The following is a 51,691-nucleotide window of genomic DNA, read 5'->3' as shown; positions in this document are numbered from 1 at the left end:
TTCTTCGCACATACAGTTGCAATTGCAGCTGTTAAAGTTGTTTTACCATGGTCAACGTGACCGATTGTGCCCACGTTAACGTGTGGCTTATTACGTTCAAACTTAGCCTTAGCCATGAGATCTTCCTTTTTAAACTACTCATGCAGGATCACTGCATGAGCACTTGGTTTTTAACTATGAATTAGTTTGGGCTTATAGTAATCGAAAGATTACTCGTCGTCACCTTTTTTACCGCCAGACTGGAATTTAGAAATGATGCCTTCAGCCACGTTACGTGGAGTTTCAGCATATTTAGCAAATTCCATAGAGTATGTTGCACGGCCTTGAGACATAGAACGCATTTGAGTCGCGTAACCAAACATCTCTGCAAGTGGAACTTCAGCTTTAATTGCTTTAGTACCGCCAGGCAAGTCATCCATACCTTGAACCATACCACGACGACGGTTTAAGTCACCCATGATATCGCCCATGTAGTCTTCTGGAGTTTCTACTTCAACTTTCATGATCGGCTCAAGCAAGATAGGATCTGCTTTCATGAAACCGTCACGGAATGCGTAAGAACCTGCCATTTTGAACGATAATTCGTCCGAATCGACATCGTGGTAAGAACCGTCAAATAATGTAGCTTTAATGCCAACAACTGGGTAACCAGCAAGGACACCATTCTTCATACGCTCTTGGATACCTTTATCCACAGCACCGAAGAATTCTTTAGGAACTACACCACCAACAACTTCTTCAGCGAACTCGTAGTCTTTACCAGCATCAGGATCCATTGGCTCTAAACGTACGTATACGTGACCGAATTTACCTTTACCACCAGTTTGACGTACGAATTTACCTTCTTGTTCAACTGACTTTTTAATCGTTTCACGGTAAGAAACCATTGGTTTACCAATGTTTGCTTCAACACCGAATTCACGTTTCATACGGTCAACAATGATGTCAAGGTGAAGCTCACCCATACCAGCAATAATTGTTTGACCTGACTCTTCGTCAGTACGAACGCGGAATGATGGATCTTCCTTAGCCAAACGACCTAAAGCAATTGACATTTTTTCTTGGTCAGCTTTAGTTTTTGGTTCAACAGCCAATGCAATTACTGGCTCTGGGAATTCCATACGCTCAAGTGTGATGACATTTTTCTCATCACAAAGTGTATCACCCGTAGTTACGTCTTTAAGACCTACACACGCAGCGATATCACCTGCACGAATTTCTTCAACGTCTTGACGATCGTTCGCGTGCATTTGCACGATACGGCCGATACGTTCACGTTTAGATTTAACTGGGTTATAAACAGAATCACCTTGTTTAAGAACACCAGAGTAAACACGTACGAAAGTTAAGTTACCTACGAATTTGTCGTTCATGATTTTGAACGCAAGCGCAGAGAACGGAGCTTCGTCAGATGCTTCACGAATCGCTTTAGTTTCAGCTTTGTCGTCAAGTACACCTTCAATAGCTTTAACTTCTGTAGGTGATGGTAAGAATTCAATTACTGCGTCCAACATACGTTGAACACCTTTGTTTTTGAACGCTGTACCACAAAGCATTGGTTGAATTTGACAAGCCAAAGTTTGAACACGTAGACCATTAACGATGTCTTCTTTAGAAAGATCACCTTCTTCTAGGTACTTGTCCATTAGCTCTTCAGAAGCTTCAGCAGCAGCTTCAACCATGTTTGTACGCCATTCTTCAGCAGAAGCTAGAAGTTCAGCTGGAATTTCACCGTACTCAAACTTCATACCTTGTGAAGCTTCATCCCAAATGATCGCTTTCATTTCGATCAAGTCGATTACGCCTTGGAAGTTTTCTTCAGCGCCAACAGGAATCACTACAGGTACTGGAGACGCGCCTAAACGAGTCTTCATTTGTTCAACAACACGGAAGAAGTTTGCACCTGTACGGTCCATCTTGTTCACGAATGCTAAACGAGGTACTTGGTATTTGTTTGCTTGACGCCATACAGTTTCAGACTGAGGTTGTACACCACCTACAGCACAGTAAACCATACATGCACCATCAAGAACACGCATAGAACGCTCAACTTCAATTGTGAAGTCAACGTGTCCCGGTGTATCAATTACGTTGATACGGTGTTCAGGGAATTGCTTAGACATACCTGACCAGAATGTAGTCGTAGCAGCAGAAGTAATGGTAATACCACGTTCTTGCTCTTGCTCCATCCAGTCCATTGTTGCTGCACCATCGTGTACTTCACCAATTTTGTGAGATACACCTGTGTAGAACAAAATACGTTCTGTAGTTGTGGTTTTACCAGCATCAATGTGCGCAGAAATACCAATGTTACGATAACGAGAAATTGGGGTTTGACGAGCCATGATTTCTTGCATTCCTAAATTTTGTTGTTTAAAACAGGACGCTTTAAGCTGGCAGACAGCTTAAAGCGATTCGATGACAGTTTGGCGTAAACCAAGCTGTCACCCTCCTGAATAGGGGCTGTTTTAGTCGCTTAGAAGCGGTAGTGAGAGAATGCTTTGTTGGCTTCAGCCATACGATGCACGTCATCACGTTTTTTAACCGCTGCGCCTTTACCTTCAGCTGCATCAAGCAACTCACCAGCAAGACGTAAAGCCATAGTTTTTTCAGAACGCTTAGCAGCAGCATCTACTAACCAACGCATAGCTAGAGCAGTACGACGGGATGGGCGTACTTCCATAGGTACTTGATAAGTAGCACCACCAACACGGCGTGCTTTTACTTCAACCATAGGACGAACTTTTTCAAGAGTAGTCTCGAAAAATTCAACTGGGTCTACTTTGTTTTTTTCTTGAACGCGGTCTAAAGCACCGTAAACGATACTTTCAGCAATAGATTTTTTACCATCTTGCATTACGTGGTTCATGAATTTAGCGATTGTTTGGCTGCTGAACTTAGGATCCGGAAGGATTTCACGAGCAGCAACTACGCGACGTCTTGGCATTTTAAACTACCTATATATATGACACTTCAGGTTAATCCAGCCGTAGCACAAAGTGTCATGTGCTTTCGCTGGCCTTACTACACGTCGCTTGAATTTCACAAAATTAATGCAGAAATCAGACAAGCGAGACGATAAAGGATTGCAGTTCTAGCGAACTAAGAAGTTAATCTCGAAAGATTATTTCTTAGGACGTTTAGTACCGTATTTAGAACGAGACTGGTTACGATCTTTAACACCAGCACAGTCTAAAGAACCACGAACGGTATGGTAACGTACACCTGGTAAATCTTTAACACGACCACCACGGATAAGAACAACACTGTGCTCTTGTAGGTTATGGCCTTCACCACCGATGTAGCTAGAAACTTCGAAACCAGAAGTTAAACGCACACGGCAAACTTTACGCATTGCTGAGTTCGGTTTTTTAGGTGTAGTTGTGTAAACACGTGTACAAACACCACGACGTTGTGGACAAGCCTTCAACGCAGGAACTTTAGATTTTTCAACTAAAGTCGTACGACCCTTACGGATCAACTGATTTGTTGTTGCCATTTGGCAATTCTCCCGTTAATAAAAAACCCAAAAAAAGACGACTTTTTGAGGGCATGCAATTGTAAGCTAAGACGCAAAAATGGTCAACATTTCAAACTACATGTAATGCTGACTACATCAGGACTTTTACAAATTTTTGTCTATTTTAAGTAGTTTATTTTTTACTTGGAGTATTTCGTCTTTTTGTAACCTTTTTTTCAGTCGGCTCTACAGTAGGCTTCGCAGCAACTTTTGAAGCCGTATTGGGTTCATTTTGTACAAAAGACGCATTATTGTTTTGTGTGGTTTCTTCAACCTCATCCATAGGATATAAATCTGCAAGATCTTCTTCCACTTGCAGGGCTGGCTGTTGCGGTGCAACAGCATCATGGGGTTCAACCATTTGATCTGCAAGCTGCTCTAGGCCTTGTTGAACGAGATCATCGGTTGGTGTTTGTGTGCCTTTGTCTGACTTCTTCTGAACTTTCACTTTAGCAATATTTTGATGACCATCCAATGCGATTTCAGTACCCATATTTAAGCTCTCTGTTTCCGCATCTGTTGCACTGCGTTGAGCAAGCAGTCGCGGTGATGCTTTAACTAAAAGCTCAAGTGAACGCTCATAAGCGGTCAAGGCACTTAGGCTATTGTCTTTTTGCTGAATGATATACTGGCGGGCTTGTGAAAAAATCAACTGCGCCTTTTGATGTGCATCATCCACTAAGCGCCAACTATAAGCGGCACTCACACTAGCACTGGCAATGGGTGAGAGCTTTGCTAGTTTATTGAGTAAAGATAGATTAGCAAGCGACTGCCCCCATTTCAGTTGACCATCGGCATTGGTTAACCATTTCTTCAAAGCTTCTGCATCATTGCTTGATCCCAACAACTGTTGTAACTGAGAAACATCATGGGTTTGCAAGGTACTCGAAATCGCTTTAATCGCCATCAATAACGTTTGCTTTTCGGCAATTAAACCCAAATCAATTTGCTTAAAAATAAACTGTACGATGTCCTGATCAGACTCTTTATTTAAGTCAAAACCGTAAGAGCGCCCTACTTGATAGATCATTCGCAATGACATGACCAAAGAAGCAGGCACATCCACGGTTGAACCCACTAGACCTGTTGCCCCTGTCAATGCCCCCTGAACAATGGCAATGATCTTATTTTGTTCCGATAATGCCTGACTAATCCGCTTAGAACGGTCAACATCTTGGGTTAACATTTCAAGATCACGCACACCCGCTTCATCTAAAACAGCATCGACAGAACACATATTCGAACTAAATTGATTGAGCTGACCAAATAGATAATCAGCCGCTTTATCGGAAAGTTGTGGAGAAACAAAACTCGCCATACGGTTTGCTTTTGCATAATGTCGGCCTAATAACTGACGTGATACCGTCGGTAGGTGCTCACGTAAAACATGTTGCGGGCGCTCATAAGTTTTACTTTTTGATTTTGTTTTTGGAGTCTTGGCATCTCCTGTTGGGCTATTTGTCAGTGTTGACACCGCGTCTGGAGCCACTTGGTTTAAGAGATTTAAACCTGTATGACTGAGCTTTTTAGCCACTCCAAAGGCATTTGAAAAGAAACCACTGCGCTGTTTATTGTTTGAATCCGCCATTCCTTACCTCGTGCTTTATAATCTTTCATTTCTAGCTAAATACTAGGTGTAGTACGCATTTATCTCAATAACAATATGTGTCTTTTAGTAAAGTTGAAATGTGCTTTGCTTGATTTTAAGACAAGCTAAATTGGCATAGGATTTGCCATAAGAATTAAAAATTCTTTCTGCTATTATGATCTGCATTGAAAACATAAGAGTTGCAATTGGCTTAGAAATAAATTGTTGATTCATCTCTAAGCGCAACTCGGTAAAACCACCATATAAGGGATCTGTAAATGAAACGTGTAGTAATCACTGGCATGGGGATCAACTCATGTATCGGTAATACTTTGGAAGAAGTTACTCATGCATTACAAAACGGGATTTCTGGGACACGTTTTAACCCAACCTATGCTGAACTCAATTTTAAAAGTCATATCAGTGCTGCTGCTGAACAAGACTTTGATGGTATCGACCGTAAGCTAAAACGCTTTATGGGTGTTTGTGCAATGTATGCATATAACGCTGCGGTTGCTGCGGTTGAAAATGCAGGCTTAACAGCCGAGCAAATTGGTGGCAATCCACGCTATGGTATCGCGGGCGGTTCAGGTGGTGGTTCAACTGCATCTGTAGTTGAAATGAAAGAATTGTTAGACACCAAAGGCGCACGTAAAGTTGGCCCGTTCTTCGTACCACGTAATATGTCGAACACAATTACAGCAAACGTTGGTGTTGCTTTTAAAATGCAAGGTGTTGCACACACCATTACCAGCGCATGTGCAACCTCTGCTGATGCAATTGGTTATGCCTACAACCTGATTCAACTCGGCAAACAAGACTTAATGCTTGCAGGTGGTGGTGAGGAAGATCACTGGTCTCAAAGCTTGTTGTTTGATGCCATGGGTGCACTGTGCTCAAAGTACAATGACACACCAGAAACAGCGTCTCGTCCTTATTCTGCTGACCGTGACGGCTTCGTGATTGCTGGCGGTGGCGGTTTTGTGGTGCTTGAGTCTTTAGAGCATGCGCAAGCACGTGGCGCCAACATTTTGGCTGAAGTCGTAGGTTATGCTGCAAACTCTGACGGTGCAGACATGGTTGCACCATCGGGTGAAGGTGCGACACGTTGTGTACTGATGGCACTTGAAGAAGCAAAACAGCACGGCGTCGACAAAATTGACTATGTGAATACGCATGGGACATCAACGCCTGCTGGTGATGTGACTGAGTTAAAAGCAATGGAACGTGCATTTGGCGAAGGTCAAGTTCCTCCACTGAGCTCAACTAAGTCAATGACAGGCCATAGCTTAGGTGCGGCAGGCGTACAAGAAGCGATCTACTCTGTCCTAATGATGCAAAATGACTTTATTGCACCCAACATCAACGTGACTGAACTGGATGAAGGCGCAAAACCATTTGATATCGTGCTTGAAAAACGTGACGCAAAATTGAATACTGTGATGAGTAACAGTTTCGGTTTTGGCGGCGTAAATGCATGTCTCATTTTCAAAAAATGGGAAGGCTAAGCTGCCCATTTTAGGGTGACTTGATGGATGCTCCTTCTGATGCTTTCTTGTGGGTAAAAGCATTACATATTATTGCCGTGGTGTGTTGGTTTGCTGCATTATTCTACTTACCACGGCTCTATGTTTACCATGCCATGAGTGATGATGCAGTCAGTCATCAACGTTTCGAGGTTATGGAACGTAAGTTATACCGTGGCATTATGTGGCCGTCGATGATTGCAACACTGATCACGGCACATTTCTTGGTGGATTGGGGGGATGCAACACGCCACTACCATGAAGCCCTGTGGTTCTACCTCAAAGTCGGTTTGGTTGGACTGTTGGTGATTTACCACTTTGTTTGCGGTTATTACCGTAAGAAATTGATTGGTCATGCACACTACAAGTCACACAAATTTTGGCGCTTCTTTAATGAAATGCCGACCCTCATTTTATTTGCTGTGGTGATTTTAGTCGTGGTTAAACCGACATTTTAAAATCCCACAGTTAAAAAGCCCCGATTGATTTGGGGCTTTTTAATGTCTGTAAAAATCAACAGTACAACTCAAGATCCACGCTATGACCGTATCCCAAATTGACGAATCTTTAAATTGAGCGGGGTCGAATAATATTTCTCAATCGCCCAACTCAAAATAAACACCGCGATAAAATAAACAGGCAACAACATCAGCTTTTCAGCCGCTAAAGTTTCTTTGGGGAAATAGACCACTTTCATTAAGCCAAGAATAATCAAATGAAACAGATACATTTCATAGCTACGCTGCCCAATCCAGACCAAACTCCGTGCCGCGTATGAGACAGGTTTAACTTCGGGATCTTGGGCAAAACACAATATGAGTAACGCCGTAAGTAGCGCAAATACGCTGATGCCCCAAGTACTCACCTCTTTGATGGGTGCATAAAAATATAAAGCGGTCATTAGAAACGCTGTTACTGCAACAATCATTTTTTGATTGTAAATTGCACCTTTAAAATGTTGCACATACATTGCGGTGAGGCAACCAATCGCAATTCCATCAAAGCTAGAGAAATAGTGATATAGATAAGCCCCACTTTCCTCTCCAAAATGCAGGGCACGAAAATACGGTGCATAAGCGATTATCGCGAACAGAAAAACGATAAAGCCTTTGCCACGACCAAGCCCTAAACACAGGACAGGAAAGGCTAAATAGAAGACTTCTTCAACCGATAAAGACCACAATACGCCCAAAGCATAGTTCACCCAACCATATTCAATAATCAGTAGATTCATCCAGAAACTCAAAGCTGAAAGAACAGTCACAGCATAGAATACCTCTACGCCATTGGGCGACTGATTGATAAAGGGTTGTAATCCTAAGCTTCCGAGCACACTGACCATCGCGACCAATAACACCAGACACGGCATAATTCGGGCAATACGACGGATATAGAAATCTTTCAGTTTAATCTGCGCCAAAGAACCACTGCGCTGTAAAGTATGCTGGGTAATCAAAAAACCCGAAATGACAAAAAATATGGTCACACCATAGTTGCCATTTCGGGCAATTAAGGTACTTAAGCTCTCGCCCCCAATGGGAATGCCGAGAAAGGTATCGTGTAATTTATACGGAATATTGAAATGGTGAATCAGCACCAACAGGATGGACACGCCACGCAGGATGTCAATTTTATAATTACGCATAAATCATTGTTAAAATTTTAAAGTGCTTCATTAAAAGTGAAACCATCAGATTTAAATAGCTTTTATATATAAAATCATACAATGATCCAACACTGAATTAGAACCCATTGATTCAGCTCAAGCAAAAAGAAAGCCCTGCTTATGCAGGACTTTCTTTCAAACATCACGAGTACAGAATGAATTTAGCTCTTTACTACGGAGTCTTACCGTTTTAAGTTTCCATTGCTAGAGTTCGTTTTGTTCCTTGCGAAGTTGTACTTCTCATTCGCCAAAAGAACAAAAAACATTTGTCATCCGCAAAACCTATTCACTTTCTGTATTTAAAAAATTTTCTTTGCAAAAACAGTCCGCTTTAAATGCTAGACAGGTTGCGGATGACATTGTCACGTATCGAATAAAACTTAAAAAAGAAAATACCAGTCAGTTAAGAAACTGACTGGTATTACTGATTATGCAGGGCTTTCTTTCAAACATCACGAGTACAGAATGAATTTACTTAGTTATCCAGTTGCTGTTCTAACAGACGTTTTTTCATACGTGGCTTGTACAGCAGTTGATAGGTCACGGCTAAAATAATCACCCATAGCGGACTGATCATCAATGCGCGAAGGGTATCCGCCTCTAAACTCAAAATAACCAACGTGAAGAATAAGAAGATTAAGACCACATAAGACATCCAAACACCGCCCGGCATTTTAAAGGTCGACTTTGCATGTAGCTCAGGACGCAATTTACGGTAGCGGATATAGCACACCATAATAATGCTCCAAATACTGATAAACAGAATCACGCACAATGAGCTGGCTAATGTAAAGGCTTCAACGGTGTTTGGTACAAAATACTGTAGCGCCGCACCTGCCATGATAAAGGCACATGAGAAGAATAGGCCTTTTGCTGGTACAGCACGTTTTGACAGATGCGCTAGGCTCTGTGGTGCTTGCCCTTCTCTTGCCAAACCAAACAGCATCCGTGATGTAGAGAACACACCACTATTCATGGAAGACATCACTGAAGACAGTACCACCAAGTTCATAATGATGGCTGAAGTTGGGATACCCGCATGTAAAAATAGTGAAACGAATGGGCTTTGATCCGCAGGAATTTGATTCCATGGTGTCACCGACATCACGACAAATAGCGACAACACATAGAATAAAATAATACGGGTTGGAATCGCATTCACTGCTTTCGGTAAGTTCTTTTCAGGATCTTTGGTTTCAGCAGCCATGGTTCCAATCAGCTCTACACCGACAAAGGCAAAGAGTGCTATTTGGAAGCCTGCTAAAAAGCCACTACCGCCTTGAGGGAACATCCCGCCATGCGACCAAACATGACTAAAGCTTGCAACTGAACCGCCCGGTGCTTGGAAATGACTAAACACCATAAAGCCACCAATCACGATCAGCCCTAAAATGGCTAAAATTTTGATTAAAGCAAACCAAAATTCAATTTCGCCAAAAAGTTTCACGGTCAGCAAATTTAGCCCAAGGACAAACAGCACACAGCCGACACTGATTAAAGCCTGTCCCATAGGCGTAAAGGTCATATCTGGCGGGAGCCAAAAACCGAGATAGTTAATAATGGCTGCCAAGTCCGCAATACCGACCAAGACCCAACCGAGCCAATAGGACCAACCGATATAGTAACCCGCACCCGGCCCAATCAAATCATGAGCCATGTCGATAAACGACTTATAGTGCAAATTTGACAATAAAATTTCGCCCAATGCACGCATTAGGAAAAAGAACATGGTCCCGATAATCATATAAATGATTAGGATAGAAGGACCAGCAAGAGAGATGGTTTTGCCCGAACCCATGAATAGGCCCGTACCAATCGCGCCACCAATGGCAATCAATTGCAGGTGGCGGTTGGATAATTTCCGTTGTAATTCATGCGATGATGCATTTGCACCGTCAGCTTGTGGTGTGGTCGTCATAATTTAACATCCTGTTAATGTCCTTTTTTGCGTATAAACCATGTTCATACAGTGCTCGTTTTCCTAACGGGCGGCATTTATACGCTGATCAGCCATTCAGCCTGAGCCAAAGGGCTGATACACACGGGGAGAGTTTAAAAAATTAGTTTTGTGCAGCCGTTACTGCAATTTCGATCAACCAGTTTGGATTCACCAAATCAGCTTGAATCGTTGCACGTGAAGGCGCCACACAACCGTTCATCCAATCAATCCAAATCGCATTGACTGTTGAAAAATCAGAGAGATTTTTGATGTAAAGCTGAGCAGATAACAAACGTGATTTATCTGTATTTGCCAAAGCTAAAAGCTCATCAATCGTTGCTAAAATTTCACGGGTCTGACCTGCGACATCATTGTCGGTATTTTTTGGCACTTGCCCTGACAAATACACCACTTGATTAAACACAGTGACTGCACTCATGACTTCGTTGGTGTTGAATTTTTGAATGTCTGAATGTGACATAGGTCTTTCCTTGTATGAAACTGTATAAAAATAAAATTTAATCTTGGATAAAATTGACACGTGCAGTGACAGCACACATCAGCTCATAGCCAATCGTGCCTGAACCTGCTGCGACTTCATCAATACTAAGCACAGCGCCCTGTTTCGATGTACCCCACAGCACCACTTCGCTGCCAACTTGGGCATTTGGGAGGTGAGATAAATCGACTGCTAACATGTCCATGCTGACCCGTCCGACCAAGCTACTGCGTTGTCCATCGACTAAAATAGGCGTGCCTGTTGTGGTAATCCGTTGATAACCATCGGCATAACCACAAGCCACAACACCCACACGCATGTCGTTTTCAGCAATGAACTTTGAGCCATAACCGACACTATCGCCTGCTTTTAACTGCTGAATGGCAATCAACTCGCTACGCAAACTCATGGCGGGTTGCAAATCCCAGTCTTCAATGGAGTGGCTTGGATAATCTGGAGAACTACCATAGAGCATGATGCCGCTACGGATCACATCCGACTGCAACTGCTGATGGCGTAAGATGGCTGCACTGTTACTGACTGAACGTGCACCCGGTAGATCATGGGTAATGGCATCAAATAACTGACATTGATGTGCAATGCCGTCACGTCCGAAACGTTCACCATCGGCATCCGAAAAATGCATCATATGGGTCAAACGTCGAACTTGAGGCAAGTTTAAGAGCTGCTGCCATACTTGACGGTACTGTTCAGGACGGAAACCTAAACGGTTCATGCCGCTGTTCATTTTTAAATAAACATCGAACTGCGCCTCTAAAGGAAAACGCGCTAACCATTCAAGTTGATATTCACTATGAATACTGAAGCTTAAACCTAGCTCATGGCAGTCAAATAGATCTTGCTCTGAGAAAATACCTTCGAGTAACAGAATTGGGCCTGTCCAGCCCAAAGCACGAATGCGTTTTGCCTCTGCCAAATCGAGCAACGCAAAACCATCGGCAGATTTGAACGCTTGATAGACGCGTTCAATACCATGACCATAAGCATTGGCTTTGACCACCGCATAGACTTGGCTATTCGGCATTTTTGTACGAGCAACATTTAAATTATGCTGCAGTGATTGGCTATGAATCACTGCAGTAATTGGACGTGGCATTTTATTCTTCCTTGAATCAATACGGCCTAAAACGGATTAGGCTGCTGAAGGATAACGTTGAATAGAGAGACCTTCAGTACTGATGTCTGGTTGATGATTCATCACCAAGTCACTAATGAGCTTGCCTGAACCACATGCCATGGTCCAACCCAAGGTGCCATGCCCTGTATTTAAGAATAGGTTTTTAAAACGAGTCGCACCAATGATTGGCGTTGAGTCTGGTGTCATTGGACGTAAACCGGTCCAGAAACTGGCTTCAGCTAAGTTTCCACCTGGGAATAAGTCTTGAGTCACCATCTCCAAAGTTGCACGGCGGTCTTGGTTTAAACCGTGGTTGAAACCACTCAGTTCCGCCATCCCCCCCACACGGATACGTTGGTCAAAACGCGTGATGGCAATTTTATAAGTTTCATCAAGAACCGTAGACTGTGGCGCAAATGCAGGATCTACAATTGGAATGGTTAGTGAGTAGCCTTTGACAGGGTATACAGGCAAATTCAAATTCAATGGTTTCAAGAAATCACGTGAATAACTACCAAAAGCAAGCACATAACGGTCTGCTGTAAGCACCTGACCATCCACCACCACGCCTTTGATTTCATCCCCTTCAACCACTAGTTTTTCAACATTTTGGTTAAATTTAAATTCTACACCCATGTCTTTTGCAAGGTTTGCCAAAGCATTGGTAAATAGGTAACAGTCACCTGTTTCATCATTCGGTAGATGTAAACCACCGACTAATTTATCTTTAGCATATTCTAAAGCTGGCTCAACTTTGGCTAAGTCATCTTTTAATAACAGTTCGTAGTCGACGCCACATTCTTTTAATACTTGGATGTCACGTTGTACGGCATCCAATTGAGCTTCATTACGGAAAACCTGCAAAGTTCCTTTCGCACGGTTTTCATAGTGAATGCCAGTTTCTTTACGCAGTTCACGTAAGCAGTCACGGCTGTATTCAGCAACACGTGTCATACGCTCTTTGTTAATGGCATAACTTTGTGGGTTGCAGTTTTTTAACATCTGCGCCATCCAGTTTAACTGCCACATGCTACCATCAATGTTAATGGCTAAGGGTGCATGATGTTGGAACATCCACTTTACAGCTTTAAACGGAATACCGGGTGCAGCCCACGGTGTAGAATAACCTGGAGAGATTTGCCCTGCGTTACCAAAGCTAGTTTCTTCAGCAGGACCAGCCTGACGGTCTAAAACCGTAACGCTTGCGCCTTGTTGTGCAAGGTAATATGCACTTGCAACACCGATGACACCACTACCTAAGACAATTACACGCATGACTGATCCCTTACACACACTAGTTTATTTCACTAGTATATTTTTAGGTTAATAGTTTTTTTCACTGTTTTTAATATTATAATCTAGGTAAATCACCACTTTTGTCGCGCTAAAATTCTAAACATAGGAAATTTATAATGCGTAAATTAGATCGGATTGATCAGCAGATTTTAGACATTTTGCAGCGCGATGGACGAATTGCAATTAGTGAATTGGCCTCTCGCGTTAACCTCTCAACCACGCCATGTTCGGAACGCGTCAAACGCTTAGAGCGTGATGGTATTATCATGGGTTACTACGCACGCCTCAATCCGCAACTGGTCGATCGAAACTTATTGGTGTTTTTAGAAATTAAGCTATCAGCCAAGTCTGGCGATGTGTTTGATCAAGTGGCGCGTGACTTGGTCGAGATTCCAGAGGTTTTAGAATGCCATCTGATTTCAGGTGAATTCGATTATTTAGTCAAAGCCCGTTTAAAAGAAATGAGTGCCTACCGACGCCTATTGGGTGATTTACTAAAAAAACTGCCCTCTTCAGCGTCATCGCACAGTTATATTGTGATGGAAGAAGTCAAAGAAAGTTTTTATTTGGACATTCGCTAAATTGCACAATAGCTTAAATCGGCATACAAGTATCTTGAGCTAAATACGCAGGAAGCTTTTGTTGTGGAAATGGCTGTTTCAAACAGAGCTGATACCCTTTTTGATAATAATCATATCCTTCCCTATTTTTATTCAGCTCTTCTACCGATTCCTGCTTTTGTACTGCATTAAAAACTCGAATTTTATTGTCTAAAATTCGAGAACGAAGTGCATAAGGTCGCCAGTCAACAACAGCTACTTGCGCTAAAATATTTCCCACCGAATTTTTCAAAACGTATTTAGAGCGCTTCTCAGGCTGAAAATGCTCATACTGTTGCAAGAAATCCAAATACGATAGTTCAGACAATGCAATATAAGGTTCGATGTCTTTAACTTGCTGATTTAAACTGCGGTTAGGTAGATAAACCAGACGGTATTGCCAATCAGACATACCTTCTGGTACTGCTAGATTTTGAAAGGAGTGTGCATTTTGGCTCACTTCATAACGCATACTTTGCCTTAAACTCAAAGCATGCTGAGTTAAAGGTGCGACATGCACGCTCGCATGCTGAGCCTTTAGATTGAGCATATCCAGACTCTGCCACATAAAGTTCTGCATGATATATTTCTCAATCATAGAGAGTTTCTGTCCCTGCATATTTTGTAAAGCAGAGATGTACTGTAAAAGTGCAGTCTTTGACTCATCTTTAGATTTTAAACTCAATTGAACCGCATGCAATAAATGCAGATCGCGCAGAGTCTGATAGTCTGGCAGTGCACCGTCAGCTGGAAGCAATAAAGAGACATAATCCGTACTGTTTAACCAGTGCAAATAACGCTGTATTGCAAATTGCTCTGTTGCAAGCATTGCAACAAACTGAGATTGATGTTGGCGAATAAAGGATTCACTTTGTTCTGGCGTTTGTTGTAAAACCTGATTGAGTTCATCTAATACTTGTTTTTGTTTTGCCGACAACGGGTGTTTTTGCAACTGCTGTATTTGCATAGGCGCTGCTTTATTTGCAGAAGATAATGACTTGCCCTGCTGTTGCCACTGCTCATAATAACGTAAATGACCCAAGCTTTCAGGCTCAACATCTACTTTCGCATCCATTCCCCAGGCATAGAAAAATGGATGCTGTTTCAGATCGCTTTGAAAGGCATAGTCAGCATCTATCAAGGCTTTGGTTTGAGCAGATAACTCATCATCCTGCTGTAACCAATAAACCAATCCACCACTACCGAATGCCAATATAACCAAACCCAGCAGAACTTTTTTTATCATTATTCGCATAATCAAGTATTTTATTATTTAGCAATCATACTGATTTTACTTAATAAATTGAAGGATCTCAGCAAAAATTTTAATTCGTGCTTTAGGCGCGGCTTCCGTCAACTCTTGATCAGAACCATAACCATATTCCACCGCAATAGTCTCAATGCCGTTGCGACGTGCACCCAAAATGTCATGCTCTCGGTCGCCAACCATCAGACATTCTGCTGCTTTTAACTGCTCTTTTTCTAGAATATAAGCAATCAAATCTCCCTTATTGGTGCGCTCACCGTTTAGTTCACTGCCATAGGGGTGCACAAAGTATTGTAGTAAATTGAAATGCTCTAAGATTTGACGGGCATAGACTTCTGGTTTTGCTGTTGCCAAATACAAGTGATAACCCTGCTCGGTCAGTTTTTTTAAGGTCGGTTCAACATCGGCAAATAAATGGTTTTCATATAAACCTTTCACCGCAAAACGCTCACGATAGCCCAGTAGAGCTTGCTCTGCCAAAACATCGTCCACTGCAACATTTAAGATTTTTGCCAAAGACGCTTTGAGTGGTGGCCCAATAATCCAGTCAATATTTAGATCATCGGCAATCGGATGCCCAACTTTGTTTAAGCCATAACGTGCGCTGGTGGTAATACCAACTTTCGGATCTGTTAATGTTCCATCTAAATCTAGCAAAATATGTTTAATCACAGCTGATCCTTCTTGGGCTTTAAATAAAATACTATCGAGAGTTCTGCTAAAGTTGCCTATACTATCGCAAATTTTCGCAACAAGGATATTTCTGTGCGCCCAACCGTACTGTGCTTTTCTGGTTTAGACCCTTCAGGTGGTGCTGGTTTACAGGCCGATATCGAAGCGATTGGCCAAAGTGGTGCGCATGCAGCCATTGCGTGTACAGCACTCACTGTTCAAAACTCGCAACAAGTGTTTGGTTTTGAAGCGACGTCAAAAGAATTGCTGTTAGCTCAGGCGCACGCTGTTGTCGGTGATTTACCGATTAAAACCGTAAAGTCTGGCATGTTAGGCACCACAGATAATATTGCAGCACTAGCTGAATTTCTACGTGAACATCCTGAGTACCAGTATGTGCTCGACCCTGTTTTAGTAGCGAACAGTGGAGGTTCACTGGGCGATCAAGCAACCTTGGTCAAAGCTTTTGTTGAACTGATCCCATTAGCAGACATTATTACTCCAAATACAGTTGAATTACGGGCGTTAACGGGTCTCGATGACTTAGATGCCGCAACGCAAAAGTTGTTTGAAATGGGCGCCAAAGCGGTACTGGTCAAAGGTGGTCATGAAGACACACCAGACTATATTCGCAATGCTCTGTTTGTGAATGGCGAGCTCATTTCTGAAACTCGCTGCCCGCGTTTAGCAGGCGAATATCACGGTTCAGGTTGTTCGCTGGCGAGTTTTATTGCCGGTCGTTTGGCACAAGGTGACAGTGTTAAAGTCGCAGTACATCATGCCGAAACATGGCTCTTTGGCGTATTAAAACAGGCAGAAACACCTGTTGAAGGCGGTCAGAAAATTCCAAAGCGTTTCTAAGTAGAAAACCCTGTATATGCAGGGTTTTGTTTAACGGTCTTGATGGCGTTGTTTTAAATGTGCCACATGCTCACGATTGGTTTTCCATGACTTTTCTAGCACTTCTTTTTCGATCCGAAGCTGAATCCGTTTTAGTTTCATCGCTGGAATCACTTCTGTATTAAAGGTCTTTATATAGTCGACCCATGCTTTACCTCTAAATACCGTACTGGGCATCGCAGTTTTGAACTCACATTCAGGCATGAACACCACCGCAGAATGGATATACTCTACATCGACAATATCTTGCAACACACTGTGCAGTACTTTGACGTGTTTATAGTTTTGATGTAGCGGATTTTGAAATTTAAAGCTCTTTTTATAAATTTTCTGAGTCCACATCTTTTGACGTTCACCACCAAAAATCCAACCCTTGTAGTTTTTGGTTTCAATTACAAAAACACCAAAGGGACTTAATACAATATGGTCAATTTGCGTCGTTCCACCCTGCTCATCAGGCAAAGTCACATCGTTGATTAGACTATAACGCTCATCCAAATATAATTTCACATGCGCTTGAACCGCGAATTCCCCAAACTTTCCTTTCAGATAGGGCTTAAACACTTTTAAAAGGCCAATCCCAAACAAGATCAGTAGCATCCACCATAGCTCTGAAAATACATTCCCCACAATTTGACTCATCATATTATTCATCGTTATTTGAGTTAGAGACACGATTCTTCAAAAGAAGATAGATTAAAACATAAGATTCTGATTTTTAAATTATTAAAATAAAAAAACAAGCTTAAAAACTCCGAAAAACAAGCTTAATTCGCAATTTTCTCAAGCCTTAATAAAATATCTTTATTGTCCAGACCGCCTGCGAAACCAACCAATTTTCCATTCGCCCCCACCACCCGATGACACGGTGCAATAATTGAAATCGGATTTTTGCCATTGGCTGCACCCACTGCACGAACAGCTTTGACATTGCCAATCTGTAGCGCAATATCTTTATAGCTTCGGGTTTCACCAAACGGAATTTGCAGTAAAGCCTGCCAAACTTGCTTCTGAAAATCTGTCCCAGCAAAATCCAAAGGCAAATCAAAACTTTGACGCTTTGCCGAAAAATATTCGCTCAACTGTCGTTCCGTTTCCAACAAAATCGGATGCTGATTCTGTTCAACCAACTCAGCTAAGCGTACCCGTTTTGGGTTTTCATTTTCCCACAATACGGCAACCAAGGCTTGATCATGTGCCACCAGTCTCAGTACCCCGACAGGAGATGGCATATATTTAAAAAATAAGCGCATGCTTCACCACAAAAATTGTCTATGTATGCAACATTATGACGATGAAAGTTTCATCAGTACAAGTCCAGAAATGATTAAAACCGCTGCGAGCATCCGCATGGCATTGGCAGGTTCGCCCAAAATCAAAATTCCAACCAAAAATGAACCAATCGCGCCAATCCCAGTCCAAACGGTATAGGCTGTGCCCAAAGGTAAGGTCTTCATGGCATAAGACAGCAGCGCAAAACTGGCCACCATAAATACGAGGGTTAAAATACTCGGTGTCAATTTGGTAAAACCATCCGATACTTTCATCGCATAGGCCCAAACCACTTCGAGCAAACCTGCAACAATTAAAATCACCCATGCCATACGCCACACACCTTTTACCGAAACCAGAAACAACAAAGCTTCAAACGAAGGATCGCTTGAAGCTCGACAGATTTAAATGAATTTAGCTTGATGAGAGTTTCATCAAAATTAGGCCTGATACAATCAGCACCGCAGCAAACATCCGCATAGCCGTTGCGGGTTCACCTAAAATAAAAATCCCCACCAAGAAAGACCCTATCGCACCAATTCCAGTCCAAATGGTATACGCGGTCCCTAGCGGCAATGTTCTCATTGCATAAGCCAGTAAACCAAAACTTAAAATCATGAACACAATGGTGATGATGCTGGGTGTGAGTTTGCTAAACCCTTCGGACAGCTTCATTGAATATGCCCAAACGATTTCAAACAGACCCGCAAAGATAAGAAAAACCCAAGCCATACTACCAACTCCACTTCACTAGAGTCAGGTCGTCCTGACGAATTTTCTCAATATGAGGGAGGTCGTTCCTCCTGAATATGCCTTAAATTATAGCAAAATACGCACCAAAATGAGCTATTTTTACACTTAAAAATCATTAAAGTGTAAAAGGAGTGATCTAAACCAGCAGATCACCCCTCTTTCAGCACAAATCTAGTGCAATCTCAGGTATTCACTTTAAACCTAAACGTTCGACTCAAAACTTAAAGCGAATACCCATTCCATACTGCCAACCTTTCTCTTCGTCACTTTCAACTTGCCAGGCCGTCGCGTCATTGCCTTTGCTATATTCATAGGCAATGTCCACATAAGGCATGACTTTTTTACTGATCTCATAACGCGTCTCAAGACCGACGGCTGCACTACTGAGACCTGATTTTTTAGCATATTTAGAGTCATCACTAAAAATAATGTTCAGATCTAAATAAGGTTTAAAGATCAGCTTTTGAGTCAATAACAAATCCCGCTCAGTTTCCAAACTAAATGCGGCATAGTTGTCTGCACCAGCATACACATAGGCATCGGTTTCAAAGAAATACGGCGCTAAACCATGTAAGCCAAGCACCCCATCCACTTTTTCTTCCGTATCCCAGTCATGCTGTTCACGCTCCACTTTTTCAACTCGGTAACGTGCACCCGCCTGTACATCCCAAAAGTCTGAAATCATACGGCTATACAACAGTTTGGCATCATACTCAGCCTTATGCGATTCCTGCTTATCTGCATGTACTTTGATAAACAGCTTATTTTCATCTGTCCCGATACGGGTTTCAAACTCAGACTTTAAACCACTATCACCGTCTTCATTCAGCAACCATTTGTTATCAACGGTAGTGACCGCATAAATTTGTGCACCGTGCTCTTTGCGGTGATCATGCGTATGTGCGGTTAAATCATGATTTATCTGCTTCCCATGTTGTGCACTAGACTGCGGAGCAACTTGAGTTGGAATGGTCATCGCCTGATGCTGTGCATGTTGTGACATCACAGACTCAGTGGTCATGGACATATTTGCATTTGCTTCAGCAGGCATATCATGCCCTTCATGCGCCATAACCGCAGCACTCATCAACATTAAAGAACTGCTCAATATGCTTTTAGAAAAAAGATTAATGGTGCGCATGATGATCTCCTTTCTGAGCCTTCGACTGCTTACTTGGTTGAGTTTGAGCTTGCTTCTCCGATGAAGGCTGACCCACCGCATTTTTCTGTTTCAGCATCTGAGCATGCTCATCGGCACTATGCTGATGATGCTCATGCGCCATTTCTTTGGACTGTGCTTGGCTTGTTGATTTGGCTTCTTGTTTTTCATGCTGTGCATGAGATTCAGCAGCCATAGCAACCGAACTAAACAAGGCAACAATAGCTAAAGCAAATCCTGAAAAAAGATTAGTGATGCGCATGTTCATCTCCTTTTGGCTCAGCTTGAGCTGCTGTTTTTTGTCCTTGAATTGGGGTGGTGGACACTTGAGCATCACTGACATTGGCCACTATCAATTTATTCATCATGCCTGAGCTCATGTGGTAAAGCAGATGACAGTGAATAGCCCATTCGCCTAACTCATCTGCGGTCAGTAAAGCGGTCACTGTTTTGCCTGGCGGTACAATCAACGTGTGCTTATTCGGCATATCAACGGCAGCTTGCCCATTTTCAAGTTGCATAAACATCCCGTGCAAATGCATCGGATGCGCCATCATACTGTCATTGATAAATTTGATCCTAATACGCTCGCCGTACTTCACTTTCAACGGTTCAGCGTCGCTAAATTTTTTCCCGTTGATGGTCCACAAATAGCGCTCCATGGTTCCGCCCAAACGAATCACCAACTCGCTCGTCGCCTCACGGGTATCTTTTTGAGGTTCTAAAGATTTGAGATCACTATATTGCAGCGCTTTATCACCTTTAGGGGTAGAAGCATTGGCCCACCCATAGACAGGTGTAACTACTTTCTGTACCGAACTTGTTTTCGTGTTGTGTTGAGCGTGATCCATATTCGCCATTGCGTCATGGTTCATTTTGGAGTGATCCATTTCAGGCATCGCTTCATGATTCATTTCAGACATCGCTTCAGGATTCATCTTTGAATGATCCATCTCCAGCATAGCTTCAGGGTTCATTTTGGAATGATCCATTTCAGGCATCGCTTCAGGGTTCATTTTGGAATGATCCATTTCAGACATTGCCGTATGGTTCATCTTTGAATGATCCATACCTGAATGTTCTGAGCCGTGCCCCATATCTTCCATAGTCAACAATGAACGTGGACGGGGTGCAGGCATATCTATGCCCTTGGTCATTGGGGTCAACTCATTGTGCAAAGTTCCAATGGCATAGCCTGAACGGTCAATCGACTCTGCTTCAATTTGGTAATGCCCTGCTTTCGGCTCCACAATCACATCATAAGTTTCGGCCGTTCCAATCCGAAACTCATCCACAGGAACGGGTTTAACAGGCTGACCATCTGCACTGACTACCGTCATTTTTAGATTAGGAATACGTACATCAAAAAATGACATGGCTGAGGCATTGATAAAACGTAAACGAACTTTTTCATTTGGCTTAAACATACCTGTCCAGTTCTGTTCAGGGGTTTTGCCATTGATGAGGAAGGTGTAGCCCGTGACATCGGACAAATCCGTTTTCAACATGCGCATTTGATTCCACATCGAACGGTCTTTCCATGCAGCTTTTAAACCATCACGTTGCGCTTGCTTCCAAGTATCACCTAAGGTTTCGCGTTGATTTTGATAATACTCGGCAGAAATTTTCAGATTCTTCTGAATTTGTTCACTGCTCTGTTCATGGAAATCTGATAGCATCACCACATAGTCACGCTCGGCTTTTTCATGCTGCGCTAAAGGCTTTTTGTCTTTAGGATAAATGACCAATGCGCCATACAGCCCATCTTGTTCTTGTCCCTTCGAGTGTGCGTGGTACCAATAAGTTCCACTCTGGCGAACTTTGAACTTATAGACAAATTCGCTTTTCGGCTGAATGCCGTTAAACCCATTAAAACCCGGAACACCATCCATCAACCCAGGCAAAAGCAAACCATGCCAATGGATTGATGAGTCTTGATTTTTTAGGTTATTTTTGACGCGAATGACTGCATCATCACCCTCCTCAAACTCAAGCAAAGGCGCTGGAAACTGCCCATTGACACTAATCCGCTTGAGCGACTTTCCCGTTAAGTTAACGGGGCTTTCATCAATCACCAATTGGTACTCTTTGACTGCGGCAAAGCTCCAAGATGATGACATCAGACACACCCCAAGGATGAGGCTTTGTTTAAATTGAATAGACATGACTAAATCCTAATAATTTTAAAAATAAAGTTTTAAAAATCAGGATTAGGCTTTAGGAGGACGTAGAATTTCTTGCCAATAGCCCACTAAATGTTGAGCGTGATAGCGAAAATGCGGGGTTGATTGTGCTAAAGCAGCTTCAAGCTGAACCAATACGAGGGGTTCAACATCTAAAAGCGTCAGCGTGGTTTGGCAGTGATACTGTGCACACTCCTGACACTGAACTTGCTTGCTTTGCATAATATCCGACACATGACAGTTGCTCTTCGCTGCCATATCGGCTTGAGCCATATGCATTTGATGTCCAGAGGCTGGACTCGATGATTTCGCTTGATGGCAGTCTGGCATGGTTTGCATGCCTGTTGCATGCGCTGAACTTTGCTCACTGGTTGCAGCCTGCATACTGAGTTGCATCATTTGATGCATCGGCGCCGCCGAAGCTTGGGCAATACCACTCCACCCCATTACCAAGGTAATGAGTAAAACAAACCAAGAATGTGACTTGAGCAATGAACGCACAATCAATCCTATTTAGTCAGTGAATGGAAGGTGGTATCTAAGCACGATCAAATGTTTATCGCCAGTAAATGGCTTACATTTTTTAGCTGATTCCTTACAGGATAAGCAAAGAATGGCTTATACACAAGATTATAAATTTAAATTCAATGACTGTGAGGGTTTAGTCTCCCAGCAGACTTAAACAAGAAAGTTATTTTTTAAACAGTGCCATTTTTAAGCAAAGTTGAATAAAGCATCAGTGAAAATCAACTATTCAAGACATAAGAAAGGACTCAAATGAGTCCTTTTTATACATTTAATGTCTAAATACTAAACCATTGCTGTGTAAACGTTTGAATATTAATCAAGTTATCCACGTGGTTATCAACACAGATATCCACCAGCTTACCCACAAAGTTATCCACAACCCATTATGTATTTATACCTGTGAGCTTAAACCTTTACCGCACCGACTTTTGCAAGCTCTGAGCGCATATCATCAATCACAGCTTTATAATCTGGTTTTCCAAAAATAGCTGAACCAGCAACAAACATATCTGCACCTGCTTCCGCAATCTCACGAATATTTGCAGGCGACACACCACCATCGACTTCTAAGCGAATATCACGACCTGAAGTATCAATAATTTTACGTGCTTCACGGAGTTTGTCTAAAGTCATCGGAATAAATTTTTGACCGCCGAAACCCGGGTTCACACTCATCAACAAAATTTGATCGACTTTATCCAGTACATAATCTAAATAATGGAGCGGTGTTGCTGGGTTAAAGACCAAACCTGCTTTTGCGCCACCAGATTTAATCAACTGTAAAGAACGGTCGATATGATCAGTAGCTTCTGGGTGAAAAGTAATAATGTCCGCACCAGCTTCCAAGAAGTCACCAATCATACGATCGACAGGTTTGACCATCAAATGCACATCAATCGGAGCTTTGATGCCGTAATTCTTGAGGGCCTTACAGATACCCGCACCAAAAGTCAGGTTTGGCACATAGTGGTTATCCATCACATCGAAGTGAACCACATCTGCACCTGCTGCAAGTACATGTTCAACATCTTCACCTAAACGAGCAAAGTCAGCAGATAGAATAGATGGTGCGATTAAATAAGGCTTGGACATGCGTGTACCTGGCTTATACAAAAGGGAATAGAGGTATTATAGCAAATTCAGCTTTTGAACTGCAGACTTGTCAAAAAAGAAAGCCCCAAGCTTTCTAAATTTGCAACATAGCGTTGCAACATTCAACTTTCCATTTGCGATGAAACTGCTATGTTGATAGATCAATCAACGAGGTAAATATGAAAAGTACAGCAGATATTGTCACGACAGATGCAGCTCGAATTGCAAAACGACTGGTGAATCACTGGAAACACAAATTTGATATTGAACAAGAAGCAACGACATTTGGTATTATCATGCCTGAAGCACGCGTGTTATTAAGCCCTCAAGCCGAGCATTTACATGTCAGCATTGAGGCCAGTGAAGATAAACTGAGTCACTTAGAACACGTCGTCTTAGATCATCTGATTCGTATGGGGCAACAACCACTTACAGCCACGTGGACACAAGTTTAAGTAAGTGGCTAAATTGAATCTGTTTAATCAACGTTGTTGCTGTTGATTAAACTGACGAATAGCTGCGATACGCTCTTGAGTCGCTGGATGACTTTGGAAAAATGAACCAATGCCACCGTCCTCCTCCTTCTCAGACTTCTCTTGTGGCTGTTTTTCTTCTTCTTCGTCACGTGCTTCGGCTTCCATACGCGCTAAAAAGTTTGCCAAATGTAAGCTGGAAATATGATTTTTATCCAGCACTTGCATAGCATATAGGTCAGCATCACTTTCAAAATTGCGTGAATAACTTGCACCCACCAAAGCCACAGGCAAAGTTGTAAATAAGGCCGAACTGTCTCCCGTCACCGCAATCAACAGCGCACTAAAACCTAAACTAGATAATGCTTGTTGTAGACTATGTCGCTCAACCAAATGCCCTTGCTCATGCGCTAAAACACCAATAATTTCATGATCATCTTTGGCTAAATTAACCAGTTCATCGGTCAAAATAATCGTATTGTTTGGAATAGCTAAAGCATTGGCTCCAATTTTTCCACCTGAACGAAATAAGACTTTGGCAGGCCGACCATTGGCAACAAGATCCTGATAGCTTTTTATGATTTGTTTTTGACGTAATACGGGTACAGTCGAAGGTGCCGTCATATTGAATACTTGTTCTTGTGCTTCATCTCCCAGTTGATAAATAGTGTCCTCAGGCAGTTTCATCGCGACATAATGCGCCGCACTGGGAATACCCCATCTTAAAATGGCAAAGATGAAAGCGGCAACAAAAACCACACTAAATAAGATGAGACTTGGGGAGCGTTCTAATTTCCAAATCGAATGTTGCACATGCTTTTTGTTCAACTCAAACCACTCTGGTAGTGCCTGCGGAAATTCAATCCGTGCATCATCTTTCAACTCAATCACAGGTTGTATCTGCCCCAATGCCCCAATCAACTGCATATCGGCATAATAATAACGGCGCTGCTGCTGGTTATAACAAATCAACACTGTTTCGCGGTCAATTGGAGAAATCGTCGCGGGATACGGTTTTGAGATTTGTCCATCGTAAAAGGTGATATCTTGTTCCTGCATTTAAGCCTCGTTACAACGAAATGTCGATGTCAAAAATATCACTCAGTTCTTCAGCAATGGCATTCGGGTCATCTTGAGCCAAATTGTACATACGATCTGGATCATTTTTTAGGGTTAAAGTTAATGACTCAATTTGATACTGATATAAACGTACCGCAGCCCATGCCGATAACAAACCAAGCGAGAGAATTTTTAAAATCCAGTTGGTCATTACGATCCATGCATAATGCATCTGACCACAGTCCGTTTGGAAAGGACTACGCCCCAAAGTGGCTTTATTCCATGTGGTAATAAAAATTCGCGCCATCATCAGCGGCCAAATCATAAAAGCAGCAATCATATAAATCGCTGCCACGATGATCCCAAACTGGGTTGGAGAACTGCTCCCCACTTGAAGGGTGAAGGCAACGAATAATCCTAAAACAAAGACGATTCCAATAAACAAAAACACCGGGACATACATGGCACGCATATAGTCAGGCCAATCGGCATGTAGCTCAAAACGTAACTGCCCCAGTTGTAAATTATCCATCGTGTATTTTTTAAAATACCAAAACAGCACTGGGAAAAAGATCCCGAGGGTAAAGATGTAAATCAAAATGCCTTTCAGCGCCAAGATATAGGCTTCTTTGGTTGTGCCTGTAAAATAAAAGCGGCTATTGCCAAATTTACTGTTTCTGGCACGAAAGCGAATAGTGGAACGTAGCAACCATGGCACCAATAAAAAAATCAGAACAAAACCAATCAGCGCTGCAGTCAGTGAAACCTTAGCCAAAGCTGAAGCACCAAAGTACACGCCCAATGCAATAATTCGACCAATTAAAATCCGTGTCGGTACTCCAGTAAAATCAAACTTACGCGCATAAAATACAGTGTTGCCATAAAAATAGCGTAAGCGTCTAACCTTTGCCCAAGGTGCATATAAACTGAAGGTCACAATCGTGAGTAGAATATTCACAATCCAAATGCCAAAGTACTCTCTAGCATTACCTTTGAACTGGAAACGAAAGGTCTGACCTAAGTATGTATTAGGTTCATCCGCCGGGACGACTGGCGGAGGTGGCCAACTTGCTTCAAAAGAAGCCTCTACAGGTGGCAATGATGCCTCAGAGTTTTGCATGTATACCCTATCTATTATTTTACTGTTTTATTTTTTAAGCACATCAATCAATCACCCAATCATGTTAATGCCAGTATTGGATGATTTCTAGTCAAAAATTAAGAATAAATATTACAAATCAATATTTAAGATTCAAGCTGTACCGCGTGAAACTGTAAATGGTCATCAATAAAACTTTGAATAAAGTAATAACCATGGTCATAGCCTGCATGTTCCCGTAGGGTCAATGTCTGACCCACAGCCTGACAGGCTTGCTGAAATAATGCAGGATTGAGCTGGCTATAAAACTGATCATTCAAACCCTGATCAATTAAAATATCGGCAAATTGAACAGTTTTTGTTTGTACTAAAGCAGTTGCATCATGGTTTAGCCACTCAGCTTGATCTGAACCTAAATAGTTTGAAAATGCTTTCTCGCCCCAAGGACATTGGCTAGGTGCACAAATCGGGGCAAAAGCAGACACAGACTTAAATTTCTCAGGATATTTCAAGGCCAAGGTTAAAGCACCATGCCCGCCCATGCTGTGCCCAAAAATACCGATACGCTCAGCTTGTACGGCAAACTGCTGAATCACGAGATCATACAGTTCTTCAGCGACATAGCTTTCCATCTGGAAATGCTCAGCCCACGGCGCTTGGATTGCATTGATATAAAAACCTGCCCCTTGCCCAATATCCCAATGATCACCTTGCGCAACCTGTTCTCCACGGGGTGAAGTATCAGGCGTTACCAAAATCAGACCTAGCTGTGCTGCTAAACGCTGTGCATGCGCTTTAATGGCAAAAGTTTCTTCGGTACAGGTTAATCCCGCTAAGTAAAATAAGGCTGGACACGCTTGCCCTGCTAACGCTTGGGCAGGTAAATAAATACCAAACTTGCTCTCACCTTGGAGGCTGATGGAATTAAATCGGTAAATACGCTGTTCACCATCAAAACTACGGTTAGATTGTACTAATTCCATCAAGGTTCCTTTTTAGATCCAAATTAAGGGGTTGCAACAGCTTTAGGTGGGAACAAGCGCTGTTCAAGTTGAGGAAGCATCAGCTCCATATTTTTACCCATCGACCATTGTGGTTCTGACGGTTCAAAACCTTGTGCTGTTTCCCATTGGCTCACGGTTTTTTGTGCTTGGCTAAACGCCGTTTCTATGCTGTTTTGCTCACGCATCGCCTGATCAAAGAACGCCCGACCAAAATAAGTATAATCGGCTTCATTGGTACATCCAAAAGACTGACGATCTGCTGCCGATGCGGTAATGATCAAAGTATTGTCATTTTGCAATGCAGGCACAAAACTACCTGAAAAACACGATGAAATCACGATCACACGCCAGCGAATACCCGATGCATCTAAAGTTTCACGTAACCATTTCGGATCGACCTGCGTTAAGTCTAAAGGTGCATTTTCCATTTCGAACTGGTTCGGTAAACCATGCGAGGTCATGTATAAAAATAACACATCACTTTCGCGGTTCATCTGCTGTCCCATACGGCGCAGCGCCATTTCAATACTGTGTTTAGAGGCTATCGGAATTTCTGTCCGTGTTGCAGGGTTATTCACCAGCATCATCGAACGACCCAACGTACCAAAACGGGTATCGAATTGTTCTTTAATTCGCTCGACTTCCGAACGAAATACATCTTGATAACTCGCTCCTGCCACCCCAAGGAAGTACCAATGTGACTGTGCAAATTCGCCATATTGCACAGATTCAAGTGCTTTATTCAGTAAGCGACTTTGTGCATAGAAAGCATCTTCTGCAAAGGTTGGTGGCGTTTCTTCTACCTTCCAAATCGGCTGACTGGTCACTGACATTTGCCAAACCACAAGGGTAAACAGCGTGGCCAAGACAATCAGAGCACGCTCCCACCATGGCCATTTCAGCTCACGGGAAAACACCCACACCACAGCCAAACTCTGCCAGACAAACAGCACCATGAACACATTCGGCAGATAGTCGTAGAAGAAATAAGGCAAGACATCAATCATGCCCAAATATTGGATAAAACTTTGTAATAACGCGATATGCGTATCCAGCACCAACCAAAGGAGTGCTGGTACCAACATCAAACGTGGATTATTCACCCGTTGAGACAGAAAAATCCCAACAATCAGGGCAATAAAGGGCCAAAGCGCATAACTGACCAAACCTTGCGGGTTAAAGTCACCAATCTCTCCTGCACTCAACCAGCTAAATAAAGTATTGGCTGAGCCGCCTAAAATCCCCCAAAAAATGAGCTGCATAATCGAAGGATGGACAATTTGCAAAGAGCGTCGTGAACCTAGAAACAACCACATCCCCGCAGTTTGGTTGCTTTTAAAATCATGCCAAAAGTTGATGGAAGGTTTGAAGTCGATCATAAGATTCTAATTAAATTGTGACTTGCGTAGGGACACACTAAGTTTATGCTTGATCAGCATTTTATCAATGATGTTTTTAACTATATAACAAATCTTTGCATACTTTTGAAGCAATCTTCCACTTCAGTCTAAGCGTTCATGCTGAAAATAGGCATCAAAACGGCATGCATCCCCCAGCCACTGATGAGTGGTTTCTTGATTTGCCAAAAATACGGCCAAGCGCGGACGTTTGACCACCACCCGTTTTGCCACTTTTTGTGCCAAGCCAAGCAGATGATCACCCAAATCCATTTCGCCATCTTCTGGCAATAACATATGTAAAAGCTGCATTTGCTTTTTCACTTGCGCCTGTTTTTTCACTGCTTGCTGATTTTGATCCCGTTGCGGAAACATCGGGTCCAGATAAACCACATCAACCGTATTGCCCTGTTCTGCTTGTTGCTGCAAATACTGCGCTGAATCTGAAAAAACCAAGTCAATTCGACTCACCACAGAGTTTAAAAATGCATCCTGCAAAGCCTGTTCCTTACTTGACTCTAGCAAGGTGAATAAAATGGGATGGCGTTCTACCAAAGTGACATTGGCCCCCAAATATGCCATGAGCAATGAATCATGCCCAAGCCCTGCCGTTGCATCAATCAGTTTCGGTTTTTCAGTCAAGTGGCAAGCACGCGCAATCATTTCAGACTTCAACGATGCACGTTTTAAGCGTGGAACTTCTGCTTTCCAATCCGGTTGCATTTTCATACCATTGGCACAAAGCCAAAGCCCATCGGCATCGGCACACAACCCCAGTTCAGGGTGAAAACGGAAAAAACGTGCATTTAACTTCTCGGCGACTTCGATGCTGACATCTACACCACGAGAAAAAAGCACAGCAACATAGTGCTGTGCTTTTTCTAAATGCTCTTGTTCCACATATAAGCGCATTGGGCTTACCATAACTTCCAACCTGTAAAGGCAAACAATAGAATCACTAAGCCTGAAGCGATGCGATACCATGCAAAAATCATGAAATCACGCTTCGCCACATAAGCAACTAAAGCACGAATCAGCAGTAAAGCTGAGACAAAAGAAACAATAATGCCTGTTGCCAATACGATCCAATCTTGTTGTCCATCAAACACATGCGCACTTTGGTACAAATCTAAAAGACCCGCACCAATAATTACTGGAATACCCAAGAAGAATGAAAACTCAGTCGCTGCTTTACGCGATACACCTAAGAACATCGCGCCAATAATAGTTGCCCCCGAACGTGATGTGCCCGGAATTAAAGACAGCACTTGAATCAGACCAATCCACATCGCATCTTTCACACTCAGGTCTTCAACTTCATGCACGCGCTCTTGTGGCGGATGCTTTTCAATCCAAATAATAATCAAACCACCCACAATCAAACCGATGGCAATGGCAATATCATTAAATAGAAGCTCTTTGACCGTCTGACCTAAGGTCAAACCAATCAGCACAATAGGAATCGACGCTAAAATGAGTCCAACTCCGAGACGACGACCTTGGGGCTCGCCACTAAAAATGCCCGTTGCCGCCCCCCACAAACGTGCCCAATATTCATAAATAACGGCTGCAATTGCCCCCATTTGAATGGCAATCACAAAGACATCACTTTTTTCTTTGGTCCAGAAATTCATGAGTTCAGAAGCTAAAATTAAATGTCCTGTACTTGAAATGGGCAAAAACTCGGTAATACCTTCAACAATACCCATAATTGCTGCTTTGAGCAGCAGTAAAAGATCCATAAAAAAACCCTAATTATGCTTTACCCTGTTCTGGGATTTTTTTCCAAGCGTTATCACGCAAATAGACTGGAAGTGCCAATTCAGCACTGACCCATTGTTGTTGCTGTGCAAACTTGCGTGCAATTGTGGCAATATCTTGCGCACTTGCGCTGATATCTTTGTATTGTATTTGTGATGGGTCAATTAAGGTTGCGCCTGAACCGACTAAAGTAAAGCGAGCATAGGCCGTCGCATCAGCATAGTTTAAAAGTTGCTCTTCATTGGTCGCTTGCATGATGCCGTCTGCATCTAATTGAAAACTTGCAATATAGACCTCACTCATTCGCGCATCTAAAACTGCTGTTACTTCCATTAACCCATGTACACGATGAGCAGCTTGAGCCAGAGCCTGTAAAGTTGAGACTGGAACCACAGGTAAATCATTTGACCATGCCAAAGCTTGAGTCACTGCGGCATTAATACGAACGCCACTAAAAGAACCGGGACCACGGCTAAAAGCGATACAAGATAAATCTTCTGTCTTTAAACCCAACTGTTGAAAACCTAGCTCAATCATTGGAAGAATCGTTTGCGTTTGTGCTTTTGCGCGCGTATCCAATTGGAAAAAAAGTTCTTGATTTTCATCTACAATAGAGACGGAACACTGCTCATTTGCAGATTCCAATGCCAGCACTTTCATGCACAACCTTAATGATTTAATCTATAAAAACGTGGCTATGATACTCCACTCAAAAGCACTAGGCGAGTTGTTCTCAAAGTAGATATAAAAAAGCCTAGACAAATCTAGGCTATATTTTAAAAAGCAGATTTATAAATGTGCAGGCTCTAAGTCCATAAACTGTTTAAAGTGTTCAGCATAGTGCAAGGCACTCATTTTTAATCTGGCTGCCGCTGCTTCATCCAAAGTTTTGACGACTTTACCGGGTGAACCCATGACTAGGGAATTATCTGGAATGACTTTACCCTCAGGAATCAGTGCATTCGCGCCAATAATACAATTTTTTCCAATCACGGCATTGTTTAAAACCACCGCATTAATCCCAATCAGACTGTTATCCCCCACGGTGCAACCATGCAACATAGCTTGATGCCCAATGGTGACATAATGACCAATATTCATTTCAATTCCAGCATCGGTATGTAAAACTGCATTTTCCTGAACATTGGTAAAGTCACCCAAACGAATACTACAATTGTCTGCACGTACGACTGCTCCAAACCAAATACTGACCTGCCGTCCCAATTGAACTTGGCCAATCACTGTGGCATTTTCAGCAACCCAACCATCCCAAGGTTGATACGTGGCTTGCGGTGCATGATCTTTAAATTTGTACAGCATATCTCTTCCTTAAAATATTAAACTTACTTGGGCAACCGAAATGTCGGTGAATTGACTAAAAATGGCCATTCTTTATGGTAGTCCAAACCATATTGAAACAATGCAACTAGCATGCGCGCAGTGAGTCCCCACACAATTTCATTTTCCACCCGCATACTGGGGAAATAGAGCGACTGATGAGCAAAGCGAACTTCATAAGGCACCGCAGGTACTTCCATCAGTTGTTTTAACGAGGCAAAAAAAATACGATCAATTTCTGTCGGTTGAGCCACCAGTTCAACTTCAGGTGGAATCAGGCCAACTACGGGTTTAACAAGCATGCCATTACGGGCTTTTTGCATCGGCAAATCACCTAATAACTGTACATCAAAAGGATTCAATGCCGTTTCTTCATAGGCTTCACGTAAGGCGACGACAATATTACTGGTATCTTGAGGGTCTCTTTTCCCCCCTGGAAAAGAGACCTCTCCAGCATGATTAGATAAATAAGCTGAGCGACGAGTCAGTAGAACTTTGGGATTTGCTTCATTGGTGATCGCGATTAACACAGCTGCATCTGCCGATTTAATTTTTCTTGAAAACCGTAATTGTTGTTGCAATATGTGTGTTAATGAGTGTTCATCCATTCCACGTCATCTCTAATCTTTCTTTTTTTCATCATAGCTGAATTTCATACTGAAAAAAGAGAAATGATGCCAAAATTTAATTTTTCAGTTATGCTGAGTCTGAACTTTATCATTGATGATGAATATGGACTTTTGTAGCAATTGTGGGCAGAAAACAACAGAACAAATCCCTCTTGGTGACCATCAATTGCGTCGTGTTTGCACCTCATGTAACGCTATTCATTATGTTAATCCTAAAGTGATTTGTGGTGCACTTGCACTTTGGGAAAATAAAGTCTTATTATGCCGTCGTGCCATTGAACCACGTTATGGTTTATGGACCTTACCCGCAGGTTATATGGAATTGTTTGAAACCATGGAGCAAGGCGCTGCACGTGAAACGCGAGAAGAAGCTGAAGCTGAGGTAGAAATCGAACAATTGTATTGTATGTACAATATTCCACGTATTGGTCAAATTTACGTTTTATTTAAAGCCAATTTAGTAGATGGTAAATTTGGTGCAGGCGAAGAAAGTATTGAATGCCGTTTATTCGAAGAACATGAAATACCATGGTCAGAGCTAGCTTTTCCTAGTGTTGAACATACATTACGCCATTATTTTGCTGACCGTAAAAGTAATCTCTTTACGATGCATCTTGAAACACTGGGCACACGTTTAGACCATACAGGTTAATGCTCATAGAAATAAAAAAGCCCATCAATGATGGGCTTTCATCTTTATGCTGGGTTATTTCTGTAAGACACGATAACAATCTGCTATCTCAATAGAAACATCACCTTCACGGAAAGCTGCTGCTGCGCGATTGGCAATATTATTTTTCTCATAATACGCATTTAAATACGATTTGTAGATATTGGTCCATTTCACACCCGCACCACCAAAATCACTAAGTGAAATATAAGCACTTTCATTGGCATTTGCAGAGAGTAAATTCGCCAAATTAATACGTGCCCCACCACTCACTGTAGAGCTTTGTTTCCCATTACTATCTACGTCAGTAACAATATTCGTATTTACACCAATAGCCACACCATCAATGCTTTCAAATGTTGGATTTGCCAATAGAATTCGGAACGTTACGGCTTTATTTGTTGTATCGGTTGCCCCTAATGTCCCAATCCGATATTGCACTTGATTGGTACCAGTCATCAGCGTTTCACTTGTGCTGGTCAGTGGTGTGCAAGCTGTTGCCTTATTGGTATTGGACTGCATATCGGTACGAATATCTCCCGACTCATCAATTGCAATTCCTAAAGTCACTTTTTCACTCGAATCTTTGCCAGTAAACATCAAATTAGCATAAAGTGGGAAAATATATTTCTGACCAGATTCAACATTATTTTTAGACTTAAAAACATCATTATCTAAATAGCCAATCGGGAAAATCTTAAATACATCAAAGGACCCCTTAAAAGTATCCGTACCATAATTTTGTTGCCATAAACCATAAGAAGATGGGCTACCTGTTGTCGACTTCGTAAGTTGCTTGTAGAAACTCTCTGTTCCAGCAATCATATAATCGTTAAAAAGCTTGCCCTGATTAATGGTAAAGTCACTAGAATCTGGGTCACTCAAATTAAATTTAAAGGGTTGTTGAATACTTTTAGTCAACGGGCTAATCCACGATGTTTGCGCCAATGCATTCATTTTGACTGGTTCAATATTTTTCAGTAAATCAACAGTGACACTCGTTGCCAAATCGCTCCCTAGTTGTTGTTTTAATGGACCACGCCACTGTACCCCTGAGCCAAAAGTATAACCTTGCCGATCCGTTAAGATTAAAAAACTACCAATTAAATGACGAAGGTTGGCGGGATTACTTTTACAGTCAGTAGCATTACAGCCATATAAGCCTTGCGGTAAGCCAATCCCTGTACTTTCAGACAATGCATTTGTAAAGATTGGAAAGTCGGCTTGATAAGTCGCTGAATTATTCATCAGAACCAATGTTTGCACCACTTTAAAAGCATCATCATTACTAATTTGACTGACATCTATCCATGGCTTAATTTTATCTGCATAGGCTCCTGACACATAATCATCTGCAGAAATAGAAGCCAAAAGTTTAGAAAGCTCTTCTTTCTTAGCAGTTGGGATACTAAAAGGTTGCACATCTCCAGCTACCCCTGCACTACGCTCTATTCCAAGTGCCTGAAAAATTTTTGCTAAAGACATCGCAATTTGTACAGTTTTATCTGCCGGACTTAAACTCGCTGCTGCTACACCACTATTGATAGCTTTTGCCATATTTAAAATACTGAGACGGGGAAGAGCCGCTGAAACAGTACTTACATTACCAATCTCAGACAAGGGAACTGTACCAAGTTCAACTTGCTTGTCTGAACTTCCTGTCAAGAAAAAATGAACTTTGTCGCCTTCAGAGCAACGCCCTGTTGCTGCATTGGTTTTCGGTTCCATGAGTGTGATATAGGTATTATCAGGATCGCTACTACAAACAAAATTGATCCCATCAATAGGATAGTCTAAAGCAAACTCAACACAATTTTTGTCCTGAACTAAGCAACTGCCATTAACAGAATTCACGTGGTTTGGCTCTGATTTCACATTTGCACTTTCACCACCACAACCCGTCAACGCAACCATCAAGATGGACAAAGTAAACGGCCATAACATTTGTTTTTTCATTTTCGTACTCTATTTATTTTTAGCGAATTGCGATGAGTTTTAACTGTCCATGATTGGTTAACACTTTATGCTCAACATCTATAGCTGAGGAAAGTGGGGTCAAAAGTAAATAATGACTTTGCTCAGGTACATGTAGAGTTCCTGCGATCATTCCATGAGATAACATTGAAGATGAGTTCTCATCGTTTTTAAATCCCCCCGCTCCCTCAATGACACAGGCCTTTTCATCTAAAAACACAGCAAAAGGCCAATAAAAGGTGGGATCATTTTGTCTTGAGGCATAAGAATTCAATTGTATATTTTGAACATTATTCTCAATTTTGATAATTTCGAACTCAAATTTTTCTTTTAACGGTTTTTTTGGCCAAACGTTAATATCATGATTAACCTGCAAAGTTTTGGCTTTCTCCACCTTCTTATCGTTAAAACAAATTTGTCCCAAACTCTCAATCGTGTCTTGTTTAGGCATTCTGTAATATGTCGATGCAAGCACAATCGGTACTAAGTTTTCTTTTTGTTTCGGTTTCAATATGGAGTTCAGAACAGACTTACTTACCCCTTTTTCTCGTTCAATAACCTGAAAACGGGTAGCTCCTGTTTTATGGTCAATGACCCCCTCAGGCATAGTATAAAAACGTTTTTTACCCTCCAAATTAAATTCACGATCTTCCAAATATTCATTTCGTACATACTCGGTACCATCCATTTGGTTAAACATTGTTGACGGTACAGGTGCCACTTCATTGGCTACCGCAGCTGTGGTATTTGCTTTGATCACAACAGGTTGAGTTATTGGTAAAGCCTCTTGCTTTGCCTTTACCAACGGGCTTTGCTCGACCCTTTTTTGCTGTCCTTGAAATTGGTTTTCATGCTGTAGCTGTTCAGCATGAGGAGGAACTGAGGGATCTACTTGTTTCACTCCAGGAACACCCTTAGCTTGGGTTACACCTGCTTTAATCGTATGTACTTGCTGTTTAATCACTTGTTGTTGAGGTTTCAATGGTACTGACTGTGGTGAAGATGTAGATAGACTAGGCTGAGGTATGACTAGATTTACCTCAGGCTTCATAACGTCTATACGTTTGGTTTCTTGCAGAGGTCGCTTCGCTTGTACCTCATTTGCTTTGCGTTGAACAACCATCGGTCTTCCATCTGGACCAATAATCGTAAAAAACTCGCCCGCAAAACCAATACTAAAAGCACAGCTCAAGATATAAAATGATGTAGACAATAAAATCCGTTTTCTTGTATTCAATGTGCTTACCACCTTGATCTATAGTTCAACCCTAAAATCGTAATGGTTGTATCTGTTTTTACATTCAAACCCGCGTATGGATTTAATAAAATATTATTCACCCCAGTCTGGTTCGCTAAACTACTGGTATTTGCTGGAATTTTATCTCGGCTTTGTAAAAATCCAATCGACAAATCCACATCGGTATCTGCATCAAACCGATAACCTACACCTAAACCAAACAAACGTGCATTATTAATAGGAACCATAGTGTTTCGCTTACCATCTGGAATTGCACTGGTGCGTGGCTCATAACCAGCGCGGAGCTTCAAACGGTCTGTAACGGAATATTCAAGCCCAATACCATAGTTCCATGGTGACTCAAACTCTAAAGGCAGTGCCAAACTATTATCTGTAATATTTGCCGAAAGCAGTTTTGCAATTTTGAGTGCTGAAACTTCGCGATCGAACTCAAACTTAAACTTATTCCATGCTCTATAATCAGTCCAACCGACATCAATATTCACTTGTAAATCAGGTAAAAGCTTATACTTAATCCCTGTTTGGAAATGTGCAGGATATTCCAACTCCATTGACACTAAACCAGACTCACTTGCTGGTATAGAGTTTGGGAAACTTAAAATTGCAGCTAAAATTTGCCCTGTCGGGGATGACATTAAACCGTTAATCAACTCACGTGGTGCTTTCGTATTTTCAATGTGATAGCGACCTTTCATCCTCATTTTGGCAGCACTCTGATAAACCACACCAAAGCTAAAGTCTTCTGTTGGCTCCCAAAGCACACCTAGGTTATAGGATGGACTCAGTGTCTGCTCAACTGAAAGATCTAATTTTCCAAAAAGCCCAAAAGGATTCATTCCCTCTTTGGCATTACACATACCCAATAATAAAATATCGGTAATCACATCTGAATTTTCTTTGAATGGTGTACATACAACATCATCTATCATTCTTAGCATCCCAATTAACTCATTGGGAAAACGCAAATCATTTTTCAATGCTAGCGCTTGATATGACATACCGATTGAACCACCAATCGAAAGTTGATCATTGATTTGATAAGCCATAGATGGAGATAAATATGTAATCCGCTCTAACGCAACCTGTTGCCCCATAAAGTTACCAGGATTGCCATCTTCAGCCCCAAAGCCTGCAATTAAAGGTGCATACATTGCGGTTGCAAATGTCATTTTGGATCCAGGAGGGGTATAGGCAATACCCGCCGTAGGGGCAGCAACTGGCATACCTTTACCTAAGTCCACCATTTTCTTTAAGCCTGGGACATATAGGCTTGGGTATTCAACATCTCCTCGAACTGGGCCTTTAAAATCAGTACAAATATCAGCATCAACCTCAGGTCCATCGTTACAGACCATTGGGTCATCAGAATAACCAAAAACGTTATAACCAGCTGGAACAGTAAATTCTCGCTCGATATTAAAATCAGCAACAATTCCTTGTACATCTGTCTGCAAGCCTTCAATCTTGGTTAAGGCTGCTGGGTTAAAATGAATCGCACTGATTCCAGGAGGATCAGCAGTCACAGCATTCCCCATGGACAAAGAGCGAATATCAACTGATAGGTTTTGCCCTAAAGCGGCAAAGGTAACACTAGAATAGCCCGTTAATAATATGGCAGACACCAAAGGGCTAAGTCGAAGATTGTTCATACGACTGCCCTTTTATTTAAGCTTTTTTCCAAAACCAAGAATATCTAACGGGAAAGATAAACCGAGTGATACATCAGGTGCATCTTCGGTCAAACCTAGACCGACCGTGCCATTCACAATTGTTTCAGGTGAAACACGTACACCAAGTGAAATAGCAAACGTTGAACTGGTTTGATCTGCTGGGGAATAACTTTCACCAGAGCTATACTTAAACTCCGCACCCGTATTGAAACTCTGTTGGTAGGACATCGTCATTGATACATCGTAGTTAAACGAGTAAGCAAAACCTACGGCAAAACCACCACTAATTCCAGGTTCAAATTCTTCAATCACGCGGCTACCACGGCGCTGATCTAAACCAGACTCTTTAAAACCATAGTTAGCAGAAACGGAGGCAAACAACACCACAGGATCTATATACTTACGTGTACTTGCTCCAACACCTGCCGAATAATATCCTTTACCCGTTGCTAAGTCTGAAGTGGCATTAATTTCATAAGGACTATCGCCTGTTTTAGTCGAAATATTACCGAATAAAATCAAAGGTAGACGACCAGCTTTAAGTGGGAAGGGTTCCCAACGAGCACCAAAAGAAATATCCCCTAGCCCAGCCGTAGAGGTATCTTTTAATAAATCTGTTTTAGCAACCAAAGGCAATGAAGCCGTTAAGGTTAAGTTATCTCTCAAACCATATTGGGCTGTGAAGGTATTGGTCAAACTATGAGTTGCATTTTCTTGGACACGAAGCTGATAAAGCTGTCCTTGTGCCATTTCCAGATCGAGTTGAGTATCTCGGTAGTAGGTATAATCAATGTCGTAATAAGATGAAATTTCACCTTGTTTAATCAATGAATATTGACGTTCATTAGAAGTAAATACTTCTTGAAGATTCGTCTCTTTGGTTGCATCTCCTTCCTGTTGTTGTAAAGCAGAAGAAGCTGCTTGCTCATTACTGCCACTCTGAGTAACCACTTGTGCTTCAGATACAGTAGTATCTTGAGGCTGAGCAGTCGCTTGTTCTACTGCAACATTCTCATTGACAGCTTCATAGCCCCCCAAAGTTGGTTCTTCTGCTGCATAAGCCACCCCAAGAATCATCTGCACACTTACTGCGAGCAGTGTCTTATTCATCCATTTATTCATCATTGTCCCTTTACCTACCACCAATTGTTCTTGTTTTAATTTTTTTCACACTTTATTTGTTTTTGTAATAAAGCCTGAGAAAATTATATGTCGGCTGTCCATAGTATTCCGACTCTTTATTTTTATTGCGCTCTAGGCGAATTGTTGAGGCCCGATCAGCTATTTTTTCCATATAATGTTGAGGGTATTGGATATCGACCAATGCATAACGATTGACAGTAGCATCATCGACATGTCGCATATCAGCCTCTTGTAAAGCCAACATATTTTTTCGTTTCTCAGGGGCTACATTAATTAAAAACAGTGTGTTGTTTTCCCAAATATCCTTAAAACGCTGCTCATCAAAACTAATGTTTCCCAGTGCAGGATCAGCAACATACACACGACCATCTTTATAGCCCTTATACACCACGAAGTGCTTAAAACCGGCATAAGAAATTGGAACAATTGCGGGTTGACCCTGTTTAATCAGATCCTCAAACTCCCCTTTATATCCTCCACTTTCTAGACCAAGTGCGGTCACAAAACGCTTCATATCCAATAAAGAAAAACTACGACGTTCAATGATGCGCTCATACTCCCCATAGCGAAGCAAGCCATCCATAGTTTGCTGTTCTGTAAGTTGAGCACCGACATAACCATTAATGAGTGTCGTCAGTGCAGCTGAACCACAACTATAGTCATAGGCTTGACGAACAATGCCTCGAAATTGGTCTTCGACAGCAGGATTAATTAAGACTGGTTCATGGTGCATTCTTGTAAAAGATGCATTCCGAGAATCTAGAACTTCAGTATAGTAAACCGCTTCCGCAGGTTTCTTCTTTATATCAAAGGCTTCGGTGGCAAAGTAATACATCATTGCTGAGCCCAATGCGATCTCTAACATAGCTTTTACTTTTTTTAATAATTTAGGCATCCCGCCCATTTTTTGTTTTTTAGAGTTAATACTCTATATCCATACATTCAAGAAGATACTGCGTTTTCTTAAAAAAAAATAGTCTTTTTTGTATTTTTTATGAATATATTTTAGAAAAAAAGCGCGTGAATTCACGCGCTTTTTTTAGTTCTAAGCTTAGTGCCCAGAAATAGTAATCACAGCACCTGGCATATATACACCAGCAGCAGGACTAAAATATGTTTGCATACCTTGAACTTCTACATCACCCATTGACGCAGCACTACGGCTACCTAAATGCACACCTTTAACATAAGTATCGTGCGCACCGCTTGTGCTAATCATACGAATATAGCCCTTATTCGCACCTTCTTCACCAATCACGCTAATTTTTTGATTTAGCGTTAAATCAAGAGAATTAGCATCTGCAACTTTAATACTTTCAACAAAGATTTCACCTGCAGCACGTGTTGCTGTTTTTGTTGAGTTATCTAAGATACCCAAGTCTTTAATTTCTAAACCACCCACCATCGTTGCGTTCAATTGGATCATTGCGCCTTGCGGTGCAGCACCCAATTGGATATTTGCGGACATTGGACCCGTTTTAAGTGATAAGCCACTTAAGATTGGGTTTACAGTACCTGTACCACCACGACGGATAGATGTTGCCCCTGTTGTTGGTATATCAGCTGAAGCCACGACACCAATTTGACCAATTTTAATATCTAAACCAGAAACTTGAGCTGCAACGTTAATAAATGCATTACCGCCGTTTGCATCAGAGTCAATTTGCAGATCAGCCAAGTTACGAGAAGGCAGTAAGTATGCTCCCGCGTTGTCATAGTTTGCACCGATAATAATACCGTGATTTTCTAGCACATCACCCGCTTTACCATTTCCTTGAATCACAATAGCACCAGCTTTGGCAGTACCGCCATTTGCAACTGCTAGACCATCATTATCGTGGACAAAGACTTTACCAATTTCGATTTTAGAAATACCGATGCCGATATTTAAACCATCTTGACCTGTAGCGGCACTGAGCGAAGCGTCATCCATTGCTTGCATTGCCATTGCATTTGCACTGATTGCCATTGAAGAAACTAAAGCAAGTTTAGTAATAATTTTCATCTTGTTCCTCTCCTAAGAGCTTTATTTTTGTGATACCAGTCACTCGATGTTAATTACTGTTTTTTTTATTTTGACCCAGTATCAACATCTATCCTTGAGTGACCTAACTGCCAGAACTAAGTTATATGTGCGTGCTTTTTTGATCAACTGCTGTTGGTCGTAATCCCCAGCTTACCGATAAACGGTATTTACGCTGTGCACATACTCACAATGCGGTAAAATAGCCTGAATTTTTTGACTCTATTTGCGTTAGCATGACTCTAAACCCATCATTTAAAAAGACAATCTGTGATTCTAGCATTTCAGTATCAAGACTATTGCATGCCTTGAATGAACTCACGCAGTTAGTCTATTTACAAAATGTAGATGCACCTGTCATTGCTTTCCTGCCTGAGCGTTATCAAGTTTTTCAGGAAAAACAGCACTTTTTCTTTCAACGCACGCAGGATTTTGGTTACATCCGTGATGACAAAGAAATAGACATTTCCAGCAATATTCAGCCAAGCTTAGAACAAAAAGAAGAGTCTTTTCGTGGTGGACTCATTGGATTCGTCAGTTATGACTATGCCGCCCAGCAGCATGTTCAGGTTCAAATTAAGTCTCAGCCCAGTCTATTTTTAGGGTTATACAGCAGTTATCTACAATGGACTGATGCAGGCTGGCTATTTTGCAGTAGTGATCCACAAGCCGAACGCATTTATCGCAAAATTGAATCGTATTTATTACAGCCAGCTACCTTAACCCATCCACTCCAACTCGAGTCGATCTGCCAAGCACGCTGGACTGAAACCCAATACAAGCAAGCCTTTCAGCAAGTACAGGAATACATCAAAGCTGGGGATTGTTATCAAATCAATCTCACACAAGAGTTCACTGCCAAGGCACATGGTCAACTCCTAAGTGCAGTCGAGGCATTTTGGCAATTGACCGATGCACCTTACTCGGGCTATCTCCGTATCGATGATTTTGAACTCTTAAGTTGTTCGCCCGAGTTGTTTATTGATTTTCAAGCTCATCGAAAAATCATTACCAAGCCGATTAAAGGCACCATGCCGCGCCATGCAGATCCAGTCTTGGATGGACAATCTAAACAACGCTTAATGGCTTCGGAAAAAGACCAAGCTGAAAATGTGATGATTGTCGACCTCCTACGTAATGATTTAAGTGTTTATGCGGAAACAGGCTCAGTCAAAACACCTAAACTGTTTAATATTGAAAGCTTTAATCAAGTTCATCATATGGTCAGCAAAGTCGAAGCAACTCTTAAAGCAGAAGTTCATCCCTTTCATGTACTGCTCTCTGCACTACCTGGCGGGTCTATTACAGGCGCGCCTAAAATTCGAGCGATGCAGATTATTGAAGAACTCGAAGGTGCGCCACGTGGCGCATACTGTGGCTCAATGGGTTATTTTAATTTCGATGGTACAGGCTCTTGGAACATTCTGATTCGCTCAATCCAAAAATTCCAAGATGAGATTTCACTTTGGGCTGGTGGTGGAATTACCACTGCATCAGAGTGCGAGGCTGAATACCAAGAATGCTTTGACAAAATCTCAGCACTTCTCAATTTACTCAATACCTTTGTGCAAACGGACACTGAATAGTTACCAAAATAAAAAAGTGAACCTTCACATCAATGAACGTTCACTTTTTAGCAGTTAAAGCCTTTGAAGTTTATTTTAAAATATCATTTTTCAATGTATCGACTAAGCGTTGATTTTGCTCATCAGTTCCAACCGTGATACGTAAAAACTGGTTAATACGCGGTTTATTGAAATAACGTACAATAATGCCTTGTTCGCGTAATTCAGCCGCTAATTCACCTGCATCTTTGCTAGGCAATGAGGCAAAGATAAAGTTGGCACTCGATGGCAAAACATTAAAGCCCAGCGCGGTCAATTGTTCAACCAATCGTTCACGGCTCTTTATTACTTTTTGATTTTGTGCTTCGAAATAAGCTTGATCTTCAAATGATGCAACCGCAGCGGCAATCGCAAAACGGTCCATCGGGTAAGAGTTAAAGCTATTTTTCACCGCCTCTAAGGCAGCAATCAAATGTGGCTGAGCAATCGCAAAACCTACACGTAAACCTGCCAATGAACGAGATTTAGACGTGGTTTGACACACCACCAAATTCTCATATTTTTCCACCAAACTGACCGCAGACTCTGCACCAAAATCCACATAAGCTTCATCAATCACCACGACTGAATTTGGATTGGCCTGAAGTACTGCTTCTATTGCAACTAAACCAATATCAATACTGGTTGGCGCATTCGGATTGGTGATAATAATGCCACCATTGGCTTGCTTATAGTCATCCACCACGATTTCAAAGTCATCATTAAGTGGCAAAATTTTGGTTTTGACTCCAAAAAATTGGCTATAAACAGGATAAAAACTATAAGTAATATCTGGATAAAGTACAGGCAGCTCTTGCACAAAAAAAGCTTTAAAAATATGCGCTAAGACCTCATCTGAACCATTGCCGACAAAGACATTTTCAACGGCAACATGTTGTTGTTTCGCAATCGCCTGCTTTAACGCAGAAGCATCTGGATCTGGATATAAACGCAGTACATCTGCAGAATTTGCCAAGACCGCTTGAACTGCTTCCACTACTTTTGGTGAAGGTGGATATGGGTTTTCGTTGGTATTGAGCTTCAATAAGTTTTGAATTTTCGGTTGTTCACCTGGCACGTACGGTTCTAATTCGCGTACTTCAGGGCTCCAAAAACGCATTTGTTCTGTAGTAATGTTAGACATTGTCTATCTCATTTATGCACTCAACTTACTTTTCTGTAAGCCCTTTCCTTCTAGGAGAGGATTTGGGAAAGGTTTATGATGTCCCAAACTGAATTAAATATTTTCCCCTCTCCTAACCTCTCCCATAGGGAGAGGAACATTCATTACTGAACACATGAGGGATCTAAATTTATATTATTGATAACGATAACGTGCTGAACGCGCATGCGCATCTAAGTTTTCTTGTTGCGCTAAGATATCCGCAGTTTTCGCCAAAGTTTTCACACCTTGCTCAGAGCACATAATCAAACTTGAACGCTTTTGGAAATCATAGACACCCAGCGGCGAGGAAAAGCGTGCTGTACCTGAAGTTGGCAAAACGTGGTTTGGCCCTGCACAATAGTCACCAATCGCTTCTGGGGTATAACGCCCCATGAAGATTGCGCCTGCATGGCGAATATCTTCGGCCATTTCCTGCGCTTCGTCTAGGCAAAGCTCTAAATGCTCAGGCGCCACTTGATTAATCAGTTCAACAGCTTCGGCACGGTCTTTCACAAGCACCAATGCACCACGGTTGGCGATCGAAGTACGTGCAATCTCCGCTTTAGGTAAAGCTTGTAAATGTGCTTCAATCGCTTGTTCTACGTCATTTAACAACTGTGCATCTGGCGTGATAAATACAGCTTGCGCCACAGTATCGTGCTCAGCTTGAGACAATAAATCCATCGCCAACCATTCTGCATTATTCACGCCTTCAGCATAGACTAAAATTTCAGACGGCCCTGCAATCATGTCGATACCGACCTGACCAAATACTGCACGCTTCGCTGCAGCCACAAAACGGTTGCCCGGCCCTGTAATTTTATCCACCGATGGAATCGTTTCTGTACCATAAGCTAATGCTGCAACTGCTTGTGCCCCACCAATAGTGAAGACACGATGCACACCAGCTAAATAAGCGGCAGCCAACACCAGCGGATTCAACTCGCCGTTTGGTGCAGGTACAACCATAATAATTTCAGGTACACCTGCGACATGTGCAGGTACAGCATTCATCAATACTGACGACGGATAAGATGCCAAACCGCCCGGTACATAAATCCCGACACGGTCGAGTGGTGTGACCTTTTGTCCGAGCGTATTGCCCAAGGCATCCACATAAGTCCAGCCTTCTTGCTTCTGTGCTTGGTGAAACTCACGAATACGATTTGCTGCAAGCTCTAAAGCTTCGCGAACTTCGCTACTCAAACCATCAAAAGCGGTTTTTAATTGTTCTTGGGTCAGTTCTAAATCTGAGAATTGATGCGCGGGATGTCGATCGAACTGTTGAGTGAGTTTAAGAACATGAGCATTACCATGCTGACGGACATCAGCGATGATTTGATCTACGGTTTTTAAAAGTTCTGGGTCACTCACGGTTTCAAAAGCCAACAAATCAGCAAAGACTTGTTTAAAGTTCTGATCTTGAGTCGATAAACGTCGCATCAATTTATCCACAATGAAAATAAACGGAAGCTTTAGTTTACCTTGTTTCCTGTATTTTGTGGGCAACAATCCTGCAGCTTAAGATAGAGTTTAATGAAAAATTACTTTTAAGCGCATCGGCAAATAAGTAGAAATCTTATTTTGAACTAGAATGATTTTAAGAATTAAAAGAATAGGTGAACGTTAATGACGATTACAGATATAGCCCAAAGCTTTTCCATCGGGCAATTCAGCCAAGTTCAGCCGTATTTTTCACAAAATATTGTATGGGAAATCATCGGCGAGCGACAACTCTCAGGCATCGACCAAGTTCTAAAACATTGCCACTCTATTGAAAATTATTTTAAGCGCATATCGCATGAGTTCCAAATCCAAGCGGTTCATCAAGTAGCTCATCATGTAATTATTCAAGGTGAAGCGCAATTCCATGATGCCAAGCAGACATCCCGAATTTCTGCTTGTGATGTCTATAACTTTGATGCTTTAAATCAACTGGTTCAAATTCAATCCTATTGTATTTCAATCCAATAAAAATATTAAAAATGAGTACGCACAAAAAAACCGCCATCATAGATAGCGGTTTCTTTAAACACAAAAGATCAACTTACTTATTCTTTAATGCTTCACGCTCAGCCACAGCTGTTTCTAACTGTGCAAGAATTGGATTTAACAATGCTTGCTTACGCTTGAAACTTGCCTTGTTCACGATCAAACGTGAAGAGACTTTACAAATTTCTTCCAAAGGTTCTAAACCATTGGCACGTAAAGTATTCCCCGTATCAACCACGTCAACAATGTAATCACCTAAACCCACCAATGGCGCAAGTTCCATTGAACCATATAACTTAATCACATCGACTTGCTCACCTAAGCTTGCATAGTACTGACGGGTTAAATTTACATATTTGGTGGCAATTTTTAAACGCCCTTTAGGACGCTCCATGCCAACTTTACCTGCGGTCATCAGTTTACATACTGCAATTTTTAGATCGAGTGGTTCATAAACGTTTTGCGCGCCATGCTCCATAAGTACGTCTTTGCCCGCAACACCGATATCAGCCGCACCATTTTCCACATAGGTAGGTACGTCAGAAGCACGTAAAATTAAAATACGGACTTGTTTATGGGTGGTGGGGAAAATTAACTTACGTGATTTATCAGGATCTTCCAGTAAGTTAATTCCAGCTGTTTCAAGTAAAGGCAGGGTTTCTTTTAAAATACGACCTTTACTCAATGCCAATGTTAAACCATGATCAAAATTGCCCATTACGTCAAAATTTGGATCATCGTTTCTCATATCGCTCATGAACTTACTCGCTTAATTTGGGCGCCTATACCTTGTAATTTCGCTTCGACATCTTCATAACCGCGATCAATATGATAGATACGATCAATCAGCGTCTCACCATCAGCAGCAAGTGCCGCCAACACCAGCGAGAAAGAAGCGCGTAAATCTGTTGCCATCACAGGTGCTGCAGAAAGTTTCTCCACACCCGTCACAACAGCATCATTACCTTCGACCTGAATATTGGCACCCATACGTGACAATTCAGGTACATGCATAAAACGGTTTTCAAAAATCGTTTCTGAAATGGTGGCAAAACCACGGCCAATGGCATTGACTGCCATAATCTGTGCTTGCATATCGGTTGGGAAGTCAGGATGTGGAAGCGTTTGGAAACTCACTGCTTTCGGGCGTTTACCCATCATATCCAGTTCAATCCAATCATCACCACGAGTCACTTCTGCGCCCATTTCTTCAAACTTTTCTAAAACTGATTCCATCAACGTTGGATCAGTATGTGTAGTTTTTACACGACCACCTGTAATGGCCGCAGCAGCCAAATATGAACCCGTTTCAATTCGGTCAGCAACTACAGCGTATTCACAGCCATGTAGTTTTTCAACGCCTGTTACCACTAAGGTATCAGTGTCTAAACCTTCAATTTTTGCACCCATCGCGATCAACATTTTCGCAAGGTCAGTAATTTCAGGTTCACGTGCCGCATTGCGAATCGTAGTCACACCATCTGCCAATGCCGCAGCCATTAAGATATTTTCGGTACCACCTACAGTCACCATATCAAAAACGACTTCGCCACCTTTCAGACGTCCATCGACTTTAGCGTGTACATAACCCGCTTCAACTTCAATTTCTGCACCTAAAGCTTCTAAAGCTTTTAAGTGTTGATCGACTGGACGCGAGCCAATCGCACAGCCCCCTGGCAAAGATACTTTTGCACTACCATAGCGCGCCACCAACGGACCAAGCACTAAAATAGATGCACGCATGGTTTTCACCAACTCATACGGTGCAAACTGATTGTCCAGTGTTGAGGTATCCGCAGTAACCGTGTCACCTTCGTAGGTCATGGTAATGCCTAGACCACCTATCAACTGCACCAAGGTATTTACATCTTTTAAATGCGGCACGTTAGTGAGCTTGGTTGGAGTTTCAGGCAAAATCATTGCTGCAAGCAACGGCAAGGCAGCATTTTTAGCACCCGAAATACGGACTTCACCTTCGAGCTTAGTGCCACCTTGAATTAAAAATTTATCCATCTAGTATTAAGCTCCGAATAAGCTTGCTTTACGCCATTCTTCTTTAGTCATTGCACGAATAGTCACCGCATGCACTTCGCCACTTGCGATATAAGAATTTAATGGTGCATAAACAGCTTGCTGACGCGCAACAGGACGCTTGCCTTCGAATTGATCATCGACAATACGTAAGTCAAACTTTCCGCCTTGCCCACTAACTGCAACCTCAGCTTCAGGAAAAGCAGCTTTTAAAATTTCAGTGAGCTGTTCACTATTCATCACAAAGACCTCTTATAGGACCAACGGTGTAAAAACCTGCCATTTTACTATAAATCTGAAAAATAAAGCATTAGACCCATACACTTTATATATAAAAAAAGAGGTTCAAAAAAACCTCTTTTTGCTTAAAAATCAAACTAAATGGCAATAGGTTGGTAAACCTGCTGCATTTTACGGTGCTTATCGAGCTGTCTTTTGAGTTTTTCTGATAATTTTTTAATCGACGTATACATATCATCTGCTGAGGCCTGAGCAAAGAATTCAATGCCCGGTAAACGGATAATTGCTTCTGCAATATGATTGCTACTGCCTTTTTTAGTATGTTTATCGACCTGATGATCCTTGGTTAATTTCACCTGCATACTGTTCACCTGATCAATATGCTTGGTCATTTCTGCAAATTTGCAGCGAATGGTATCTTCAATAGCTGGGGTAATGCTCAAATGATGTCCACGAATTGTTATTTGCATATATCTATCCCTCACCTTCATTAGGATTAATGAGGAAAAGCCAAGACGATTTAATGACTGCAAAATAACCAGTGCACATAGAAACATCAAATCATTTTAGCCATTCCTTAAAGAAAAAAGAGGTTCATTATGTTGTCATAATGAACCTCTAGAATAGTCAGATTTTAAATTTTAGATCAAGACTTTTCGTTCAGAAGATGACGGAATATGTAACGATTCACGATACTTTGCCACTGTCCGACGCGCTACATCAATCCCATCGTCTTTTAAAAGACTGGCAATTGCATTGTCAGACAAAGGTTTACGAGCATTCTCTTCCGCAATCAATTTTTTAATCTTGGCGCGAATTGCAGTTGAAGATGCTTCGCCACCTGAAGTTGTACCGACATGACTTGAAAAGAAATATTTCAACTCGAACAAGCCCCGTGGCGTCAGCATATATTTATTTGTAGTTACGCGAGAAACGGTCGATTCGTGTAATTCTACCTCTTCGGCAATATCGCGAAGGACCAAAGGCTTCATGCCTTCAGCACCAATTTCTAAAAATGCGCGTTGATGTTCAATGATACACGTCGCCACTTTCAACAAAGTCTTATGACGTTCGTCGACACTTTTAATAAAATTTTTCGCATCCAACATCTGATTACGTAAGTACTGATTATCATCACTTTGATCAGCACGTTTAATCATATTGGCATAAAAAGAGTTAATACGCAGTTTAGGCATAATGTCAGGATTCAATGCCACTTGCCATTGCTCATTTTTCTTCATGACCACGACATCAGGAATTTGATAATCCGAGTCTTTATCTTCAAATTCCAATCCTGGATGTGCTTTTAAAGTTTTTAATAAATCCACCGCACATTTTAATTGCTCTTGATTCAGCCCTGTTTGTTTAATCAGTTTAGCCAACTCATTGGTAATTAACAGCTCATAATTTTTCAGTAAAATCATGGCATCATTTCGACAAACAGTTTGTACAGGCAAGGCTTCTAACTGCACCATTAAACACTCAGCCAAATTACGAGAACCAACACCCAATGGATCTAAACGCTGAATATGTTTGAGCACAACAACGACTTCATCATCTTCCACTTCATCGTCATAATCCATACTTTCTAAAAGGTGCTGAACTGAAGTCGTAATTTCTGAAATATCGCTATCTAAAAATCCTTTATCATCTAATGAGTCAATAATGCAATAAGCAATCAACTGATCCACTTGCGAAAAATGCAAAAGATTAATTTGCTCGAGCATATGCTCTTTTAAACCCAAATGCCCTTGGCGGTTATCTTCACGCTCTTCAAATTCTGCCGCACCGAGACTTGTCGGCTGATGTGTATAAACATCATCCCAATCCGTATCGACAGGTAAATCATCAGGTAAATGGTCAGCATTCAGTTCATTGGTTAAGTCTTTCTTATCTACTTCTTGCTCTTGTACGCTAGATAAGCTTTCCATTGAAGATTGTTCTTCTACTTTTTCTAAAAGCGGGTTGCTATCGAGTTGGATCTGAATTTCTTGTTCAAGTTCAAGGCTCGACAATTGAAGCAATCGAATAGCTTGTTGTAATTGGGGGGTTAGCGACAAAGAGTTCGCAACTTTCAATCCAACAGATAACTTCATAGATCCCTACTCTTTTATACAACTTTTCTAAAGCACGCATTACAAGCAATTTTTGTGCCGTTTTATTTTTTATAGCATAAAAAATTCAAAAAACCTACAAATTTTGAGCATATTATTTTCGTAACCTGAATAACACAACATCATGCTTTACACAAATTTTTATCAATTAAGAAAAAAAATCATCCCATCCTATTTTAATAGACTCAACGCATACTTTCAGTTCGCTACAAGGGCCAATTAAATAAAAACATCATCGTCATTCAACTTAGTAAAAACCCACGTATAGATATTTTTTAAAGTGATTTACACAACTCAAAAGTATTATTAAGAACCTCAAACATAGCTGTAGAACATAATGCGTAAATTCAGCCTCCTATTTTGTAGATTGCACAATATTGAGCACAGCGAAATCCACACTGTCAAATAAAGAAAGAAGCTATGCAAGACCGCCTCGGATACGGACTTAGCACACGCGCATTAAAAAACGACGGTTTTTTCATTATTCTAGGTGCATCAATCAATATTAATTGGTTAACCGCCATCACAAAACACTCGAAATTACTGGATGCTTTAGTCATGTAGCCAAAACATACTGTGATATATCATCTGCATTGAAGCTGAACATCTTTCCTTAAACTCGCGTAAAACTATATAATTTGATTTGGAAAATATGGGCAGGATTTGGGTCAATGAAGCTACCAACAAATGCAATACTCCTAGCTATTCCGTGATCAGCTTATGTGTCCCAGTAAATATCCAATCACTAGTCTTGAGCGAAGCTAAATCCAATCAATCTAATTAAAAGCTTTATAAAATAAAAAAGCCTGAAATTCATCAAGCCCTTGTATTCACTTTCTAAAATTACAGACTTTTTAAATAGGAGGCAATTTCTAATTGTTCCGCCATTTCAGCCAGTTGTAATGCAGTATATTCACCTTTGTACTGAACATTTGCGCCTTTTTCAACCAGTAGTTTCACCACATCTAGATAGCCATTTTCAGCAGCAGCTTGAAGCGCGCTATAGCCTTCATCATCAGTAGAATTCACATCTGTACCGCTGGCAAGACTTTTTTCAACTTCTGCCAACTCACCTAAAGATGCCCAATAAACCAATTCAGGTAAATGCAGTTCATCATCGCTTTCAGGGATTGGGGAGAATGAACTAAGTTTCATTAAACCACCTCAAAATTTAATTTTAGACCGAATATATAAAAGCATATTCATTAAAGCTAATCCAATCCATGTTTAAAAACTTTCTATAAATTTAATTAAGTTAATATTAGCCATAGAGACCATCAATAACTCGAAACATCATTTTTATTTATTTTTTGATAAACCTCTTCCCGATTCACTAACCGCATAATAAAAAAAGCCCCCTAACTTAATCGTTAGGGGGCTTTTGAATAATGAGCTGGCGATGACTTACTCTCACATGGCAAACGCCACACTACCATCAGCGCTAAGAGGT

52 protein-coding genes are annotated in these 51,691 nt (G+C 41.6%); 8 read left to right on the top strand and 44 right to left on the bottom strand.

The genetic code is table 11. The features are described 5' to 3' along the window. The 5 genes from ACE01U_RS15270 to ACE01U_RS15250 all read right to left on the bottom strand — a co-directional run. The coding region (locus ACE01U_RS15270) for a GTP-binding protein (RefSeq protein WP_244782822.1) at window positions 1-116 on the bottom strand (116 nt) is incomplete at its 3' end. Window positions 117-209: 93 nt separating this feature from the next. Next, entirely contained in the window at window positions 210-2,345 is a 2,136-nt protein-coding gene (fusA, locus tag ACE01U_RS15265; RefSeq protein ID WP_086210752.1) for an elongation factor G, read from the bottom strand. Between the two features lie 131 nt (window positions 2,346-2,476). Next, the gene (rpsG, locus tag ACE01U_RS15260; protein WP_004694929.1) at window positions 2,477-2,947 is read right to left on the bottom strand and encodes a 30S ribosomal protein S7; all 471 of its coding nucleotides are present in this window, start codon (window positions 2,945-2,947) and stop codon (window positions 2,477-2,479) included. Between the two features lie 177 nt (window positions 2,948-3,124). Continuing rightward, window positions 3,125-3,499 carry a 30S ribosomal protein S12 gene (gene rpsL, locus ACE01U_RS15255; protein WP_002050319.1) on the bottom strand — a complete coding sequence of 125 codons (375 nt, stop codon included), beginning with the start codon at window positions 3,497-3,499 and terminating at the stop codon, window positions 3,125-3,127. Window positions 3,500-3,653: 154 nt separating this feature from the next. Further along, entirely contained in the window at window positions 3,654-5,108 is a 1,455-nt protein-coding gene (locus ACE01U_RS15250) for an EcsC family protein (RefSeq protein ID WP_395579864.1), read from the bottom strand. Between the two features lie 278 nt (window positions 5,109-5,386). On the opposite strand from ACE01U_RS15250, the gene ACE01U_RS15245 reads away from it, so the two are divergent. After that, window positions 5,387-6,616: a beta-ketoacyl synthase N-terminal-like domain-containing protein gene (locus ACE01U_RS15245; protein ID WP_086210754.1), complete on the top strand. Its 1,230-nt coding sequence runs from the start codon at window positions 5,387-5,389 to the stop codon at window positions 6,614-6,616. Window positions 6,617-6,639: 23 nt separating this feature from the next. Further along, complete coding sequence (locus ACE01U_RS15240) at window positions 6,640-7,092, top strand: CopD family protein (RefSeq protein WP_005011820.1); 453 nt, start codon at window positions 6,640-6,642, stop codon at window positions 7,090-7,092. A gap of 80 nt (window positions 7,093-7,172) precedes the next feature. Here the strand turns inward: ACE01U_RS15240 and ACE01U_RS15235 are convergent, their stop codons facing one another. From ACE01U_RS15235 to ACE01U_RS15215, 5 genes are all read right to left on the bottom strand, one after another. Continuing rightward, the gene (locus tag ACE01U_RS15235; RefSeq protein WP_395579863.1) at window positions 7,173-8,279 is read right to left on the bottom strand and encodes an acyltransferase family protein; all 1,107 of its coding nucleotides are present in this window, start codon (window positions 8,277-8,279) and stop codon (window positions 7,173-7,175) included. Window positions 8,280-8,775: 496 nt separating this feature from the next. Then, window positions 8,776-10,218: an amino acid permease gene (locus ACE01U_RS15230; protein WP_395579862.1), complete on the bottom strand. Its 1,443-nt coding sequence runs from the start codon at window positions 10,216-10,218 to the stop codon at window positions 8,776-8,778. A 142-nt stretch (window positions 10,219-10,360) separates the two neighbouring features. After that, window positions 10,361-10,720, bottom strand: coding sequence for a RidA family protein (locus ACE01U_RS15225; protein ID WP_004694941.1), 360 nt, complete (start codon window positions 10,718-10,720; stop codon window positions 10,361-10,363). A gap of 37 nt (window positions 10,721-10,757) precedes the next feature. Further along, window positions 10,758-11,855, bottom strand: a complete 1,098-nt coding sequence (gene alr / locus ACE01U_RS15220; RefSeq protein WP_395579861.1) for an alanine racemase — start codon at window positions 11,853-11,855, stop codon at window positions 10,758-10,760. A 36-nt stretch (window positions 11,856-11,891) separates the two neighbouring features. Then, complete coding sequence (locus ACE01U_RS15215) at window positions 11,892-13,151, bottom strand: D-amino acid dehydrogenase (protein ID WP_086210758.1); 1,260 nt, start codon at window positions 13,149-13,151, stop codon at window positions 11,892-11,894. Between the two features lie 137 nt (window positions 13,152-13,288). Here ACE01U_RS15215 and ACE01U_RS15210 point away from each other — a divergent pair, with 137 nt between their 5' ends. Further along, window positions 13,289-13,753, top strand: coding sequence for an Lrp/AsnC ligand binding domain-containing protein (locus ACE01U_RS15210; protein ID WP_004694947.1), 465 nt, complete (start codon window positions 13,289-13,291; stop codon window positions 13,751-13,753). A 13-nt stretch (window positions 13,754-13,766) separates the two neighbouring features. Here the strand turns inward: ACE01U_RS15210 and ACE01U_RS15205 are convergent, their stop codons facing one another. Continuing rightward, entirely contained in the window at window positions 13,767-15,017 is a 1,251-nt protein-coding gene (locus ACE01U_RS15205; RefSeq protein ID WP_395579860.1) for a hypothetical protein, read from the bottom strand. 45 nt (window positions 15,018-15,062) lie between these two features. Then, on the bottom strand, window positions 15,063-15,710 hold the full coding sequence (locus ACE01U_RS15200) for an HAD-IA family hydrolase (RefSeq protein WP_395579859.1): 648 nt from the start codon (window positions 15,708-15,710) through the stop codon (window positions 15,063-15,065). Window positions 15,711-15,803: 93 nt separating this feature from the next. On the opposite strand from ACE01U_RS15200, the gene ACE01U_RS15195 reads away from it, so the two are divergent. Further along, window positions 15,804-16,571 (top strand): hydroxymethylpyrimidine/phosphomethylpyrimidine kinase, encoded by a 768-nt coding sequence (locus ACE01U_RS15195; RefSeq protein WP_086210761.1) that lies wholly within the window; start codon window positions 15,804-15,806, stop codon window positions 16,569-16,571. Between the two features lie 30 nt (window positions 16,572-16,601). Here the strand turns inward: ACE01U_RS15195 and ACE01U_RS15190 are convergent, their stop codons facing one another. From ACE01U_RS15190 to rpe, 9 genes are all read right to left on the bottom strand, one after another. Beyond that, window positions 16,602-17,255, bottom strand: coding sequence for a nuclease-related domain-containing protein (locus ACE01U_RS15190; RefSeq protein ID WP_395579858.1), 654 nt, complete (start codon window positions 17,253-17,255; stop codon window positions 16,602-16,604). Between the two features lie 122 nt (window positions 17,256-17,377). Next, a complete protein-coding gene (locus ACE01U_RS15185) occupies window positions 17,378-17,863 on the bottom strand; it encodes a methylated-DNA--[protein]-cysteine S-methyltransferase (protein ID WP_119064947.1) in 486 nt (161 codons plus the stop codon). A 33-nt stretch (window positions 17,864-17,896) separates the two neighbouring features. Then, window positions 17,897-18,214: a quaternary ammonium compound efflux SMR transporter SugE gene (sugE, locus tag ACE01U_RS15180; RefSeq protein ID WP_010325989.1), complete on the bottom strand. Its 318-nt coding sequence runs from the start codon at window positions 18,212-18,214 to the stop codon at window positions 17,897-17,899. A gap of 82 nt (window positions 18,215-18,296) precedes the next feature. After that, window positions 18,297-18,614: a quaternary ammonium compound efflux SMR transporter SugE gene (gene sugE, locus ACE01U_RS15175; RefSeq protein ID WP_005400191.1), complete on the bottom strand. Its 318-nt coding sequence runs from the start codon at window positions 18,612-18,614 to the stop codon at window positions 18,297-18,299. Between the two features lie 235 nt (window positions 18,615-18,849). Continuing rightward, the gene (locus ACE01U_RS15170; protein ID WP_395579857.1) at window positions 18,850-19,776 is read right to left on the bottom strand and encodes a copper resistance protein B; all 927 of its coding nucleotides are present in this window, start codon (window positions 19,774-19,776) and stop codon (window positions 18,850-18,852) included. Next, window positions 19,763-20,056 (bottom strand): hypothetical protein, encoded by a 294-nt coding sequence (locus ACE01U_RS15165; RefSeq protein ID WP_395579856.1) that lies wholly within the window; start codon window positions 20,054-20,056, stop codon window positions 19,763-19,765. Before ACE01U_RS15165 ends, ACE01U_RS15170 begins: the two co-directional genes overlap by 14 nt. Next, complete coding sequence (locus tag ACE01U_RS15160; protein WP_395579855.1) at window positions 20,043-21,959, bottom strand: copper resistance system multicopper oxidase; 1,917 nt, start codon at window positions 21,957-21,959, stop codon at window positions 20,043-20,045. The genes ACE01U_RS15165 and ACE01U_RS15160 overlap by 14 nt, the downstream gene beginning before the upstream one ends. A gap of 45 nt (window positions 21,960-22,004) precedes the next feature. Next, window positions 22,005-22,478 (bottom strand): hypothetical protein, encoded by a 474-nt coding sequence (locus ACE01U_RS15155; protein WP_395579854.1) that lies wholly within the window; start codon window positions 22,476-22,478, stop codon window positions 22,005-22,007. A gap of 432 nt (window positions 22,479-22,910) precedes the next feature. Next, on the bottom strand, window positions 22,911-23,597 hold the full coding sequence (gene rpe, locus ACE01U_RS15150) for a ribulose-phosphate 3-epimerase (RefSeq protein ID WP_395579853.1): 687 nt from the start codon (window positions 23,595-23,597) through the stop codon (window positions 22,911-22,913). A gap of 179 nt (window positions 23,598-23,776) precedes the next feature. On the opposite strand from rpe, the gene ACE01U_RS15145 reads away from it, so the two are divergent. Beyond that, window positions 23,777-24,052: a DUF2218 domain-containing protein gene (locus ACE01U_RS15145; protein WP_087528222.1), complete on the top strand. Its 276-nt coding sequence runs from the start codon at window positions 23,777-23,779 to the stop codon at window positions 24,050-24,052. A 27-nt stretch (window positions 24,053-24,079) separates the two neighbouring features. Here ACE01U_RS15145 and ACE01U_RS15140 read toward each other — a convergent pair whose 3' ends face one another. From ACE01U_RS15140 to ACE01U_RS15100, 9 genes are all read right to left on the bottom strand, one after another. Beyond that, entirely contained in the window at window positions 24,080-25,129 is a 1,050-nt protein-coding gene (locus tag ACE01U_RS15140) for a M48 family metallopeptidase (RefSeq protein ID WP_395579852.1), read from the bottom strand. 10 nt (window positions 25,130-25,139) lie between these two features. Beyond that, on the bottom strand, window positions 25,140-26,249 hold the full coding sequence (locus ACE01U_RS15135; RefSeq protein WP_119064955.1) for a YjgN family protein: 1,110 nt from the start codon (window positions 26,247-26,249) through the stop codon (window positions 25,140-25,142). A gap of 125 nt (window positions 26,250-26,374) precedes the next feature. Next, window positions 26,375-27,211, bottom strand: a complete 837-nt coding sequence (gene fghA / locus ACE01U_RS15130) for an S-formylglutathione hydrolase (protein ID WP_395579851.1) — start codon at window positions 27,209-27,211, stop codon at window positions 26,375-26,377. Between the two features lie 23 nt (window positions 27,212-27,234). After that, window positions 27,235-28,611 carry a C13 family peptidase gene (locus tag ACE01U_RS15125; RefSeq protein WP_078426258.1) on the bottom strand — a complete coding sequence of 459 codons (1,377 nt, stop codon included), beginning with the start codon at window positions 28,609-28,611 and terminating at the stop codon, window positions 27,235-27,237. Window positions 28,612-28,734: 123 nt separating this feature from the next. Further along, a complete protein-coding gene (locus ACE01U_RS15120; protein WP_395579850.1) occupies window positions 28,735-29,553 on the bottom strand; it encodes a class I SAM-dependent methyltransferase in 819 nt (272 codons plus the stop codon). Then, window positions 29,547-30,371: an undecaprenyl-diphosphate phosphatase gene (locus ACE01U_RS15115; protein WP_086210774.1), complete on the bottom strand. Its 825-nt coding sequence runs from the start codon at window positions 30,369-30,371 to the stop codon at window positions 29,547-29,549. The genes ACE01U_RS15120 and ACE01U_RS15115 overlap by 7 nt, the downstream gene beginning before the upstream one ends. Before the next feature lie 13 nt (window positions 30,372-30,384). After that, on the bottom strand, window positions 30,385-31,050 hold the full coding sequence (gene tsaB, locus ACE01U_RS15110; protein WP_086210775.1) for a tRNA (adenosine(37)-N6)-threonylcarbamoyltransferase complex dimerization subunit type 1 TsaB: 666 nt from the start codon (window positions 31,048-31,050) through the stop codon (window positions 30,385-30,387). Between the two features lie 129 nt (window positions 31,051-31,179). Then, window positions 31,180-31,710, bottom strand: coding sequence for a gamma carbonic anhydrase family protein (locus ACE01U_RS15105; RefSeq protein WP_086210776.1), 531 nt, complete (start codon window positions 31,708-31,710; stop codon window positions 31,180-31,182). Window positions 31,711-31,733: 23 nt separating this feature from the next. After that, the gene (locus ACE01U_RS15100; protein ID WP_086210777.1) at window positions 31,734-32,336 is read right to left on the bottom strand and encodes a CoA pyrophosphatase; all 603 of its coding nucleotides are present in this window, start codon (window positions 32,334-32,336) and stop codon (window positions 31,734-31,736) included. Between the two features lie 124 nt (window positions 32,337-32,460). On the opposite strand from ACE01U_RS15100, the gene ACE01U_RS15095 reads away from it, so the two are divergent. Next, a complete protein-coding gene (locus tag ACE01U_RS15095; protein WP_162622349.1) occupies window positions 32,461-33,009 on the top strand; it encodes an NUDIX hydrolase in 549 nt (182 codons plus the stop codon). A 54-nt stretch (window positions 33,010-33,063) separates the two neighbouring features. Here the strand turns inward: ACE01U_RS15095 and filF are convergent, their stop codons facing one another. The 6 genes from filF to filA form a co-directional block, all read right to left on the bottom strand. Further along, a complete protein-coding gene (filF, locus tag ACE01U_RS15090; protein ID WP_395579849.1) occupies window positions 33,064-34,983 on the bottom strand; it encodes a putative pilus system protein FilF in 1,920 nt (639 codons plus the stop codon). A gap of 19 nt (window positions 34,984-35,002) precedes the next feature. Then, on the bottom strand, window positions 35,003-36,238 hold the full coding sequence (gene filE / locus ACE01U_RS15085; RefSeq protein ID WP_395579848.1) for a putative pilus assembly protein FilE: 1,236 nt from the start codon (window positions 36,236-36,238) through the stop codon (window positions 35,003-35,005). Window positions 36,239-36,243: 5 nt separating this feature from the next. After that, window positions 36,244-37,908: a putative pilus system OmpP1/FadL family transporter FilD gene (gene filD / locus ACE01U_RS15080; RefSeq protein ID WP_110975636.1), complete on the bottom strand. Its 1,665-nt coding sequence runs from the start codon at window positions 37,906-37,908 to the stop codon at window positions 36,244-36,246. 12 nt (window positions 37,909-37,920) lie between these two features. After that, window positions 37,921-39,039 carry a putative pilus system protein FilC gene (gene filC, locus ACE01U_RS15075; RefSeq protein WP_395579847.1) on the bottom strand — a complete coding sequence of 373 codons (1,119 nt, stop codon included), beginning with the start codon at window positions 39,037-39,039 and terminating at the stop codon, window positions 37,921-37,923. Window positions 39,040-39,103: 64 nt separating this feature from the next. Further along, window positions 39,104-39,937: a putative pilus system C39 family peptidase FilB gene (gene filB, locus ACE01U_RS15070; protein ID WP_110975643.1), complete on the bottom strand. Its 834-nt coding sequence runs from the start codon at window positions 39,935-39,937 to the stop codon at window positions 39,104-39,106. A 186-nt stretch (window positions 39,938-40,123) separates the two neighbouring features. Continuing rightward, entirely contained in the window at window positions 40,124-41,077 is a 954-nt protein-coding gene (filA, locus tag ACE01U_RS15065; RefSeq protein WP_119064970.1) for a putative pilus system protein FilA, read from the bottom strand. A 254-nt stretch (window positions 41,078-41,331) separates the two neighbouring features. On the opposite strand from filA, the gene ACE01U_RS15060 reads away from it, so the two are divergent. Continuing rightward, the gene (locus tag ACE01U_RS15060; protein ID WP_395579846.1) at window positions 41,332-42,681 is read left to right on the top strand and encodes an anthranilate synthase component I family protein; all 1,350 of its coding nucleotides are present in this window, start codon (window positions 41,332-41,334) and stop codon (window positions 42,679-42,681) included. A gap of 70 nt (window positions 42,682-42,751) precedes the next feature. Here ACE01U_RS15060 and hisC read toward each other — a convergent pair whose 3' ends face one another. After that, window positions 42,752-43,843 carry a histidinol-phosphate transaminase gene (hisC, locus tag ACE01U_RS15055; protein ID WP_395579845.1) on the bottom strand — a complete coding sequence of 364 codons (1,092 nt, stop codon included), beginning with the start codon at window positions 43,841-43,843 and terminating at the stop codon, window positions 42,752-42,754. A gap of 174 nt (window positions 43,844-44,017) precedes the next feature. Next, a complete protein-coding gene (gene hisD / locus ACE01U_RS15050; protein WP_162900311.1) occupies window positions 44,018-45,319 on the bottom strand; it encodes a histidinol dehydrogenase in 1,302 nt (433 codons plus the stop codon). Window positions 45,320-45,493: 174 nt separating this feature from the next. Here hisD and ACE01U_RS15045 point away from each other — a divergent pair, with 174 nt between their 5' ends. Next, window positions 45,494-45,838 carry a nuclear transport factor 2 family protein gene (locus ACE01U_RS15045; protein ID WP_395579844.1) on the top strand — a complete coding sequence of 115 codons (345 nt, stop codon included), beginning with the start codon at window positions 45,494-45,496 and terminating at the stop codon, window positions 45,836-45,838. A gap of 73 nt (window positions 45,839-45,911) precedes the next feature. Here ACE01U_RS15045 and hisG read toward each other — a convergent pair whose 3' ends face one another. The 6 genes from hisG to ACE01U_RS15015 form a co-directional block, all read right to left on the bottom strand. Next, on the bottom strand, window positions 45,912-46,613 hold the full coding sequence (gene hisG, locus ACE01U_RS15040) for an ATP phosphoribosyltransferase (protein WP_004984172.1): 702 nt from the start codon (window positions 46,611-46,613) through the stop codon (window positions 45,912-45,914). Continuing rightward, the gene (murA, locus tag ACE01U_RS15035) at window positions 46,610-47,869 is read right to left on the bottom strand and encodes a UDP-N-acetylglucosamine 1-carboxyvinyltransferase (RefSeq protein WP_086210787.1); all 1,260 of its coding nucleotides are present in this window, start codon (window positions 47,867-47,869) and stop codon (window positions 46,610-46,612) included. The genes hisG and murA overlap by 4 nt, the downstream gene beginning before the upstream one ends. Before the next feature lie 6 nt (window positions 47,870-47,875). Further along, window positions 47,876-48,127: a BolA family iron metabolism protein IbaG gene (gene ibaG, locus ACE01U_RS15030; RefSeq protein ID WP_004695019.1), complete on the bottom strand. Its 252-nt coding sequence runs from the start codon at window positions 48,125-48,127 to the stop codon at window positions 47,876-47,878. Between the two features lie 137 nt (window positions 48,128-48,264). Then, the gene (gene hpf / locus ACE01U_RS15025; RefSeq protein ID WP_004695021.1) at window positions 48,265-48,597 is read right to left on the bottom strand and encodes a ribosome hibernation-promoting factor, HPF/YfiA family; all 333 of its coding nucleotides are present in this window, start codon (window positions 48,595-48,597) and stop codon (window positions 48,265-48,267) included. Window positions 48,598-48,768: 171 nt separating this feature from the next. After that, complete coding sequence (locus ACE01U_RS15020; protein ID WP_395579843.1) at window positions 48,769-50,223, bottom strand: RNA polymerase factor sigma-54; 1,455 nt, start codon at window positions 50,221-50,223, stop codon at window positions 48,769-48,771. 861 nt (window positions 50,224-51,084) lie between these two features. After that, on the bottom strand, window positions 51,085-51,396 hold the full coding sequence (locus ACE01U_RS15015; RefSeq protein WP_086210789.1) for an ankyrin repeat domain-containing protein: 312 nt from the start codon (window positions 51,394-51,396) through the stop codon (window positions 51,085-51,087). Window positions 51,397-51,691: the final 295 nt, after the last annotated feature.

Origin of the sequence: Acinetobacter halobius (assembly GCF_044130335.1) — a bacterium.
GTDB lineage: Bacteria > Pseudomonadota > Gammaproteobacteria > Pseudomonadales > Moraxellaceae > Acinetobacter.
Note: the sequence above shows the minus strand (reverse complement) of the source record. Positions and strands in the feature narration are given on the sequence as shown.

What these genes read in the sequence shown, in the direction of transcription:
- fusA (WP_086210752.1), bottom strand. Translation starts at nt 2,345, where the DNA reads ATGGCTCGTCAAACCCCAATTTCTCGTTATCGTAACATTGGTATTTCT.
- rpsG (WP_004694929.1), bottom strand. Translation starts at nt 2,947, where the DNA reads ATGCCAAGACGTCGCGTAGTTGCTGCTCGTGAAATCCTTCCGGATCCT.
- rpsL (WP_002050319.1), bottom strand. Translation starts at nt 3,499, where the DNA reads ATGGCAACAACAAATCAGTTGATCCGTAAGGGTCGTACGACTTTAGTT.
- ACE01U_RS15250 (WP_395579864.1), bottom strand. Translation starts at nt 5,108, where the DNA reads ATGGCGGATTCAAACAATAAACAGCGCAGTGGTTTCTTTTCAAATGCC.
- ACE01U_RS15245 (WP_086210754.1), top strand. Translation starts at nt 5,387, where the DNA reads ATGAAACGTGTAGTAATCACTGGCATGGGGATCAACTCATGTATCGGT.
- ACE01U_RS15240 (WP_005011820.1), top strand. Translation starts at nt 6,640, where the DNA reads ATGGATGCTCCTTCTGATGCTTTCTTGTGGGTAAAAGCATTACATATT.
- ACE01U_RS15235 (WP_395579863.1), bottom strand. Translation starts at nt 8,279, where the DNA reads ATGCGTAATTATAAAATTGACATCCTGCGTGGCGTGTCCATCCTGTTG.
- ACE01U_RS15230 (WP_395579862.1), bottom strand. Translation starts at nt 10,218, where the DNA reads ATGACGACCACACCACAAGCTGACGGTGCAAATGCATCATCGCATGAA.
- ACE01U_RS15225 (WP_004694941.1), bottom strand. Translation starts at nt 10,720, where the DNA reads ATGTCACATTCAGACATTCAAAAATTCAACACCAACGAAGTCATGAGT.
- alr (WP_395579861.1), bottom strand. Translation starts at nt 11,855, where the DNA reads ATGCCACGTCCAATTACTGCAGTGATTCATAGCCAATCACTGCAGCAT.
- ACE01U_RS15215 (WP_086210758.1), bottom strand. Translation starts at nt 13,151, where the DNA reads ATGCGTGTAATTGTCTTAGGTAGTGGTGTCATCGGTGTTGCAAGTGCA.
- ACE01U_RS15210 (WP_004694947.1), top strand. Translation starts at nt 13,289, where the DNA reads ATGCGTAAATTAGATCGGATTGATCAGCAGATTTTAGACATTTTGCAG.
- ACE01U_RS15205 (WP_395579860.1), bottom strand. Translation starts at nt 15,017, where the DNA reads ATGATAAAAAAAGTTCTGCTGGGTTTGGTTATATTGGCATTCGGTAGT.
- ACE01U_RS15190 (WP_395579858.1), bottom strand. Translation starts at nt 17,255, where the DNA reads ATGATGAGTCAAATTGTGGGGAATGTATTTTCAGAGCTATGGTGGATG.
- ACE01U_RS15185 (WP_119064947.1), bottom strand. Translation starts at nt 17,863, where the DNA reads ATGCGCTTATTTTTTAAATATATGCCATCTCCTGTCGGGGTACTGAGA.
- sugE (WP_010325989.1), bottom strand. Translation starts at nt 18,214, where the DNA reads ATGGCATGGGTGATTTTAATTGTTGCAGGTTTGCTCGAAGTGGTTTGG.
- sugE (WP_005400191.1), bottom strand. Translation starts at nt 18,614, where the DNA reads ATGGCTTGGGTTTTTCTTATCTTTGCGGGTCTGTTTGAAATCGTTTGG.
- ACE01U_RS15170 (WP_395579857.1), bottom strand. Translation starts at nt 19,776, where the DNA reads ATGCGCACCATTAATCTTTTTTCTAAAAGCATATTGAGCAGTTCTTTA.
- ACE01U_RS15165 (WP_395579856.1), bottom strand. Translation starts at nt 20,056, where the DNA reads ATGCGCATCACTAATCTTTTTTCAGGATTTGCTTTAGCTATTGTTGCC.
- ACE01U_RS15160 (WP_395579855.1), bottom strand. Translation starts at nt 21,959, where the DNA reads ATGTCTATTCAATTTAAACAAAGCCTCATCCTTGGGGTGTGTCTGATG.
- rpe (WP_395579853.1), bottom strand. Translation starts at nt 23,597, where the DNA reads ATGTCCAAGCCTTATTTAATCGCACCATCTATTCTATCTGCTGACTTT.
- ACE01U_RS15145 (WP_087528222.1), top strand. Translation starts at nt 23,777, where the DNA reads ATGAAAAGTACAGCAGATATTGTCACGACAGATGCAGCTCGAATTGCA.
- ACE01U_RS15140 (WP_395579852.1), bottom strand. Translation starts at nt 25,129, where the DNA reads ATGCAGGAACAAGATATCACCTTTTACGATGGACAAATCTCAAAACCG.
- ACE01U_RS15135 (WP_119064955.1), bottom strand. Translation starts at nt 26,249, where the DNA reads ATGCAAAACTCTGAGGCATCATTGCCACCTGTAGAGGCTTCTTTTGAA.
- fghA (WP_395579851.1), bottom strand. Translation starts at nt 27,211, where the DNA reads ATGGAATTAGTACAATCTAACCGTAGTTTTGATGGTGAACAGCGTATT.
- ACE01U_RS15125 (WP_078426258.1), bottom strand. Translation starts at nt 28,611, where the DNA reads ATGATCGACTTCAAACCTTCCATCAACTTTTGGCATGATTTTAAAAGC.
- ACE01U_RS15120 (WP_395579850.1), bottom strand. Translation starts at nt 29,553, where the DNA reads ATGGTAAGCCCAATGCGCTTATATGTGGAACAAGAGCATTTAGAAAAA.
- ACE01U_RS15115 (WP_086210774.1), bottom strand. Translation starts at nt 30,371, where the DNA reads ATGGATCTTTTACTGCTGCTCAAAGCAGCAATTATGGGTATTGTTGAA.
- tsaB (WP_086210775.1), bottom strand. Translation starts at nt 31,050, where the DNA reads ATGAAAGTGCTGGCATTGGAATCTGCAAATGAGCAGTGTTCCGTCTCT.
- ACE01U_RS15105 (WP_086210776.1), bottom strand. Translation starts at nt 31,710, where the DNA reads ATGCTGTACAAATTTAAAGATCATGCACCGCAAGCCACGTATCAACCT.
- ACE01U_RS15100 (WP_086210777.1), bottom strand. Translation starts at nt 32,336, where the DNA reads ATGGATGAACACTCATTAACACACATATTGCAACAACAATTACGGTTT.
- ACE01U_RS15095 (WP_162622349.1), top strand. Translation starts at nt 32,461, where the DNA reads ATGGACTTTTGTAGCAATTGTGGGCAGAAAACAACAGAACAAATCCCT.
- filF (WP_395579849.1), bottom strand. Translation starts at nt 34,983, where the DNA reads ATGAAAAAACAAATGTTATGGCCGTTTACTTTGTCCATCTTGATGGTT.
- filD (WP_110975636.1), bottom strand. Translation starts at nt 37,908, where the DNA reads ATGAACAATCTTCGACTTAGCCCTTTGGTGTCTGCCATATTATTAACG.
- filC (WP_395579847.1), bottom strand. Translation starts at nt 39,039, where the DNA reads ATGAATAAGACACTGCTCGCAGTAAGTGTGCAGATGATTCTTGGGGTG.
- filB (WP_110975643.1), bottom strand. Translation starts at nt 39,937, where the DNA reads ATGTTAGAGATCGCATTGGGCTCAGCAATGATGTATTACTTTGCCACC.
- filA (WP_119064970.1), bottom strand. Translation starts at nt 41,077, where the DNA reads ATGAAAATTATTACTAAACTTGCTTTAGTTTCTTCAATGGCAATCAGT.
- ACE01U_RS15060 (WP_395579846.1), top strand. Translation starts at nt 41,332, where the DNA reads ATGACTCTAAACCCATCATTTAAAAAGACAATCTGTGATTCTAGCATT.
- hisC (WP_395579845.1), bottom strand. Translation starts at nt 43,843, where the DNA reads ATGTCTAACATTACTACAGAACAAATGCGTTTTTGGAGCCCTGAAGTA.
- ACE01U_RS15045 (WP_395579844.1), top strand. Translation starts at nt 45,494, where the DNA reads ATGACGATTACAGATATAGCCCAAAGCTTTTCCATCGGGCAATTCAGC.
- hisG (WP_004984172.1), bottom strand. Translation starts at nt 46,613, where the DNA reads ATGAGCGATATGAGAAACGATGATCCAAATTTTGACGTAATGGGCAAT.
- murA (WP_086210787.1), bottom strand. Translation starts at nt 47,869, where the DNA reads ATGGATAAATTTTTAATTCAAGGTGGCACTAAGCTCGAAGGTGAAGTC.
- ibaG (WP_004695019.1), bottom strand. Translation starts at nt 48,127, where the DNA reads ATGAATAGTGAACAGCTCACTGAAATTTTAAAAGCTGCTTTTCCTGAA.
- hpf (WP_004695021.1), bottom strand. Translation starts at nt 48,597, where the DNA reads ATGCAAATAACAATTCGTGGACATCATTTGAGCATTACCCCAGCTATT.
- ACE01U_RS15020 (WP_395579843.1), bottom strand. Translation starts at nt 50,223, where the DNA reads ATGAAGTTATCTGTTGGATTGAAAGTTGCGAACTCTTTGTCGCTAACC.
- ACE01U_RS15015 (WP_086210789.1), bottom strand. Translation starts at nt 51,396, where the DNA reads ATGAAACTTAGTTCATTCTCCCCAATCCCTGAAAGCGATGATGAACTG.